The sequence below is a fragment of the Rhodoferax sp. genome (genome assembly GCF_010365055.1).
In the GTDB taxonomy this organism is placed as follows: Bacteria; Pseudomonadota; Gammaproteobacteria; order Burkholderiales; family Burkholderiaceae_C; genus Rhodoferax.
In genome coordinates, this window is the sequence record NZ_JAAFHA010000013.1 from 1 (window position 1) to 54,863 (window position 54,863).

The window sequence follows — 54,863 nt, forward strand, 5'->3', positions numbered from 1 at the left end:
AAAATCTATCTAACCATGAAGCCCTGAGCGCTGCAAATCACCAACACCCAAAACTAAATTTCGGAAATTTACAGAAAAGAAGTTGCTTTATCAAAATGCTTCAGTTCACTCCTATTTTTATGGCCGCCCGAACCATCGCTACGGTGGGCACATATAAGTATTATTTTTTATATCGTCCGCAGAGTCCGGCGCACAATGCAGCGGGTCTGGGCGCATCGGACTCGACCAGCCAGCGCTCGCATGGCTGACTGACCCATTTCGCACGCGTCTTGCTGGCGTCGTTGAGCCGGCTGTCCACCACGTTCTGCACGTAGCGGCTGCGGTCGGCGCACAGCGGGTCCAGCAGGGTCAACGCCCGCCACCGCACGGTTTTGAAAATCTCGATCTGGGCACCCCGGAGACCGCTCGGGCGGGTCACGTCACTGGCATGCGGCGCCAGCCGACGGTCGCAAGCCAAAAGTTCGTTGAGGCTGACGGTCTCGATCAATCCCGCGTCAACAAATCCAGCAACTGCGTCGGAATCAACGCAATACAAGCTGCACGCGCATGCCCCGGAAGCGAAATCCCGCACCAATTGACCAAATCACAGTCGCCTCAAGCGCCCTGTCCGATCAGGGCGGAGCCTGGCTGACGAAGCAGCGCTTCTCAAGATTAGATGCTCTCCGCGGTGGATTGGGCAGCATCCGAGTTGTCAGGGAAATTTACAGTTGCGTACCAATGCCTCGACCACGCATTGTGGAATATGCCGCTAACTTATTGAGAACAAACAATTTTTTTACTAACGACACTCATTGGCACAAATTGTGCCTACACCACGCAATTGATGCGGAGTGAGTATTGACAAGCGCAGACCGGGCTTGTCACCGCTTGGTTTCTTGAGCCCGTAAACGGAGAAAAATGATGAGAAATTTATCTTTAAGATCGCTCGGTTCCGCTTGTGCCGCGGCAGTTTTGCTTGGCGCTAGCGGGGCGACCCAAGCGATAACACTCGGTCTGGATTTCGGTGCTTACACCGCTACGAGCCTCGGTTCGGTTCCCGGCCTTCCCACGCTTTACGGGGGCTTGACCTTTTTAGACAATGACACGATCCTAATAGGCGGTGCGGCCAATACGGCAAGCGGCAATCTGCGGGCGATCGATGTGATCCGCGGTGCGGGTAATCACGTTACTGGTTTTTCCGGTTCAGCCACTGCCTTCGGTACTGTTGGGGAATATAACGATGGCGGCGTTGTCTTCGGTCCGGGGGGCGTTCTCTTTACGTCCCAGTGGCCTGTCAACAAGCTGGGACAAACCAAGCCGGGCAGCACCAACGAAGACAAGGTCATTGATCTGGCCGCCTTGGGTGTCGCCGGTTCTCATGCGGCCCTTAATTTTGTGCCGTCAGGTTTTGGCGGCGCAGGCCAGATGAAACTGGTGTCTTGGTCTGGGGGGCAGTTCTATACCGCGACCTATGCGCCCGATGGACTAGGTACCTATGGCATTTCTGCCGTGGTGCAAGAGGATCTCGATCTGTTTGCACTGGGTGTCCAGAGCGTTCCTGGTGGTCCCGAAGGTTTTGTCTATATCACTGCAGGAAACGCAGGCTTTGCATCCAACAGCATGTTGATCTCGGAGTACTCGGCAGGAACGGTGGGTGCCTATGATGTGGATGCCTTTGGAAACCCCCTGGTCAGCACGCGTCGGGATTTTTTGACCGGCCTTACTGGCGCGGAGGGCGCGGCGATTGACCCCGTGACCGGTGATTTCCTGTTTTCGACATTTGGTGGCAGCAATCAGGTTGTCATCGTGCAAGGCTTTCTGGCTCCGCCGCCGCCGGATAACGGCGTACCCGAGCCAACCACCCTGCTTCTGTTGGGTGTCGGATTGGTTGGCCTGTTCGGGCTGCGCCTGAGGATGGCCTGAACGGGAGCAGATGTTTTTGGTTGAAATTGCAGCAATTCGAGAGGAAAGGGCATTCAACTAGACGGCCCAGCGCAATGCGGTTGAGTCAGGCACGGGTTGAATGCCGCGCTGGTGACAAGCGCCTTGGAGGGGGGCAGTTCAACGCCGGCGGAGCTTCTTGGCAAGTTCGGCATCAGACCGAATCGGGGACCACAAACACCTCAAGCCCCCGTCAACTGAATTTTAATAGCTATGTTTTAGATAGCATTCGCTACCCTACCGCAACAACAACTTGATGTCGGCTGCCAGCACCGCGGCGCCGCTGCCATAACGGTTGTACAGACGCAATTTGCCCTGCGTGTCGTACACGTAGCTGCCCGCCGAATGGTCCATGGAGTAGCTGGTGGGCGTGGGACCCTCCACTTTTTTGTAATAGACCTTGTAGTCTTTGGCCAGCTCCGCCAGCTTTTCAGGGGTGGTGTAAAGCGCCAGAAAGGTGGGGTCAAAGGCTGCCATATAGCCTTTGAGCACTTCGGGCGTGTCACGCGCTGGATCAACCGTGACGAACAAACCCTGCACGCGTTCGCCATCTTTGCCCAGCAAGCGTTTCACCTCGGCCAGTTCAGCCATCGAGGTGGGGCAGACATCCGGGCACTGCACATAACCGAAGAACATCACCACCACCTTGCCGGCGAAGTCCTTCAGGGTCCTGGGCTGGCCGTTATGGTCGGTCAAGGCAAAGTCTTTGGCGTAATCGGCGCCGGTCAGGTCAATCCCGACAAAACTCGGCCCCTCTTTGGAACAGGCAGAAATAAAGCCCGTAGCCCCCGTCAATAGGGCGTAAGTAGCTATTAATTTAAGAGCGTTTCGTTTGTTCATTGGATGTCAAAGCAGATAGTGATCCAGCAGCAAGGCGGCAAACAGCAGGCTCAGATGGATCAGCGAGAAACGGAAGGTCTTGCGCGCCAACAGGTCCGAGTAATCGCGCCAAAGATAGAAGGCATACAGACAAAAACCGAAATTCAGGACGACAGCGGCCATCAGGTACAGCCAGGAACTCATGCCGTAGATATACGGCATCAAACAGGCCGCAAACAAGATGAAGGTGTAGAGCAGCACCATCAAGCGGGTGAACTCACTGCCGTGCGTCACTGGCAGCATCGGCAAGCCCGACTTGCGGTAGTCTTCCACCCGGTACAGGGCCAGTGCCCAGAAATGCGGCGGCGTCCACAAGAAGATGATCAGAAACAAGATCATGGCTTCAGGCCCGACGTTGCCCGCCATGGCGGCCCAGCCCAACACCGGCGGCATGGCACCCGAGGCACCGCCAATCACAATGTTCTGCGGCGTCAGCGGCTTCAAAATCACCGTGTACACCACCGCATAGCCGATGAAGGTGGCAAACGTCAGCCACATGGTCAACGGGTTGACCCAAAAATACAGCAGCGCAGAGCCCGCCGCGCACAGCACGGCCGAAAACAGCAAGGTCTGCCAATCGGCCAGTTCGCCCCGTGCGGTCGGCCGCCAGGCGGTGCGCTTCATCTTGGCGTCAATGCCTTTTTCAACAATGCAGTTGAAGGCCGCTGCGGCGCCCGCCACCAGCCAGATGCCCAGGCAAGCGACCAGTGCCAGCTCAAGCTCAGCCCACGTCGGCAGACCCGGCACCGCCAGCACCATGCCGATCAGGGCGCAAAACACAATCAACTGGATCACGCGCGGCTTGGTCAGGGCATAGAACTGCTTGAACACAGAGACCTCCACACTCAGGACATTGGCACTCATGCGGTCTGTCTCAATGTCGTGAGTTTTGGAACTGCCGCCTCTACCCTCGTGCCCGTGCGGCTGGCAGCCACCGTCCAGGTCAGGACCACAACCAGAGCGCCGGCACCGCCGGTGTGCAAGACGGCGGCCATCAACGGCCAGTCCAGCACCACGTTGCTCAAACCGGTCGCCAGTTGCAGACCGCTCAAAGCAGCGATCCAACGCGACGGGTTGCGCAGCGCGACCACGCGGTTCAGCCGCCATGCCAATAGGCCGAGCAGCGCCAGCACGGGGAACGCCATCAGGCGGTGCACATAGTGAATGGCGGTCAGTGCCGCAAAGCTGATGTACTCGCCGCTCGCGGTGACACCGAGATGGCGCCAGAACTCAAAACCTTCCCGGAAGTCCATCAGCGGCCACCAACTGCCCTGGCACTTGGGAAAGTCGGTGCAGGCCAGCACGGCGTAATTGGAGCTGACCCAGGCGCCCAGGGCAGCTTGCAGCACCAGCCCTGTAAGAGACAGCCCCAGCAGCCAGCGCAAACCCGGGTCAATGGCCACTGGCTCCATTTTTCCTTCCAACCGCGCAAACTGCACCGCCTGGACGCACAACAGGGCCAACAGAACCAGGCCACCAAGCAAGTGCAAGGTCACGATAGCGGGGAAAAGCTTCATCGTGACAGTCAGCGCGCCAAAGGCTCCCTGAATGCAGACCCAGAGCAGAGTCAAAGTGGGCCACCACGGCCTGATCGGCTGCACCTGCATCTTGCGCCCGCCCGCACTGCGTCCCAGCCAAGCCACGGCCGTCAGCACCAAAATCAATGCACCGACACTGGTGGCCAGATAGCGGTGAATCATTTCCACCCAGGCCTTGCCGGAGGTCACCGGGCCGGTAGGCATGGCATTTTGGGCGGCGGTGATCGCCGCATGCGCCCCCAACGGGCTGGCGTTGCCGTAGCACCCCGGCCAGTCCGGGCAGCCCAGCCCGGAGTCGGTCAAGCGGGTGAAGGCGCCAAACATGACCAAATCAAAGGTCAGGAACAGGGTCAGCAGCGTCAAGGCCTGAAGCCGGCCCAAGGGCGAGGCGCGCCGATGCCGAAACCACACCCAGGTGATCGGGGCCAGTGCCAGCACGGCGCCGAAGAACATCATGCGCATCAAGGGCGACAGGTCGTAAAGGGCCTGCACCGTCATGGCGTCGCTACCTGGCATGCTCTGCTCCCGCCGCAGTCACCGCAGCGCGACCCGGCTGGTCCCAGGAGTTGGAGGCGCGCAGCAGCCGCTCCAAGTCCCGCTTGACCTTGGCCGCATTGGCCAGATCCAGATTGGCCGGAAAACGCATCATCCAGTTGCCCAAGGGGTCCACCAGGTACAAATGCTCGGCCAACTGATGAGCGCTGGCCGGTGCCAGCCAGTTTGAAAGGGTTTGGCTGTCGACGCGCAGCACCGTGGCATCCTTCAGGGCAGGGAGCAGTTGGTCGGGCACGGGATCGGTGTCGGGGATCAGCCAGACCCAGTCCACCCGCGCTTTGTCTTTGCCCAGACCCTCGCGCAACTGGCGCTGCAGGTACAAATGACGGCTACAGCCTTCATCGCAGGCACCACCGGCCACACTCAACAAGAGCCACTGGCCCTTCAGTGCCTTGAGACTGCTGGTCTGCCCGCTCAGGCTGACCACGGCTTGCTCCGGCAAGGGACGCTGGGGGTCAATCAACTCACCAAAATTGCGCCGCCCCTCCGGCCGGAGCACATAGAAGGTGAAATACGAGGCCAGCACCGGCGCGGCACACACCAGCAAGACGGCCAGCATCTTCCAGCGCCCGCTGCCGGTGCGCCGAACCTCGGCATCCATGGCGCGCGCAGGTGAAGGCAGGGTATGCACCGTTAGGCCCAGCGGTTGGTCCGCCAGACCGGTGGCCCGTTGTGGGGATGCGTCAGGCGCGGCGCGGGTAAATGAATCGTCTAACAATTTGGAACCAGACATAAAGAATCGCAATCAGGCCGCTCAAGGCAAACCACTGGAAAGCATAACCGTAATGTTTTTCCACACCGACTGAAGGCCGCGGCCAGTCACGCAACAGGCCATCGCTGGCAGCATCCGTCTGCTGCACCGACACCGGCAGCAGGGCCAGACCGGTCTCGGCGGCAAAGTGCGCCAAGTCCATATTTTGACGGATGAGTCCGGCGTCCGGGCCGCCCAGCTCATATAACTTGGCCGGAGGCGGGGCAATATGACCCACGATCTCCCGCACGCCGGCCGGTGTTTCAATCGTGGGCAAACGGCTGCGGTCCAAGAAGTCGCGCGCCACCCAGCCGCGCTGAACCAATACCACGGCCGCACTGTCCTGCAGCCGCATCGGTGTCACCACGTACAGACCGGTTCGGCCATTCATCGGTCGGTTGTCCAGGAACACCGTGCGATCGGAAATCCACTCGCCGCGTAGCGCAACGCGGCGATGCAACTCAAGCGAAGGATCAGCGCCCCCCGCCAGAGATCGCCCGTCCAGGATTGACAGGGCCGCCTTGGCGTCCATGCTGGCCTGAATGGCGAGCTTTTGCGCGGCACGCGACAATTGCCATCGCCCCAGCGCGAGCGTGCCAGCAGCCGACAGCAAGGCCAGCGCAGTGATCAGCCAAAACCTCCAGCCCCTGTTCACGAGATAATCCAGTCCATGAAATACATCGCTATTCTTGCATTTGTCGCCATCGTCATCAGCTTGGGCGTGGCCCTCTTTTTCATGATGAAAAGCGACTCAAGTGGAAAATCCAGAAACCAAAAAATGGCGCTGGCACTGGCTTGGCGGGTGGGGCTTTCAATTGCGCTCTTTGCCAGCATCCTGCTGGGCTGGAAATTGGGGTGGATCCAGCCGAACGGCATTTCTGCAGGACAGTAGGCAGATTCAGAGCACCAGCAATCAAAAAAGGCACCGCACGGTGCCTTTTTCTTTGTGAAACAGCTAACAATTGGCAGTCTAAATCCAATAGACCAGCGTGTACAGGCCCAGCCACACCACGTCGACAAAGTGCCAGTACCAAGCCGCCCCTTCAAAACCGAAATGCCGCTCGGCCGTGAAATGGCCGCGCTGCAGGCGCACCGTGATGAACAGCAGCATCAACATGCCCACAAACACATGGAAGCCGTGAAAACCGGTCAACATGAAGAACGTGGAGCCATACACGCCCGACGTCAGCTTCAGGTTCATCTCGTGGTAGGCATGGTAATACTCATAGCCCTGCACAAACAGGAACACGATACCCAGCAACACCGTGAGCCACATGAAGACAACCGCTCTGCTGCGGTTCGCTTTGACCAGTGCATGGTGCGCGATGGTCAGCGTGACGCCGGAGCTCAGCAGGATCGCGGTATTGATCGTGGGCAACCAAAAAGGCGTCATGGTCTGGAACGGCTCCACGATGCCCGCTGGCGAGCCGGTCACACCCGCGGCCAGAGTCGGCCATAGGGCTTTGAAATCAGGCCAGAGCAGGCTGTTCTCCAAACTGCCCAAGTCGGGTATGGAGTGAGCACGCGTCCACCACAGGGCGGTGAAAAACGCACCGAAAAACATTACTTCGGAGAAGATGAACCAACTCATGGCCCAGCGATAAGACGAGTCAATCCGGTGCCCATACTGGCCATCTTCGCTCTCCCGCACCGATTCGCTGAACCACTGGTACAACACCACAGCAAACCACAGCAAACCGAAGTAAAAGCAATACTTGCCCCACTCGGCGCCGTTGATCCACTGGCTGGCGCCCAGCAGGACAAAGAACAGGCCGGCGGCGGCAAAAAACGGATGCCGCGAGGGGCCGGGCACAAAATAGTGCGGGGTTGTAGCGTTGATTGTTGAACTCATATCGGCTCCGTTCTTTCCAGTTCTGTTTAATCTTCCTGCGGTTCCGGCTTGCGCCTTACTTGGCAACCACCACGTTCACCAGCACGATCAGGCCAACGACCAAAATGATGATCGTCACCACACCCACCACAATGACGTGCAGCGGATTGACTTGCGCCGCATCCTTTTCTAACTCGCTATTTTTTCTAATTCCCAGCAGCGACCAAGCCACCATTTTGATGGTCCGAAAGAATGAACCGGCCGCCGCAGGGCTAGGCCTTTCCTCCAGGTTACTCATGAGCCGGCGCCGGTACTCACATGAGCGGCCGCATTAGCCACCGGAGCCGCCGGCGTTTTGCCCCCGACCTCAAAAAATGTGTAGGACAGCGTGATGGTCTTCACGTCTTTGGACAACTTGGGATCGATCACGAACACCACCGGCCAGACTTTCTTTTCGCCCGGCTCCAGGGTGTGCTGCTTGAAGCAAAAGCACTCCAGCTTGTTGAAGTGCGTGCTGGCCTGCACCGGCGCGTAACTGGGAATGGCCTGCGCCGACATGCGCCGGTTTTGCACATTCTGAAACTCGTACATCACCGTGGCCATTTCACCAGGGTGCACCTGCAGCGAACGCTGCGCCGGCTTGAACTCCCACGGGCCGCGCGCGTTGGCATCAAATTCGACCGTGATGGTGCGGCTGGTGTCCACCTGGGTATTGGCGGGCAAAGACGCCTTGGCACCTGGAATCTGTCGCTCGCCGAGTGCCAAAATATTGATGCCCGTGGCCTCGCAAACCGCCTTGTAGATGGGAATCAGCGCGTAGCCGAACGCAAACATGCCGACGGCCACGACCGCCAACTTGCCAACCATTCGAATATTTTCACGCCTTAGAGTCATGCACTACTTACCCAGAAGAACCATCTTGACCATGAACCCAACAAAGACAGCGACTGCCACCGATGCCAGGATCAGTCCCGTCTTCAGGTTGGATTTTTTTTGCTCGGGTGTCATCGCGTTTCCAATCTTCATCGACTAGGCAATGACCCGGGTGGCTGTGGCGTCGAGCTTCGGCGGCGTCTCAAAGGTGTGGAACGGTGCTGGCGAAGGCACTTCCCATTCCAGGCCTTCAGCGCCTTCCCAAGGCCTTTGCGGGGCTTTTTGGCCCTTGCCCATCATCGTCGGAATCACGATGAAGAACAGGAAGAAAACCTGGGCAAAGCCAAAGAAGAAACCACCCACCGAAGCCAGGGCGTTGAAATCGGCAAATTGCATCGGGTAGTCGGCGTAGCGACGCGGCATACCCGCCAAGCCCAGAAAGTGCATCGGAAAGAAAGTGACGTTGAACGCAATCAGCGACCACCAGAAGTGGATCTTGCCGCGTGTTTCGCTGTACATGACACCGGTCCACTTCGGTGACCAGTAGTAATAGCCGGCAAACATGGCAAACAGGGAACCGGCCACCAGCACATAGTGAAAGTGGGCCACCACGTAATAGGTATCCTGCACCTGGATGTCAATCGGGGCCATGGCCAGAATCAGGCCGGTAAAGCCGCCCATGGTGAACACGAAGATGAAGCCCACCGCAAACAGCATCGGGGTCTCAAAGGTCATGGAACCCCGCCACATCGTGGCCACCCAGTTGAAAATCTTCACGGCCGTCGGCACCGCCACCAACATGGTGGCGTACATGAAGAACAACTGGCCGGTCACCGGCATGCCGGTGGAGAACATGTGGTGACCCCACACAATGAATGACAGGATCGCGATACTGGAGGTGGCATACACCATGGACGCGTAGCCAAACAACTTTTTGCGCGCAAATGCCGGCACGATCTGGCTGATGATGCCGAAGGCTGGCAAGATCATGATGTAGACCTCCGGGTGACCGAAAAACCAGAAGATGTGCTGGTACATCACCGGGTCACCGCCACCCGCCGGGTTGAAAAAACTGGTGCCGAAATGACGATCGGTCAAGGTCATGGTGATGGCCCCGGCCAGCACCGGCATCACGGCGATCAGCAAATACGCGGTAATCAGCCAAGTCCACGAGAACATCGGCATTTTCATCAGGGTCATGCCCGGCGCGCGCATGTTGAGCACGGTGACGATGATGTTGATCGAGCCCATGATGGAGCTCGCACCCAGCAGGTGCATGGCAAAAATACCGGCGTCCATGCTCGGACCCATTTGCAGTGTCAATGGCGCGTACAGGGTCCAGCCGGCGGCGGGTGCACCGCCCGGCATAAAGAACGATCCGACCAGCATCAGGGCGGCCGGAATCATCAGCCAGAAGCTGAAGTTGTTCATGCGGGCAAAGGCCATGTCCGAGGCGCCAATTTGCAGCGGAATCATCCAGTTGGCGAAGCCGACAAAGCCCGGCATGATGGCGCCAAACACCATGATGATGCCGTGCATGGTGGTGAGCTGATTGAACAATTCAGGATTCACCAATTGCAGGCCCGGCTGAAACAACTCAGCCCGGATCATCAGGGCCAGCACACCGCCGATCATCAGCATGGTCAAGCTGAACATCATGTACAAAGTACCAATGTCCTTGTGGTTGGTCGCGTAAACCCAGCGGCGCCAGCCTGCCGGTGCGTGGCTGTGGTGGTCATGCTCAACGTGGTCGTGGTGGTCTAGAACGGCACTCATGCTGATTTCCTTCTCGATACTTGTTTTAAGTGGCGCCGTTTACTTGCGTGCCGCCGTCACATCCGACGGTTGCACCATTTGGCCAGTCTTGTTGGACCAGTTGTTCTTGGTGTACGTAATGACAGCGGCAATCTCGGCGTCGCTCAGTTGCTTCCAGGCCGGCATCACATTGGGCGTTCCGTCGGGCAGCACCACCGTGCGGCCATTGAGCAGCACGGTAAGTTGCTGACTCTTGTCGGCATCCAGCACCACAGCGGAGCCATCAAGCGCCTTGATTGGACCGGCACCTTTGCCATTGGCCTGATGGCAGGCGGCGCAGTTGGCAGCGTAGACTTTTTCACCGCGGGCAAACAACTCTTCTGCCGTCCAGACTTTGGTGGGGTCGTCGGCCAGCGCGGCCAACTTCTTCATTTCTTCATTGACCCACAGGGTGTAATCCTGGGCTGACACCACCTTCACATGGATCGGCATGTAGGCGTGCTCCTTCCCACACAACTCAACACACTGGCCGTGATAGTCGCCGATTTTTTCAGCCCGAAACCAGGTGTCGCGCACAAAGCCAGGAATCGCATCCTGCTTGATGCCAAACGAAGGGATCATGAAGGAGTGAATGACGTCGTTGGCAGTGGTGATGATGCGAATTTTCTTGTTGACGGGAACGACCATCGGGTGATCGACCTTCAGCAGGTAATCGTCCACCTGTTCACCCGCATTGGGGCCGCCATTATTTGACATTTCGCGCTGCGTTGGATCAAGCGCGGAGAGAAAGCCAATGCCCTCGCCTTCGCCCTTGAGGTAATCGTAGCCCCACTTCCATTGCATGCCGGTGACCTTGATGGTGAGGTCGGCATTGGTGGTGTCTTTCATGGCCACCACCACTTTGGTGGCGGGCAGCGCCATCAAGATCACGATGACAAATGGCACGATCGTCCAGATGATTTCAACGGTGACCGATTCATGGAAATTGGCTGATTTGTGTCCGACCGACTTGCGGTGTTTCCAGATGGAATAGAACATGACCGCGAACACCGCCACAAATATGGCGGTGGAAAGTATCAGCATGAACCAGTGCAGCCAAGCCTGTTCTTCGGCAATTTTGGTCACCGCCGGGTGCAAATTGAGTTGCCGCACGGCTGGACCGCCCGGCAAGTCGCTGACAGCCTGCGCCGCCGTGAAAGCGACCGTACCCGCCCAGGCACTTGCGACCAACAGGGTAGCCGCCAATCCATTAAAAATGCGCTTGATCATGTTCACTTTTTTATTGCCTCGAAATTGCCTGATCGACACCAACATCGCCAACGATCACCGGTTGTCCCCAGTCAGCGCCACCCCATTGCGTTCGAGATTGTAATTCACACTTTTTTGCACTCAGCGTCTTGTCAAGCCCTTTTCTCAAGGATTTCTGGAAAAACTTTTGCGCTGGTGCAAGGTTTCACGCATTTGAGCTAGAGAAAGCACGGTTTCAGCGCGCACCGTCAAACGCGGCGCCGGCTTGAAGGCGTGTCCATATATCACCTCGAAGGTCAGTTGCAGCGGCGCGCGCGCCAGTTCCCGATGCAATTGCTCACGCCACTTCCGACCCCGCAGGCCTGGGAATCGCAGCGGCTGCAAATTGCGCCCCAGGCCACGCAACTCCTGCAACAGGCGGTGGGGCGACTCAAAGGTCAAGGTGATGCGCTCCATGTCCATCACCGGCTCAGCAAAACCAGCCGCACCCAGCATGTCGCCCCAATCATGCATATCGGTGAACTCGTGCGAGGGCGCCGGCCAGCCCAAGGACTGATAAAGGGCACGCAACTCCTGCAAGGTATCGGGGCCCAGACAGGAAAACATCAGGAACCCATCCACGGCCAGCGCCCGGTGCCATTGCGCCATCAGGGCTTGCGGATCGGGCGCCATATGCAGCGTCATATTGGCCCACAACATTTGCACCGCGCCCTCGCCGGGCATCGCGTACTGCGTTGCAGCGGCGCTCCAGCGGGTCGGCTTCCACCACGGTTTTGCTATTTTTTTTGCAGCGTACTGTGCACTTTCCTTGAGGGCTTCAGCGACATAACACTCAGCAGAGGGATAGCGCTGCGCCAACAGCGCATGCGCCTGCAAGCCACCACGCACGGGCGCCCAATGGGCCCAATGGGTGGGCTGGCACTTGATCCAGTCGAGCCGCTCCTGCATGCGCCGCGCGACCTCCTCGTGCAGCCACGGCGACGGCGCGGGCGGCATCTGTTGCCAGCGCTGGGCCGCTTGAGGATCAATGGTGGGGGGTCGTTGAGTGGACATAAGACAGGCAGTAATAGAGTCGCCAGAGTATATTGACTCCATGTTTTCCAGCTTGCTCACCGGGGCGTCCCGGGTCTTCAATCTGCTGCCCAGCCAATGCCGGGTCTGCCATGCCTGGCCCGCGCAGCCGATCTGCGAAGCCTGTGTGAGTCGCTTCGCTCAGCCGCAACCGCGGTGCGAGACCTGTGCGCTACCGGTACCGTCGCAGGTCCGTCGCTGCGGCGCTTGTGTCACCGGCCCGCCACCACTGGACGCCTGCCTGGCGGCAGTGGCCTATGCTTTTCCCTGGTCGGACTTGATCGTCGACTACAAATTTCACGACCATCCCGGCCTGGCCCATGCTTTCGCCCTGTTGCTGCGCAGCATACCCTGGGTGGAACCGGCCCTGGACGCGGCCGACTTCGTGCTGCCCATGCCCCTGTCAAGCCAACGCCTGCAAACGCGCGGCTTCAACCAGGCCCTGATGCTGGCGCACCGTCTCGCGCCGAACAAGACCGACCGTCGCCTGTTGCTGCGCATCAAGGACACGCCGGCGCAGAGCACGCTCAAACGCCCCGGGCGACTGGACAGCCTGAAGGACGCGTTTGCCGTCGATCCGTTGCGGATCCCGCAACTCAAGGGCACGCGCGTGGTGCTGGTGGACGATGTGATGACCAGTGGCGCCTCGCTCTCCTGCGCGGCGCGGGCACTGCGGGCAGCGGGTGCTGCGCACATCACGGGCCTGGTGATTGCGCGCACCGAATAACATCACCCCATGTTTCATATCGTTCTGGTCGAACCCGAGATCCCCCCCAACACCGGCAACATCATTCGCCTGTCGGCCAACACCGGCTGCACCTTGCACCTGATCGAGCCACTCGGCTTCTCGATGGACGACAAGCACATGCGCCGCGCCGGACTGGATTACCACGAGTACGCCACGCTCAAACGCCACGCCAACTGGCAGAGTTTTCTGGCGAGCGAGCAGCCCCCACCCGAGCGGCTGTTTGCCCTGACCACCCGCGCCAGCCGCAGTGTCTATGAGGCGCAATTTTCGCCGGGTGACTGGCTGGTGTTCGGGTCTGAAACCAAGGGTCTGAGTGACGCTGTGCGCCAATCATTTACCCCCGCTCAGTGCCTGAAGCTGCCCATGATCGAAGGTCAGCGCAGCCTGAATTTGTCAAATGCCGTGGCGGTCACCGTGTTTGAAGCCTGGCGCCAGAGCGCCTTTGGCGCTTCACGGGTAGTGCCGCGCCAATGACTCGGCCACGCACACCGGCTTGAGCGTACCCTCACGCTCGATCGCCACCTGCCAGGTCATTTGGACGCCGCCCTGATCAATCGGCTCACTGCTGAGCAATGTCATGCGGGCGCGCAGGCGACTCCCCACCGGCACTGGCGCTGTAAAGCGAACCTTGTTCAGCCCATAATTCACACTGAGACGGGTTTGCACAATGCGCAAGGACGACTCAAAGAACCGCGGAATCAGCGCCAGGGTCAAAAAACCGTGCGCGATGGTGCCGCCAAAGGGTCCCGTCTTGGCCTTCTCGACGTCCACATGGATCCACTGGTGATCGCCGGTGGCCTGCGCGAACTGGTTCACCTGTTCCTGCGTAATGGTGATCCAGTCGCTGATGGCCACTTCCTGGCCGGTCAGCTTTGAGATTTCGGAGAGAGTTTGAAATGTTTTCATGGCGACACTGTAACGATCCACTGATGAGCGACTTGTCAGCTGCGTGACAAATATGACTCATAGCCTCAGCCCCCGCTTCAGCCGCTGCCCCAAGTGCGGCCATCAGCCCTTGCCACAAGACCAGACGCTGCCCGCGGGTTGTCCGCGCTGCGGCGTGATCCTTGCCAAAGTGGGGCAAACGGTGCGTCGGCCTGTGCCCAGGCCACGTGATGCACCCGCTTGGCCCGACACCGCCGCCGATTGGATGGAGCCGCTCACCCAGATGCCGGGCCCGTTTGACGCCATGCACTTTTGGAGCCGGGTGGCGCTGCTGGCCGCACTGGCGCTGTGGAGCTGGGTATTGATTACGCTGGATTGGCGCACGGGTGAATTCATGGACTCCTTCCTCCACCGGCCTTTGCTGGTGTTCCACGAAGCGGGCCACGTGATTTTCATGGCGTTTGGCGAGTGGTTCACCGTGCTGGGCGGCACCTTGGGCCAGTTGCTCATGCCGCTGATCATGGCGGGCGCGCTGCTGTTCAAAAACCGCGACCCCTTTGGCGCCTCGGTTGGCCTGTGGTTTTTGGGCGTGTCGCTGCTCGACGTTGCCCCCTATATCTATGACGCGCTGGTGCCGCAACTCATGCTGCTGTCAGGCCGCACCGGCGAGGCTGGCGGCCACGACTGGATTTACCTCTTGAGCAGCCTGGGGCTGCTGGCCAAAGCGCACCTGCTGGGGAACCTGACCCACAAGCTCGGCGCCCTGGTGATGCTGCTGGCGCTGGGCTGGGGCGCGCGGCTGCTCGCAAAGCAGCACGCGAGGGTGCAGGACCGAGCGCTGCAGCAAGACTAATAATTTATGACAAAACGGGCTGCAGCCCCCGTTCAATAAGGACATATCGCTACCTATTAAGTAGCATTTCTGAAAGCCAATGGATTGAAATCGGCTCCAAAAATCATGCGGTGACCCGATTCGGGTCCGGCTTATTGACCCAGCACGTCGGCCAGGAAAAGCGAGATATCGGCGACCTCACGCGGATGGACGCTGTGGGGCATCGGGTAGCTGTGCCACTGCACCGGGTAACCCAGGCCGACCAGCAGATCGCGCGAAGCCTCACCCCGAGCCGGTGCCACCACCGGGTCCTGGCTGCCGTGCGCCATGAAGATGGGCGTGCAGGCATTGGCCGCGCTGCGCTCGCTGGCAAAGGTGTCGGCCAGCGGCAAGTAGCCCGACAGCCCCATGATGCCGGCCAGCCGTTGCTTGAAACGCAGACCCGTGTGCAGCGCCATGGCGCTGCCCTGCGAGAAGCCTGCCAGCACGATGCGCTGGTAAGGGATGCCACGTGCCGCCTCGTGGTCGATCAAAGCGGCAATGGCCAGCGCGGATTTCTGGATGCCGGCCACGTCCTGACGGCTCACCAGATCGGTGCCGCGTATGTCATACCAGGCCGGCATGACATAGCCGCCGTTAAGCGTGACCGGCATGCTGGGCGCATGCGGAAAGACAAAGCGGATCGGTGGGCAGGCGCGCAAGTCCAGCTCGGGCACCAGCGCGGCAAAGTCGTTGCCATCGGCGCCCAGGCCGTGCAGCCAGATGACGGCCGCCGTGGGCTCTGGGTCGGATTCAATTTCGATGCGGTCAAGAAGGTTAGCCATATTCAGAATAATTCCATATCGCCAACGTTGGCGGCCTGCTCAACCAGCGCACCGCTGGCAATCAGGGCGGCATGGCTGCACACCTGGTTGCGACCATGCGCCTTGGCATAGTAAACCGCCTTGTCGGCGCGCTCGAAGGCACCACTGGGCGTATCACCGGTTTTTATTTCAGAAAATCCGATGCTGATGGTGATGTTGCCAACCTGCGGAAACAGGTGGTTCTCGGTGTTGGTTCTCAGTCGCTCCAACGCGCCAGCGGCCTCAGCCTCGCCGTTGCAGCGCATCAACACCACAAACTCTTCACCACCAAAACGGTAAAGTTGGTCGTGAAAACGAAAACTGACACGCATCAGGCGTGCCAGCAACAGCAGCACTTCGTCGCCGATAAGGTGCCCGAAGTTGTCATTGACTCGTTTGAAATGGTCGATGTCAATCATCGCCAGCCAGAAGCTGCCGCTGCATGAGGTGTCGCGCCGCTGGTCGGGCGCGCAATCGACGGCAACTTGTTGCGCCAGGGTGGCTTTGTAAAAGGCGCCATCAAAGGTCTTGCGATTGAGCAGTTCAGTCAGTGCATCGCGCTCGCCATAGTCAAGCAGGCTTTGAAAATTGAGGTACAGGCGCAACACGCCAGTGACCAGTCGGTGCGCCTCCTCAGACAGCGGCTCTTGGCTCACGATCTCAAGCACGCCGATCGCCCCGGGGTTGCTGGTCGCCGGAAATACCGTGATGCCGGGATATTGTCCTGACCGCACCACTTGCTTGTCAGCGCCGGCCTGCTGGCGCAACGGGTGTTCGGCCAGACGTGGCAGGGCGAGCAAATCGGACCACGCCGAGTCAGCGGTCGGCACCGGCTCACCCGCCTTGATCTGAGCGGTAGTCAGCCAGCGCTCGTTGCCGGTTTCACCAACAGCGCGGTAGATCGCTACTGTCTTCGGCTGTAGCAAATCATTGATGGCAGTCACCAGGGCCAGATCGAGCGCATCCCGGTCCCGAAGGCCGGTCAGGTCGGCTAGCCTATCGACGAGTTGTGACATGCGCGTAGTTTAGTTGGTTGAAGCATTCCACCTAGATGGTTACTTCTGATGCCGAAATGGCAACAAGTCGATGCCGTCAGGCCAACAGTGCCTGCGCAAACTCACGCGCGTTAAACGTCTCCAGGTCCTCCAGTTGCTCGCCCACGCCAATGAAGTACACCGGCACCGGACACTCGCGCGCAATCGCGGCCAGCACGCCGCCCTTGGCGGTGCCGTCGAGCTTGGTGACGACCAAGCCCGTGAGGCCCAATGCCGCATCAAAGGCTTTCACTTGCGTCAGGGCATTTTGACCGGTGTTGCCGTCAATCACGAGCAGGACTTCATGCGGTGCCGTAGCGTCGGCCTTTTGCACCACGCGCTTGATCTTTCGCAATTCTTCCATCAAATGCATCTGGGTGGGCAGGCGCCCGGCGGTATCCACCAGCACCACATCAATGCCGCGCGCCTTGCCCGCACTGACCGCGTCAAAGCTCACGGCGGCGGGATCACCACCTTGCTGGCTGATGATCTCCACGCTCAGGCCGCTCGCCTGGGTGCTGGCACCGGCGCGCGTCGCCCAGACACCCAGTTGCTCACGCGCGGCCGCCCGGAACGTGTCCGCAGCAGCCAGCAACACACTGGCGCCGTGCAGGGCCAGGTGCTGCGTAAGTTTGCCAATCGAGGTGGTTTTACCCGCACCGTTGACACCCGTGACCATGATGACGGTGGGCTTGTGCTGCCCGATCACCAACGGCTTTTCCAGCGGCAGCAGCAACTGGGTCAGGCTGGCCACCAACACGTTTTTCAGTGCCACCGGGTGGGTGATGCCGCTGTCCTTGACCTTGCGTCGCAAGTCATCGAGCAAGTACTGCGTCGCCGCCACGCCGGTGTCGGCCATCAGCAGCGCGCCTTCGAGCTCTTCATAGAGTGCCTCGTCAATCTGGGTACCACTGAACACCCCGGAGATGCTGTTGGCGGTCTTGCCCAGGCCAGCTTTGAGTTTGTCCAGCCACCTTTGCCGCTCGGGCACCACGCTGGCGGGCACGGGAATATCGATCGGCGTGACCAGCGCACTGCCAATCAACGAGCCACCGCCGGTGGCTGTTGCCGCGGTGTCTGGCCCGGGCGCAAAGGCCGGCGATTTTGGCAAGGCGGGGGTGGGCGGCGATTTCTTTTTGAAAAAACTGAACATTAGGCAACTTCTTAGAATCACAGCATTCTATGAAACGACTCACCTCCCCTGTGCCCATGCCGTTGATATATCAATATTTTTCCTGTTTTTCGCTCCGAGCCGTCGTCACTTCATGGGCGAAACAGTCAGTTCGACCCCACCGGCACGGCCCTTCCAGTGCCCAGCCGCGTGCTGTGTGGCAGCGCTTGCCCTGGTACGGCCTGTTGCTAGCGGGCAGCCTGGCGGCTCACGCGCAAGCCCCGAGCCCGGTGGAACAATTCACCTTGGCCAATGGTATGACCGTCATCGTCAAACCCGATCGACGTGCGCCCACCGCCGTCCACATGCTGTGGGTGCGGGTGGGCGCCATGGACGAGGTGGACGGCAGCTCCGGCGTGGCGCATGTGCTGGAGCACATGATGTTCAAGGGCACACCGACCGTGCCAGCGGGCGAGTTCTCGCGCCGGGTGGCGGCCCTGGGCGGGCGCGAAAACGCCTTTACCAGCAAGGACTACACCGGCTATTACCAACAAATACCGGCCGAGCAGCTGGAAAACGTGATGAAACTGGAGGCCGACCGCTTCGGCCATAGCCAGTGGCTGGATGAGGAGTTTAAAAAAGAACTCGAAGTGGTCAAGGAAGAGCGCCGCCTGCGCACGGAAGACAACCCGCGCGCCCTGTTGCATGAAGCGCTGAACGCGGCTGTGTTTGTGGCATCGCCCTACCGGCGGCCCATCGTCGGCTGGATGAGCGACCTGGAAGCCTTGACGCCCGCGGATGCACGGGCGTTTTACCAACGCTGGTATGTGCCGGCCAACGCAGCGGTGGTGGTGGCCGGTGATGTGGACGTGGCGCAGGTGCGCCGACTGGCTGAGAAATATTACGGCGTCTTGCCCGCGCGGGCCGTGCCAGAGCGCAAGCCGCAGCAAGAGCCGGCACAGGTCGGCCTCAAACGCCTGGCGTTCAAGGCACCGGCTGAACAGGCCTATGTGAGCCTGGCCTTCAAGGTGCCCGCCTTGACGTCTTTGGATGCGGAAAAAGAGAACGCTGACGCGCTGGCGCTCACCGTGCTAGCTGCCGTGCTGGACGGCTACAACGGTGCCCGGCTCGAGCGCGCCTTGACCCAGGGCGACGGTCGTGTGGCTGACAGTGTTGGCGCCGACAACGGCCTGTGGGGTCGGGGCCCCCAGTTGTTCATGCTGGTTGGTGTGCCCTCCCAAGGAAAAACGGCGGAGCAAGTGGAGCTGGCGCTACGCGCGCAAGTGGCGCGCATTGCCCGCGACGGCGTGCTGGATACTGAGCTTGCGCGCGTCAAAACCCAGTGGGTCGCGAGCGAGGTCTACAAGCTCGACTCGATCTTCAACCAGGCGCAGGAGTTGGGCAGCAACTGGGTGCAAGGACTGCCGCTGGACGCTGACGCGCTGTTGATCGAGCGCTTGCGCGCTGTCACCGCAGAGCAGGTCAAGGACGTGGCGCAACGTTATTTTGGCGATGACCAGTTGACCGTGGCCGTGTTGTTGCCGCAACCGCTGGACAAAACCCGCGCCCGGCGCCAGGCCCCAGTCGGTGCCCGGCATTGATGCAGCCCCTGACACCCATCAAAGCGCACCTCATGATCACTCTTAAAAATATAGCTGCTTACGCAATATGGACGGGGGCTACAGCCTTATTTCTTATAAATCCTGTGCAAGCGGGCATTCCCATTGAGCACTGGGCGCAAGCCTCCGGCGCGCAGGTCTATCTGGTGCAGAGCCACGGCATTCCCATGCTGGACCTACAAATCGACTTTGACGCCGGTAGTCGGCGTGACCCGGCCGACCAGGCTGGGCTGGCCAGCGTGACCGCACGCATGAGCAGCAAAGGCGTTCGGGCAGGTGCTGCCCACGTGACCGGTGCGGGTGCCGTTGAGCCCGCGCTGGATGAGAACGCCTTGAGTGAGGCCTGGGCGGACCTGGGCGCCTCGTTTCACGCCGGTGCCAGCAGTGACCGCATGAGTTTTTCGCTGCGTTCACTCAGCTACCCTGAATTGCTCGGCAAAGCGGTGCAGCTCGCGGCCCGCCAACTCGGTGAGCCCGCCTTCCCCGAGGCGATCTGGCAGCGCGAGCGTGAAACCCTGAACGCCGCCATCAAGGAAGCCAACACCCGCCCGGCAACGCTGGCGAATCGCGCCTTCGAAAAGGCGGTTTACGGCCAGCATCCCTATGGCTTTGAGATGACCGAGGCCACCTTGGCGCGCATCAGCGTGTCGGATATGAAGTCACTGCATGCCCGCCTGATCGCCCCGTGCCGGGCCAAGGTGACGCTGGTGGGAGCGGTCAACCGGGCCCAGGCCGACGCGCTGGTGACGCAGTTGTTGGCGCGCCTGCCCACCGCGCACGCCCCCTGCCCGGCGCTGCCGACCGTGGCGGAGGTGGTGCCGCTGGACCAACCCGTCGCCACACAGATTTCATTCGACTCGGCGCAGGCCCATGTGCTCATCGGACAACCCGGCTTCACGCGCCAGGACTCTGATTACTTTGCGCTGACGGTGGGCAACTACATTTTGGGCGGTGGCGGCTTTGTCTCGCGCCTGACGAACGAGGTCCGCGAAAAACGGGGTCTGAGCTACAGCGTGTACAGCTACTTTGCGCCCGGCTTGCATGCCGGTGCGTTCACGCTGGGGCTGCAAACCCGGCCGGACCAGGCCGAGCAAGCCGTGCAGGTGTCACGCGACGTGCTTCGCCGTTTTGTTGCCGATGGCCCGACCGAGGCCGAACTCCAGGCGGCCAAAGACAACCTGATCGGCGGCTTTGCCCTTCGCATCGACAGCAACGGCAAGCTGCTGGGCAACGTGGCCAACATCGCCTGGCATGGGCTCGCGCTGGACTACCTGGAGACCTGGACGCAGCAGGTGGCGAAGGTCACGGCCCAAGACATCAAGGCCGCATTTCAGCGCAAGCTGCAGCCAGACAAGATGGTGACGGTGGTGTTGGGTGGGGTGAACACCGGCCAATAAGAGGTCTTGCGCCGCTCTACACTCGGGCCTCAATTTATCTGACGTCCTTTCTTAACCGGGGGGTCCGCAACATCAAATGCACGGCCTGTACCTCAAGCAAATCTGGAACCTGATCAATAAATCAGTCGCGGCGTGGATCAACGATTACGCCCCGAGCATGGGTGCCGCGCTGGCCTACTACACGCTGTTTTCGATGGCGCCGCTGCTGATCATTGTGATCGCGGTGGCGGGGTTGGTGTTTGGCCCGGAAGCGGCGCGGGGTGAAATCGTGGCGCAGATCCAGGGCATCATTGGCTGGGAAGGCGCGATCGCGGTGCAAGGGCTGCTGAAAAGCGCCCGGGAACCGGCGCAGGACATATTAGCAGCGGTGATCAGCGTCGCGACACTGCTGATTGGCGCGACCACGGTGTTCGCAGAGCTGCAGAGCGACCTGGACCGCATCTGGCGTGTGCCCGCCCCGGTCAAGGAAAACGGTCTGTGGGCGTTACTGCGCACCCGTCTGCTGTCTTTTGGCCTGGTGCTGGGCCTGGTGTTCTTGCTGCTGGTGTCGCTGGTGGTCAGCGCCGTGATTGCAGCCCTGGGCAAGTGGAGTGACGGCCTGTTCCGGGGCTGGGAAACGGTGTTGCACCTGCTCACTTTCAGTGTCTCATTTGCCATCTCCACTTTTTTGTTTGCCATGATCTACAAGCTGATGCCGCGCGCCAGCATTGCCTGGCGCGATGTGTGGGTGGGCGCGGCGGTGACCTCGCTGTTGTTCGAAATTGGCAAATTCCTGATCGGCCTGTATCTGGGAAAAACCGGCGTAGCGTCCAGTTTTGGTGCCGCCGGCTCCCTCGTGTTGTTGTTGGTGTGGGTCTATTTCTCAGCGCAGATCTTTCTGCTCGGCGCCGAGTTCACCTGGGTTTACTCGCACGAATATGGCTCCAAATCGAAGCAGCCCGAGCACAAGTCGGTCGCCATCGTGCCCAGTCGTCTGGGTGGGGTGACTTCGACGGCCGACACCAAAAGTCAGGACCTGCGCGTAGCCAGCCACGACGTCTCTGAGCCCGAGCGCTAGTGGGCGCGCTACCATGGCGCAAGAATTTTCTCCGAACTCAACTTGCCTGATGAAAAAAGACAAATCCGCCGCACCCCCGAGACCCGCACGTCCCATCCGACCGCGCAGCCCGCAGACGCATGAGGTCCGCATCATCGGCGGCCTCTGGAAGCGCACCAAGCTCGCCGTGGCCGAGCATCCGGGCCTGCGCCCGACGCCGGACCGTGTGCGCGAGACCCTGTTCAACTGGCTCGGCCAGGACCTGACCGGCTGGCGCTGCATCGATGCCTTTGCCGGTACCGGGGTCCTCGGTTTCGAAGCCGCGTCCCGCGGCGCCAAAGAAGTGTTGCTGGTGGAGCAGGACACCGCCCTGGTGGCACAGCTCAAACGCGTTCAGACGCAATTGCAGGCTAGCGCCACGCAAATCGTGCGGGGTGATGGCGTGGCGGCCTTGAAACACCTGGACTCAGCCAGCATGGACGCTGTGTTTTTGGATCCACCCTTTGACTCCGTGCTGTTTGAAGCCGCCCTGCAAGCCGCCGGCCGCGCCGTGGCACCCAGTGGTTTTGTCTATTTGGAGGCTCCAATCCTGTGGACAGACGCGCAACTGGCGAGCGTCGACCTGCAAGTGCACCGGCACCTGAAAGCGGGCGCTGTTCATGCCCATCTGCTCAAGCGCATTGAGTCAGGCACCTGAGATCAGGGGCATCATGTTTTCAACCAAGCCCCAAGGACTCATTGAGCCCAAGCGCTTTTCCATCACCCCACTGAGAGGCAAACCATGGCCAACCACGTGATTGCTGTTTACCCCGGCACTTTTGATCCGATCACCCTGGGCCACGAAGACGTGGTGCGGCGCGCAACGCAGTTGTTTGACCGCGTCATCGTGGCGGTCGCTGCGGGTTATCACAAGAAGGCGCTCTTTTCCCTGGAGGAGCGCATGGCCATGACGCGTGAGGCAGTCAAGGCCTACCCGAAGGTGCAGGTGGAGAGTTTCTCAGGTTTGCTGCGTGATTTTGTGGTGGCACAGGGGGCCAAGGCGATGGTACGCGGCCTGCGCGCTGTCACTGACTTTGACTATGAATTTCAGCTCGCCGGCATGAACCGCAGCCTGATGCCGGATGTAGAAACAGTTTTCCTGACACCGAGCGACAAGTACCAGTTCATCTCGAGCACCTTCGTGCGAGAAATCGCCGCGCTCGGGGGCGAGGTGGACAAGTTTGTATCGCCCAACGTCAATGAGCGTTTGATAGCAAAAGTTCACAGTCTGGCCCAAACCTGAGGCGGCGGCGTTTGGTAATGTTGGCGTATATTGACTTATTTCACAATGGGAATCAGGCGCGTGTTCCACGCTTGAAGCCTGCAAGCTTTTATCCACCAGAACCCCAAATGAAACCGGAGAAAAAATGAAAATACTATTACCTGTCGATGGTTCCACAGTCTCGTTGGACGCTGTTCGCTTCGCCATTCGCATGGCACAAGAAGGCTTGGCCTGCAGCATGGTGCTGGCCAATGTTCAGGAGCCTGCGACCTTGTACGAACTGATGGTGGCGCACGATCCCCAAGTGATTGAAGAGGTCAGCGCGGCGGCGGGCGCCAACACGCTGGCCGCAGCCGAGGCGCTGTTGGAGCAGGCCAACATTGCTTTCGAGTCTGAAGTAGCCATGGGGGACCCCGCCCATACCCTCATCGATATCCTGGAGAATTTTGGTTGTGATCTGGTGGTGATGGGTGCCAGCGGCACAAGTCCCTTGCGTAGCGCGTTACTCGGCTCAGTCTCCAATGAGGTGCTGCATGCTGCGAATGTGCCGGTCATGATCATCAAGGCCGCGCCAACGCCGGATATTGATGAGGCTGAGTTCGACGAGGCTCAATGACCGGGTTTGAGCCCGTATTGAAATCGCGATGGCGCAGGAAGCACCCCCGGTCGAAAAGGATCACTGGCACCTGCATGATGCCCACGAGTTAGCGCGTCGGCACGGGGTCGACCCGGCGCATGGTCTGCATGAGGACGAGGCCAGCCGCCGTGCGCAGCAGCACGGGCCGAACGAAATCCAGGGGCGGCCGGGTCGCGGTCTTTGGGCTCAGTTCATTGACCAGTTCAAGGACTTCATGGTTCTGGTGCTGATCGCCGCCGCCGTGATCTCGGGCGTCATCGGCGATCTGGTTGATACGCTGGCCATCCTGGTGATTGTTCTGCTCAATGCAACCATCGGTTTTGTGCAGGCCTGGCGGGCTGATAAAGCCATGGCGGCACTCCAGCAATTGGCCGCCACCCATGCCACCGTGCTGCGCGGTGGGCAGGCGCAGGTGATTGCCTCCAGCGAGTTGGTGCCCGGTGACATTGTGTTGCTGGAGGCCGGCAACCAGGTGCCGGCCGACCTGCGACTGATCGAAATTGCCCAACTCAAGGTCGATGAGTCGGCCCTGACTGGCGAGTCGGTCACGGTAGAAAAACACGCCGGGACGCTGACCGGTCTGGCCCATGCGCTAGGCGACCGGCTCAACATGGCCTTCAAGGGCACCACGGCAACCCACGGGCGCGGCCGCGGTCTGGTGGTCGCGACGGGCATGGCGACCGAGCTGGGCAAGGTGGCCGGGTTGCTGGACCGTGACACCGACCGCAGCACCCCGCTGCAGCTGCGCCTGGCGGCATTTGGCAAGCGGCTGGCGCTGGCGGTCATTGCCATCTGTGTTGTGATCTTCCTGGTCGGGGTGATGCGCGGCGAGGCGCCGGTGCTGATGATCCTGACCGCCGTGAGTCTGGCCGTGGCCGCCATTCCCGAGGCCTTGCCCGCCGTGGTGACGGTGCTGCTGGCGCTGGGCGCGCGCCGCATGGTGTCGCTCAATGCGCTGATCCGCCGTTTGCCCTCAGTCGAGACACTGGGTTCGGTCACCTACATCTGCACTGACAAAACCGGCACCCTGACGCAGAACCGCATGCACGCCGAACTGCTGCTGGCCGACGGGCAGGAGTGGGTGCCGGGAAGCGGCGCCCCGGGTCGCGAGCTTGCCGGGTCGCTCCATCTGGAGCTGTTGCGTGCGGCGGCCTTGTGTAACGACGCCGGCCGCAACCGCGAAGGCGTGTGGCAGGGCGACCCGACCGAAACTGCGCTCACGCAAGTGGCGCTGGAGGCTGGGCTCGACAAGGCCGAACTGGAGCGCCAGTTCGAACGGGTGCAGGAGCTGCCGTTCGACTCGGAACGCAAACGCATGAGCACCTTGCACCGATCGGAGGCGGGCTTCATTGCCTACACCAAGGGCGCGCCCGAATCGGTGATTCCTCTGTGCAGCACGCAATGGCACGTGGAGGGCGCGATGCCGCTGCAGCAGGAAGCCGTGCTGGCGACCGCCGAGGCCATGGCGGCTCGGGGCTTGCGGGTGCTGGCGCTGGCGTCTCGCACGCATGCGACGCTGCCCGCGCCCGGTGACGTCGAGTCGGTGGAGTCCGGCATGAGCCTGATCGGCCTGATTGGCCTGATCGACCCGCCGCGGCCGGAGGCGGCGCTCGCCGTACGCGATTGCCAAACGGCAGGAATCACCCCGGTGATGATCACGGGCGACCATCCTGCCACTGCGCTGGCCATTGCGCGGCGTCTTGGCATCGTCGTGGATGGCGACGCCGAGGTGCTGACGGGGTCCGAGTTGGCGGTCATGGACGAGCCGACTTTGCGCGAACATGTCATGGCGGTGCGGGTCTATGCGCGCGTCGATCCGGCGCAAAAAATCCGCATCGTCGAAGCCTTGCAGGCCCGCGGTGAGTTTGTGGCCATGACGGGCGACGGTGTGAACGATGCACCTGCACTCAAGCGGGCCGATATCGGCGTGGCCATGGGCCGTGGCGGCACCGATGTGGCGCGCGAGGCGTCGAGCCTGGTCCTGCTGGACGATAACTTTGCCACCATCGTCGCCGCAGTGCGGGAGGGCCGGCGCATTTACGACAACATCCGGAAATTTGTCCGCTATGCGATGACCGGCAATTCGGGCGAAATCTGGACCATCTTTCTGGCACCGATGCTGGGCTTGCCCATTCCGCTGCTGCCCATCCACATCCTGTGGGTCAACCTGGTGACCGATGGTTTGCCGGGCCTGGCGCTGGCGGCCGAGCCGGCGGAGCACGGCATCATGCAGCGCCCGCCGCGCACCCCGCAGGAGAGCCTGTTCGCAAACGGCCTCTGGCAACATATTTTGTGGGTCGGTTTGCTGCTAGGCGGTTTGTGCCTGCTGGTGCAGGCCTGGGCCTTGTCCACCGCCCATGCACATTGGCAGACCATGGTATTTACCGTGTTGACGCTGGGGCAAATGGCCCATGTGCTAGCCATCCGCTCGGAAGCCGAGTCGTTGTTCAGCCTCGGCCTGGGCTCCAACAAGCCCTTGATCGGCGCCGTGCTACTGACTTTTGCGCTACAGATGGCAACGATTTATGTGCCTGTGCTGAACCCGATTTTCAAGACACAAGCCCTGAGCCTGGTCGAACTGATGATCTGCCTCGCCGCCTCCGCAGTGGTGTTTTTCGCCGTCGAGATTGAGAAGCTATGGTTGCGCCGCAAGCGCCCTGCTCTCGCCGCATCGTTGTCCTGACCCATCGCGTCTTCATCCGGCCGCCGTGTTGAAACCCGCCGGAGCCGCAGGCTGGCGTGGCTGCTCAGTGGCAGGCGCTGAGCAGATCGGTCATTGGGTCGTGAACCTGATGTCAGTAGGGACTTGGGTCCGTCGTCGCGGCAACGCCGATAATTCGAACCATGCGAGTTAACCCAACAACGCTTATCCTGATGGCAGGTGTTCAGCCATGGCTTTGATCATCACTGACGAATGCATCAATTGCGATGTGTGCGAGCCCGAGTGCCCCAACGACGCGATTTTCATGGGGCTGGAGATCTACCAGATCGATCCGAACAAATGCACCGAATGTGTCGGGCATTTTGACGAGCCGCAATGCGTGCAGGTCTGCCCGGTGGCGTGCATACCGATTGATCCGCAGTTTGTGGAAGACCGGGCCACACTGTGGCAGAAATACCGCCAGTTGCAGCTTCAGGTGAACAAGCCCGTCGTGCTTTGAGTCTATACCGGACCGAGGCCCGCATCAGCGCTTGTTCACATCCTTTGCTGACGTGCTGGTGCTCGACGTCGATTTTTTCTTTTTGTCGCCGGGACGCTGCGCCACAAAGTACTCCGGCTCTTTTTCTTTATTCCTTAATTTCGCCGGCAGGGTGCTGACCTTGTTGGGGGTCCTGGCGCTGACCGGCTTATCCAATGGCTTCTTCGACGGTGTGTTCGCGGCCAGGTCCTTTTTCTCTTGTTTCAGCCGAGCCTTCTGCATCGCGTCGGCCAGTCGCGCGTCTCGACCAACTGCCTGATCAGTTTGGTATTTTTGGGCCGAGGAACGCTGGTCGGTGGCGTCAATGACCTCGCCATCGGGGCAAGCCATGTGGCTGTAGGTATTGCCACATTTATAGACATTTTGAGCTCCAGCCCCCGTCGATAAAGCCAATGTAGCTATACTAATAGTAGCAATCACAATATGGTTTGGCATGGTGTAACTCCGGTTGGATAGGTCAAAAGCGCGTCTGGATTTACAAAGCCGTCGTTTCAGGCCTGGGCGGCTTCGGTCGGGGTGGCTTGCTGGTATGGATCAGCAGCATGGCTTTGTCCATATCGCCCACCAGCAAGTTCGGCAGAGCGGTGACGGCGCGGGCGATGCACTGATCAATCGCCAGCCGGTGATCCAGTGAAGGCTTTTTAAGCACCCAGTTGATGACTTCCGACTTGAGGCCCGGATGCCCGACACCCAGGCGCAGGCGCCAGTAGGCGTCGGTACCCAATTGGGCGTGAATGTCGCGCAAACCGTTGTGCCCAGCATGACTGCCCCCCAGCTTGAGTTTGGCCTCACCGGCCGCGAGGTCCAACTCATCGTGCGCCACCAGTATTTCCTGCGGCTCGATTTTGAAGAACCGGGCCAGTGCAGCGACCGATTTGCCGCTCAGGTTCATGAAGGTTTGGGGTTTGAGCAGCCAGACCGCTTGCCCGCTCACGTTGACACGCGCTAGCAGTCCATGGAAGGTCTTGTCCATCGACAGGTTGGTCTTGAGCTCGCGCGCGACTGCATCCAGCCACCAAAAGCCCGCATTGTGCCGGGTGGATTCGTAGTCGGGGCCGGGATTGCCAAGACCAACAAAGAGTTTGATCATGTGCAAATTATCAGGGTAAGCGCAAGTGTCAAAAAAAATGGCCCGCGAGCGGGCCATTGATGAACAGTTGGCGACCAATCATTTCAATTGAAGCCAAACGACGCTGCCTGCGCGGCAGGTCAGCGTGTCCCAACAGTCAAAGGTTATTTCTTCTTGGCTGCGGGCGCTTTGGCTGCTGGCGCCTTGGCGGCGGGTGCTTTAGCGGCGGGCGCTGCCTTGCCAGCTGCTGCAGGCGCCCCAGCTGCCGCTGCCGGCACCTCACCGGCCTCTGCGGTCGGTGCTTCTGCCGCACCAATCACCACCACCGATACCAGAACCGGGTTCTTGTTGCCGCGTGTCACAGCGGTCACACCCTTGGGCAGTGTGACGTCGGACAAGTGCAGAGAGCTACCTTTTTTCAGGCCGCTCAAATCGACGGCGATGAATTCAGGCAGGTCTTTCGGGAGACACAACACTTCGATTTCAGTGATCACGTGATTGGCAATACAACCTTCGGTCTTGATGGCGGAGGAGTTCTCATCGCCGCTGTAGTGCAGCGGCACTTTCATGTGCAGACGGGTCTTGGCATCAACGCGCTGAAAGTCGACGTGCAAAACGAGTTGCTTGAATGGGTGCATCTGCACGTCACGCAGCAAAACCTTGTTTGCGGTGCCGTTCATTTCCATGTCCAGCACGGTGGCGTGAAACGCCTCATGCTTCAAGGCATGCCACAGGGCATTGTGATCAATCTCGATCTGCTGTGGCTCAGTGCCACCGCCATAAACAATACCCGGTGTACGACCGGTGATGCGGAGACGGCGGCTCGCACCCGTGCCCTGCTTGGCGCGCTCAAAAGCGACGAATTTCATAATATTTACTCCTGGAGGAATCCACCGCGACCAGTGTGACTCCGGTTTTAAAATGGCTCAGAGTACGCAATTCTTGGTGCTCTGAGCCCGCTTTTGCCCAAATCAGAAAAGGTTTTCCTGATCCGAGAACAAACTCATCACCGACTCGCCCTTGGCAATGCGCTGAATCGTCTCGGCGATCAACGGGGCCACGGACAATTGTCGAATCTTCTTGCAGGCAAGAGCAGCCTGGCTCAAGGGGATGGTGTTGGTGACCACCACTTCATCGAGCGCCTCACCGTTGGTGATACGTTCAATGGCCGGACCCGAAAAAATGGGGTGCGTGCAATAAGCGTAGACTTTTTTTGCGCCGCGCTCTTTCAAAACCTCCGCCGCCTTGACCAAGGTGCCCGCGGTATCAATCATGTCATCCATGATGACGCAGTTGCGGCCATCGATCTCGCCAATGACATGCATCACCTCGCTCACATTGGCTCTAGGGCGACGCTTATCAATAATGGCCAAATCGCAATTGAGTTGCTTGGCCAGCGCGCGCGCGCGCACCACACCGCCCACATCCGGCGACACCACAATCAAATCTTCGTAATTTTTCTGACGCAAATCGCCCAGCAAGATGGGAGAGGCAAAAATATTGTCAACCGGGATATCAAAAAAACCCTGTATCTGATCGGCATGCAAGTCCATGGTCAAGACACGGGCGACGCCGACGGTCTGTAGCATGTTGGCCACCACCTTGGCGGTAATGGGCACCCGACTGGAGCGTGGGCGGCGGTCTTGCCGTGCATAGCCAAAATACGGAATCACGGCACTGATGCGTTCGGCTGATGCGCGCTTGAGTGCATCCACCATGATGAGCAGTTCCATCAGGTTGTCGTTGGTGGGTGCGCAAGTGGACTGCACCACAAAAACGTCTCGCGCCCGCACGTTCTGATTTATTTCGACCGTCACTTCACCATCTGAGAAGCGGCCAACCATGGCGTCGCCGAGCCGGATGCCCAGGTAGCTGGCAATGTCCGCAGCCATCCCCGGATTGGCGTTGCCCGTAAAAACCATGAAATCAGGGGGGGGAGGAGCCAGCATGAGTATCTCGGCGTTTGAGTAGCGTTTGCGTCAGTACGTCCGGCGCCCGGCTCATACAACAAAATTTTTGGCAGGGGAAGAAGGATTCGAACCTTCGCATGCTGGAATCAAAATCCAGTGCCTTAACCAACTTGGCGACTCCCCTACACGGGTTGGCAACTAAATGCTGCTAACCGACAAACCGTCGCTGACTGCCCAACCCAGCAATGGATGAACATCCAGACTGCTACACAACCTGACCTGAAACTCGCCTGGAGCGCCTATCAGATCAATATCCTGCAACACCTGTGCAAATACCGCGCTTCCAGAGCCTGTCATCCGGCCACTGAGTCCACGCGATGCCAGCCACTCAAGGGCTTGGGTCACGCCCGGACAAAGTCTTTGGGCAACACTCTGTAGGTCATTACGACCGAAACTGAAAGCATTTGCAGCGAAGCCTGAAATTATAGCGGTTTCACTGTCTCTTTTCAGGGCCGGATCCGAGAAAATTAATCTCGTTTCGAGCCCCTCTGTGGGCTTGACCACCAGAAATCGGCCTGAAGGCACGGCTACAGGGCTCATTTTTTCACCAATTCCTTCAACCCAGGCATTGCGTCCACCTAGGAAAAACGGCACATCGGCACCCAGTTGAAGCCCGATTTGGCTAAGTTTTTCGAGCGAGTAGTTGAGCCGCCACAAACGGTTCAACGCCAACAGGGTCGAGGCCGCATCGGAAGATCCGCCGCCCATGCCCGCTTGCGCGGGAATGTGTTTTTCTATCCCGATATGAACGCCTAGAGGGCTGCTGCTCGCGACTTGCAGCGCGCGTGCAGCGCGAACCACCAGGTCATCATCCGGTAACTTGGTCGTCAGGTCCTCGCGGCTGATTTGTCCATCGGCGCGCAAGTCAAAATGCAGTGTGTCGCACCAATCAATGAGCATGAAGACCGATTGCAGCAAATGATAACCATCGCCCCTCCTTCCTGTGATGTGCAAGAACAGGTTGAGCTTGGCCGGTGCGCAGATATCGTAGAGTGCCTTCACTTTTCAAGCACCAGTCGCAGTTCCGTCACAGGCGCGGGCTCTGTGCGGCGAGCGGTCAGCCGACCATCAGCCAGTTGCGACAGGTCAGCACTCCAACCCGCCGCACGCATGTTGTCTCCGGCCAGCCAGGCAAAGAGCGCAATCACCGGTATCTCGGCGCCGACCGCCTGCTGGATCAAGGCGTCCAACGATGCAAAGGAGCGAATGTCGCCGTTGGTGCGCATCAGCGCCGTGCCGGCTGACCAAGAGAGCGCGGCGGCGGTCGTCCCCAGGGGGGTGTATAGCGTCAACTCACCGGCCTGAGCATTGCCAGTCAACTCAAACCCGGCAGCAAAGGCCTGGGGCGCAGACTGTGCTTGGTCGGACTCGACCCGCACCGCCAGGCGGCCGCGCCAAACTGGACGTTCAGACTGATTGAGGGTGCTGACCGGCGTCGGGACTGCGCAACCAACCAAAAACAAAATAGCAAATAGAGCGACAGCCAAGCCAGTGATTCTTCGCTGCATCACAAGGTCACACGCAGGCGCTTTAGAGTCTCAAGCAGGGTTTCATTATCGGCATTGAGTTGCAGGCCCTGCTTCCAGATGCTCCGCGCCTGATCGCGCTGACCGAGGTTCCACAAGACTTCACCCAAATGAGCTGCAATTTCTGCGTCCGGGCGGGCTTTAAATGCCGCCTCCAGAATGCGTTGAGCCTCAGCCAGATTGCCACTGCGGAATTCCACCCAGCCCAGGCTGTCGCTAATAAAAGGATCGCCTGGCGCATAGTCCAGCGCCTTCAAAATGAGCTGTTTGGCCTCGACCAAGCGAGTACTGCGTTCTGCCAGTGAATAACCCAGGGCGTTATAAGCATGCGGATCCTCGGGTTTTCCAGCGATCACGCTGCGCAGCAACTGCTCCATCTCGTCAAGCTTGCCCAACTTTTCGGCCACCATGGCCATGTCATAAGCGAGACCAAAATCCTCGGGGTTGGTCGAAGCGGCCTGGGCCAGAAGTTCATAGGCGGCCGGGTACTGCTTGCTGTCACGCAGCAGTTGTATTTCAGCAGCCAACTTTTGCCGACCGTCTGCAGGCGACACCTCGGGTTGGCTGCGAATCAGTTGACGCGCGTCTTCCAGCTTGCCTTGCCGGGCAAGGAGACCGGCGCGGCGCAGCTGGGCGTTGAGTACGTCTTCCTTGCTGTCAATGCGTTGCAGCCACGCATCGGCTTGCACAAAATCCTTCTGTTGCTCGGCAATTTGGGCCAGGGAAAGATAAGCCTGGGTCAAACCACGCCCCGCGTCCACGCTGGGTGTGCCATTGCGCTTGGCCAGCGCCAGTTCCACATACTGTTTTAGCGAGCGTTCCGCCACGGCGGGATTGCCCTCCTGCAACTCGAGTACGCCCCGTATCAGCCAAGCCTCTGCATGGTCAGGCTTTTCCGCGGTAACGAGTTGCAGCTGCGCGGCTGCCTCCGCATAGCGCTGGGCATCCAACAAAACGCGGACATACGCCATTCGCACCTCGGGCATTGGCTTGTCCTCGATGTATTCCTTCACAAGAGCCTCAGCCTGCGGCACTTTGGCCCCCATCATGGCCAAGGCCAACAAAGCGGGAGGCTCTGATTTGGCATCCAGCTCCCGCGCCTTGCGCACCGCATGCAATGCGCCGCTGGCATCATCCGCCTCCAAACGCATGCGTCCGATGACGGTCCAGGCGGCAACGCCGGTCGCCGGAGCATCCAAGTAACTGGCTAGCGCTTGCTCCACCGTGGCGGCAGCCAGCTTTTTATCGGTCGCTCGCGCAAAGTAGCGCGCAAGGCCCAAGATGGTACTGGCCCGGTCCTTGCCATCCGCTAGCGCGATCTCACGCTTGAGCAGCTCCAATGTCTCGCCAATACGGTTCAGACCAATCAATATCTGCAGGACGTAGCGATTGGCCTCACGTGATGCGGGCTGGGCCTGTTTCCAGGCACGCGCTGCCAGCAGCGCCGAATCGCCCGAGCGCGCCTGCAATGCGATGTCAACCGCACGTTGGTAGAGTCTCGGATCATTCGTTTTCCGCGCTGCATCAAGCATCAGCGAGTAAGCGGCACCCGGCTCCCCGCCGCGGGCATTGAGTTCCCCCAACAACAGTTGATAAAAGAGCTCGCTGCTGAGCGCTGAACTCTTGGGCTCAGCCGCCTTGTCAGACGGCGTTTGGGCATTCACGCCCAGCGCGCAAACGAGGGCGAGCAGCACGCTGCAACGAGGCAAACAGTGAAAATTCAACATAAGATGATAATAATCTATGCGACCGAAATTTCTTTGTCATGCCCGAATTGCCTGAGGTTGAAGTCACACGCTTGAGTTTTGCCTTCGACATAGCAGGAGCAATAATCATTTCTGTGCGCATGGGCAAATCGCTGCGCTGGCCCTTGGGGTGTTGTCCCGCCCAGCTGGCGGGGCGGTCAGTGCTGGCAGTGCGAAGACGCGGCAAATACTTGTTAGTCGATCTCGATCACGGCTTGCTGCTGGTGCATTTGGGCATGTCGGGCAGCTTGAGTTTTGCCCGGCGCTTGCCCCCTGCCGGCGCCCATGACCATTTTGAGATGGTGACCACGCAGGGCACACTGCGACTGACCGATCCTCGTCGGTTTGGGGCAGTGGTCTATGCAGACAGCGAGGATGCCCCGCAGGCTCGCAAGCTATTGGGCAAACTCGGCATGGAGCCTTTGTCCGATGTTTTTGACGTTGACCGCTTCCATGCCGCATTGAAGCGCCGTAAGGCCGCTATCAAACAGGTGCTGCTGGCGGGTGATGTGGTGGTGGGCGTGGGCAATATTTACGCTTCAGAAGCGCTGTTTATGGCGGGCATCCGACCAACCCTGAGCGCTGGCCGCCTGAGTCGGCCGCGCAGCGTCAAACTGCACGCCGCAATCGGCGATGTGCTGGCGCGTGCCGTGGCCAAGGGCGGCAGCACGCTGCGAAATTTCTCCAGCGCCAATGGCGACAGCGGTCATTTTCAACTGGAAGCCATGGTTTATGCCCGGCAAGGGCAGCCCTGCAGGGTTTGCGGGACATCCATCAAGACCTTGCGACAAGGTCAGCGGTCGACGTTTTACTGCCCTCATTGCCAGAAAGCTTAGGTGTCAAGGCACCGCTCGGTGCTATATTGAAACATTGCGCGGAGGCAATTTGGCTATTTCATTTAACGAACAATTTGATCTACACGGCACGTGGCGGCGTGAGTTTGCCCTGCGCCTGAAGCTATTGGCCGAGTGGCTGAAAGACCACGAACTACTCGACGCCGCGGTAGAAGAACGCTTGCGTCGCCTGGAAACACAGGTGCGCGCTGACAAAGTCATGGTCGCGTTTGTGGGCGAGTTTTCCCGCGGCAAATCGGAGTTGATCAACGCCATTTTCTTTGCCGGCTACGGGCGGCGCATCATGCCCGCCAGCGCCGGACGCACCACCATGTGCCCGACCGAGATGGGCTACGACGCCCACGTCCCGCCTTGCCTGCGCCTCCTGCCGATTGAAACCCGCCTGCAACCGCAAGCGTTGATGGAATGGCGCATGGTGCCGGAGAAATGGACGCGCATTGACTTGAATGTGCATGACCCCAAGCAGCTCTCGGAAGCGCTTGAGAAGGTAGCTGAAACGCGTCAGGTCACCCAGACCGAAGCCAAGGCGCTTGGCTTTTGGCAGACCGAGACGCCAGAAGACAATCCCACGGTCAATGCGCAAGGCCTGGTGGAAGTGCCCAAGTGGCGCCATGCCTTGATCAATATTGCGCACCCTTTGTTAAAGCAGGGCTTGGTGATTCTGGATACACCTGGCCTCAACGCGATCGGCGCCGAACCTGAACTGACGGTCAGCCTGATTCCACAGGCCCATGCCGTCGTTTTTATTCTCGGCGCTGATACCGGCGTCACCAAGTCGGACCTTGCCATCTGGCGTGAACACTTGGTCGCTGATTCGATTGATGCAAATTCAAGGTTGGTGGTTCTCAACAAGATAGACACCTTGTGGGACGCTCTGAGTTCCCCCCCCCAGGTGCAAGCGCAGATACAGCGCCAGCAAGCCTCAACCGCCGAGATATTGGGTATCGCCAGGCGGCAGGTGATCCCGGTATCGGCGCAAAAAGGCCTGGTGGCCAAGGTGACAGGCGATTCGGCCTTGCTGGAACTCAGCTGCTTGTCCGCGCTTGAAGAAGCGCTTGGCCAGGGCATCATGGGCCAGCGGCAAAAAATGTTGAGCTCTGCCATCTTCAGCGGCATTTCAGATTTGCGTGCCGAGACGGGTCGCGTGATTCACATGCGCAGGCGTGACCTGACCGAGCAACTGATTGAGCTTGAGGGTCTCCAGGGAAAAAACTCAGCCGTCATCAAGAACATGCGGTCACGCATTTCGCAAGAGCAAGCCGAGTTTGATCTGGGTGGCGCGAAAATTCATGCGGTGCGTTCGGTCCACCTGAAACTGCTGCGTGAAGTGTTCAGTCTGCTGGGGCCGACAGCACTCAAAAAGGAAATGGCCCAGCTCACCCAGCTGTTGCAGCAAACCGGCATCAAACTGGGCGTCAACCGCGCCTATGGCGAGACTTTTGAGCGGCTGCGCAAGAATCTGCGGGAGGTGCAATCCATCAGCGCTGAAATCCAGGTCATGCTGGCCGCGACGTTTCGACAACTGAACGCCGAACATGGGTTCTCATTGCAGGCGCCCAGCGAACCAGGTTTGGACGCTTATCTGCATGACCTTGATCTGGTGGAACGCAGCCATCTGCAGTACCTCAGCGTCGGCAATACTTTCAGGCTGGCGCAGCCCGAGTTTTCAGATCGACTGGTGCGTGCACTGTCCACCCGCCTACGCACCATCCATGAAACGGCGTTGGGTGATATTGAGCTGTGGAGCAAGGCGGCCGCTGCCCAACTCGATGTCCAGTTGCGCGAGCGGCGGCGTAACTTCAGCCGGCGACTGGAGGCCATCGATCGAATACAGCAAGCCTCCGGCGGCCTCGGCGAACGCATTGATGAAATTCAGGGGCAAAAGAACAGCTTGGATCAACTCGATACCAAACTGTCGGAGTTGACCGATTATCTGGTGACGGCAACCGACCCTGATCGGTGCGCTGCAACTGATGACGCCGCTATCACCCAGGTCATTGAACTGGTTTGACGAGCGTGAATGAACGCGTGGTGATGGATGTCGCCACTCAAGTGGTGCGTTGGCAAGAAACGCACGGCCGCCATGATTTGCCATGGCAGAACACCTGCGATCCGTACCGGGTCTGGCTGTCCGAGATCATGCTGCAACAGACCCAGGTGGCAACCGTACTGACTTATTTCCCCCGCTTTCTTGAGCGCTTTCCCGACGTGCGTTCACTGGCCGCCGCCTCGCTGGACGACGTGTTGGGTTTGTGGAGCGGTTTGGGTTATTACAGCCGCGCCCGCAACCTCCATTTGTGCGCTCAGGCGGTCATGCGACTGCATGGTGGGCTTTTCCCACAAACCGCCCTGCTGCTGCAGACATTGCCCGGTATTGGCCGCTCGACCGCAGCCGCAATTGCATCCTTGTGCTTTGCTGAACGGGTGGCCATTCTGGATGGCAATGTCAAGCGCGTGCTCACGCGCGTGCTGGGCTTTGACGGCGACCTGGCTTCAGCAGCCAACGAGCGGCGGCTTTGGGATGAGGCGTCGCGCTTGCTGCCACTGCGTGATCTGCCGCAGGCCATGCCGCGCTACACACAAGGCTTGATGGACCTGGGTGCCACGCTTTGCACCGCCAGAAAGCCAGGCTGCGAAGCCTGCCCGCTCGCCCAGTCCTGTGTCGCGCGGCGTTTGGGCCAGCCTGAGGGCTACCCGGTAAAGACGCGCAAACTCAAGCGCAGTTCGCAGTCGATCTGGCTGCTATGGGCACAGGGCGAAAATGACAGCGTGTGGCTGAGCCAGCGGCCGACCCCTGGGGTCTGGGCCGGGCTTTACTGCCTGCCGTGGTTCGACCAGCGCGAGGCACTGGAGACAGCGGTACCCGAACGCTACCGCACCGCCTTGCATGACACGCCGTCCTTTACCCACGTATTGACTCACAAGGACCTGTACCTGCATCCGGTTCAGGTGCAAATGCCACGCTCTGCCCAGGCGTCATCGCAGGGGCGCTGGATGAGCGCACAGGAGTGGCCGCACTTGGGCTTGCCGGCCCCCGTCAGAAAATTGCTACTCCAGGAGTAGCAGGCTGGCTTCCAGTTCCCGGTGCCGCATCAAAGTCATCCATTTGTCGCCAAACAGACCCGCCAGTTTTTCCACGAGGTAGACCGAACGGTGCTGGCCACCGGTGCAGCCAATGGCGACCGTGACGTAGCTCCGGTGGTCGCGTGCCAATGCCTCAAGCCAATGGTTCAAAAACTGTTGAATGTGCGCCAGCATGAGGGCGACGTCGGCCTGCTGTTCCAGAAAATCAGCCACGGGCCGGTCTCGCCCGGTCAAATGGCGCAACTCGGGCTCGTAGTGCGGGTTGGGCAACATGCGCACATCAAACACATAGTCGGCGTCACTTGGAACGCCGCGCTTGAAGGCAAAGGACTCGAACACCAAGGTCAGCTGCTCCCCCGATGCGGAGATCAGCGACTTGACGTAGCCCTGCAACTGCGAGGGTCTGATGATGCTGGTGTCGATCACATGGGCGTTTTCGCGCAGATCAGCCAGCAGTTCCCGCTCGAGTTCAATGGCATCCACCAGCGCGCGCCGCTGGTCGTGTGGCGCGGGATCGGAGGCGAACTGGGACAGGGGGTGCTTGCGCCGGGTTTCTGAATAGCGGCGCACCAAGGTGCCGGTGGTGGCATCCAGAAAGAGCGACTTGACCACGACGCCCTGCGTGCGCAGGGTGGCAAGCTGCTCAGGCACCAAAGGCAGCGACGACGCCGTCCGAACGTCCATCGCAATGGCCACGCGCTTGGTTTGATGCATCTTCTGCAACGCGACAAACGGCAAAAAAAGTTCGGGCGGCAAGTTGTCAACGCAGAAAAAACCAGCGTCTTCCAGCGCGTGCAGCGCCACCGACTTGCCGGAGCCCGACATGCCGGTAATCAGGACGATCTGCAGACTATCGGTTTCGGACGTCATCGAATGTCTCCCCGACTTGCAGCATTTCCCGGGCGTGTGCCAGCGTCGTGCCCGAGAGGCGTTCGCCCCCCAGCATGCGCGCCACCTCTGCCACCCGTTGATCGTCCTGCACAACAAGCACTGAACTCGTCGTCGAACTGCCCTGCAATTGTTTGGCCACGACCAGATGGTGGTCCGCACAAGCAGCAACTTGGGGCAGATGGGTCACGGCCAGCACCTGCCGGTCGACACCCAATTGCTGCATGAGGCGACCGACTGTCTCGGCCACCGCGCCGCCCACACCCGCATCCACCTCGTCAAAAATCAGCGTCGGTGCGGTGCCGAGCCGGCTGGTCGTGACGGCGATTGCCAGCGCCATGCGAGACAACTCACCGCCAGAAGCCACTTTACTCACCGCTCTGGGTGTACTACCCGCATGCCCCGCCACCAGAAAGCTGACTTCTTCCAGGCCACTTTGCGTCGGTTGCGCCGCCGCCTGCAGCGCCACTTCAAACTGGCCACCTTGCATCCCCAGCCCCTGCATGGCTTGCGTGATGGCCCGCGCCAGCTTCGGTGCGGCACCGGCGCGCGCCTTCGAGAGTTGCCGGGCCTGCTGCATGTAGGCGTCAAACGCCAGCGCGCAGGCGGCTTCCAGCCCCGCCAAATCAGCGGCGGCCTCCAGCTTTTGCAGCTCCTGTCTCCAGGACGCCAGCAAATCAGACAGCTCCGCCGGGGCTCTGCGGTAGCGCCGGGCCAGCGACAGCCACAAGGCCATGCGCTCGTCGAGTTCGCCCAGCCGCTGGGGATCCAGCTCGGTCTTGCGCAGGTAACCCCGCAGGGAATGCACCGTGTCTTCCACCTGCGCCAGACTTGAGGTCAAAACCTCCGTCAGCCCTTTGAAATAGGGCTCAAGGTGCTCCTGCTGTTGTAGCAATTGACAGGCGCCATGGAGCGCCACCAGGGCGCCGCCATCGTCGTCAGAACCCAAGGTCTGCAGGGCGCCTTGGGCGGCGTCCAGCAGCGCTTGGGCATGGGAGAGTCGGCCGTGTTCGGTGTTGAGCTCCAACCATTCATCCGCCTGCGGCGCCAGCTTTTCAAGCTCAGCAATTTGCCAGGCCAGCCGTTCGCGTTCACGTTCTAACGACTCTTGCGCGCCATGGGCTTGCGCCAGGTCGGCCTGCGCCTGGCGCCATTGTTGCCACAGCGTTGCCAGAGCGTTTGACGAAACCTGCGCATAGGCATCGAGCAAGCTTCGCACCGCATCGGGACGGGTGAGGCTTTGCCAGGCGTGTTGCCCATGAATATCGAGCAGTTGCTCGCCCATGGCGCGCAACTGGGTGGCGGTGGCCGGGCTGCCGTTGATCCAGGCGCGGCTTTTGCCCTGGGTGTCTACTGTGCGTCGCAACAACAGGCTGTCGCCAATCTCAAAGCCCGCCGTTTCAAGCCAGAGCGCCAGGTCAGCCGTGGCGTCAAACTCCGCGCTGACGTCGGTGCGACTCGTGCCTTCACGAATGACCCCGACATCGGCCCGGCCGCCGGTGACCAATTGCAGTGCATCAATCAGGATCGATTTGCCGGCCCCCGTTTCGCCGGTGAGAACGGTGAAGCCGCTCGCCAGGTCAAGATCGAGCTCGCGCACAATCACAAAATCACGCAAGACAATTCGTTTGAGGCTCACAGTCAGGCCACTCCTTCATTCCAGTGCAGTTTCTGGCGCAGGGTGTCAAAGTAGGACCAGCCTCTGGGGTGCAAAAAGCGCACATGATGTTCGGAGCGTGTCACCACGATGCGATCGCCATGCAGCAACGACGCCAGTGACTGCGTGTCAAAACTTGCACTGGCGTCGCGTCCAGCTATTATTTCAATAGCAATTTCAGTAATGTTGGCAAGGACGATGGGCCGATTTGACAAAGTATGTGGCGCAATCGGCACCAGCACCCAGCCCGGAATGGAGGGGTGCAAGAGCGGCCCGCCGGCGGAAAGCGAATACGCGGTGGAACCGGTCGGCGTGGCAATGATCAGGCCGTCCGCCCGCTGGTTCGCCACGAAGTGGCCATCGACTTCAACCCGCAGCTCCACCATGCCCGAGGTCGCCGCCCGGTTCACCACCACATCGTTCATGGCCAGCGCGTCATAGACACAGCGCCCGTCACGCATCACCCTGGCGTGCATCAGGCTGCGATGGTCCTCCTCATACTCGCCGCGCAGCATCGGCGCCAGCGCGCTGGCGTAACCGTCCAGCGGGATGTCGGTGATGAACCCGAGCCGCCCCTGGTTGACACCAATCAAGGGCACGCCGAACTTGGCGAGTTGGCGGCCAATGCCCAGCATGGTGCCGTCGCCGCCGACAACCAAGCCCAGATCACAATTCGCGCCAATGGCGGCGACATCCGCGACCGGGTAGCCCGAAATGCCCATATTGCGCGCGGTGTCTTGCTCAAAAACCACCTCGCAACCCTGCGCATTTAGAAAATGCGCGATGTCTTCCAACACGCGGCGCGATGACGCGCTGGACACGCCCGAGGCCACCGTCTGGTATTTGCCAATCAGCGCCACATGCCGGAATTTAGATTTCATTGGCAAATTACATCACTAAAATGCCCGCATGCTCGATGACCGTGCCAAGTTGTTATTGAAAGCGCTGGTTGAGCGCTATATCGCCGATGGGCAACCGGTGGGTTCGCGCACGCTCTCCAAAGCCTCGGGGCTGGACTTGTCGCCCGCCACCATCCGCAACGTGATGTCTGATCTGGAAGAGCTGGGCTTGATCGTCAGCCCGCACACCTCGGCCGGGCGCATCCCGACGGCGCGCGGTTACCGCCTTTTTGTCGACACCATGCTGACGGTGCGCCAGGAGCAGTTCGCAGCCCACATCTTGGCACCCGATCAGCCGCAGAAAGTGATTTCCAACGCGGCCAACCTGCTGTCAAACCTGTCCCAGTTTGTCGGCGTGGTCATCGCCCCGCGCCGTTCCTCCGTGTTTCGCCACATTGAATTCTTGCGCTTGTCTGAGCGGCGCTTGCTGGTCATCATCGTCTCGCCCGAAGGCGACGTGCAAAACCGGGTTATTTTTACCGAGACGGATCATTCGCAGCCGCAATTGGTTGAAGCCGCCAATTACCTCAACAGCCATTACGTCGGGCTGGCCATTGAACAGGTTCGTGAGCGCTTGAAAAACGAGGTGGAATCACTGCGCTCGGAAATTGCCAGCCTGATGCAGGCGGCCGTGACGGTCAGTTCTGAGGCCATGTCAGAAACGCAGGACGAAGTGGTGATTTCGGGCGAGCGAAACCTGCTGGCAGTGACTGATTTTTCCAATGACATGGGCCACCTGCGTCGCGCATTTGATCTGTTTGAACAAAAAGCGCAACTCATGCGCCTGCTTGATATTGCCGGCCAGGCCGAAGGCGTGCGTATTTTTATCGGTGGCGAAAGCAAGGTTGTTCCGTTTGAGGACCTGTCCATCGTCAGCGCGCCGTACGAGGTGGACGGCCAGGTGGTGGGCACGCTTGGCGTCATCGGCCCCACGCGCATGGCCTACGACCGGATGATCCAGATTGTGGACATCACGTCGAAATTGGTCAGCAACGCCCTGAGCCACCACAAGTAGGCCCTTACAATCTGCGCTTCGGGCCTCTAGCTCATGTTGGTTAGAGCAGCGGACTTGAAGTAGTTTTTTCCTGTGAACCAGGGGCTGGGAATGGAAAAGACAGATTGGGTTGCCTTGGCGTAAGTTGACTCTGTGCCTTGGTAGAACTGCTCAAAGTCGGGGAAACCTCTGGTCATTCGTGACCGTGGCAATCCCGAGCGAAGCTCTTCTTCGGAAGAGAACGTGTAGAGACTGTACGGGCAGGTCGTAAAGACAAGAGACAGTCCAGACCACAAACCCGAAAGGGGCGACGAAAGTCGTAGTTGGTAAGCATAATCCGTTGGTGCCGTGTTCGACTCACGGGAGGCCCACCAAACACCTAAGCCGCAGTGTGGGTCCACACTGCGGCTTTCTGACCTCAAGCGTCAATGAACCGAAGCGTCATCCCGGCCGCGTCACGAGCCATGGATTTATAATAAATCAGGCTGCAGCCCTCGTATCTTATGTGTATATAGCTACATTTTTAGTAGCAAATCTGCAATCGCACGCGGATAAATGAGGTGCTCCTGGGACAGCACGCGGGCCGCCAAGGTGTCGGCCGTATCACCCGGCAACACCGGCGCCACCGCTTGCGCCAGGATCGGGCCGTGGTCGAGTTCCGCTGTGACCTGATGCACGGTGGCACCAGCGAACCTGCAACCCGCATCGATCGCTTGCTGTTGGGTGTGCAGCCCCGGAAACGCCGGCAGCAGCGACGGGTGGATGTTGAGCAAGCGCCCGCTGTAGCGATCCACAAATGCGGGCGTGAGAATGCGCATGAAGCCCGCCAGCACCACCAGCACGGGTTGCTCCGGCGCATCAAAGCGATCAATGAGCTGGGCCAGGGCCGCATCAAATGCCTCGCGCGAGGCAAAGGTTTTGTGATCCAGCACCTCGGTGGCAATGCCGTGTTCGCGTGCGAAGACCAGCCCTGCGGCTGCGGCCTTGTTGCTGATCACGGCCGCGACCCGCGCGCCAAATCGTTCCGGCCAGGCCTCGCGCTGCGCTGTTTTTACGATGGCGGCCATGTTGGAGCCGGCGCCTGAGATCAAAATAACGATGTTTTTCATATCGGCCCGAATTATGACCTTGACCTCTTCCCCTCCAATGACTGCACCTAGCCCCACAACCACGACGCCTGTCCTGACCCCGACCGAGGCGCGCGTGCTCGGCACCTTGATGGAAAAGGCCCGCACCGTGCCTGACAGCTACCCGCTGACACTCAACACGCTGCTGCTGGGCTGCAACCAGAAGTCCAGCCGCGAGCCGCTGATGGAATTGAGCGAAGCCGACGTCGCTGGCGCCCTGAACACGCTGAAAGAGGCCCATCTGGTGCGCGAAAGCAGTGGCTCGCGCACCACACGTTTTGAACACAACTTTCAGCGCGGTATCGGGGTCTACGAACAGGCCGCCGTGCTGCTGGGGCTCTTGATGTTGCGCGGCCCGCAGACGGCCGGGGAGCTGCGCCTGAACACCGAGCGCTGGTACAAGTTTGCCGATATTTCCTCGGTCGAAGGCTTTCTGGAAGAGCTGCAGGACCGCGCCAAGGAGAAAGGCGGCCCGCTGGTGGTCAAACTCGCGCGCGGACCCGCCGCGCGCGAGCAACGCTGGGCGCACCTGCTGTGCGGACCGGTGGATGCGACGCAAACCGGGATGAGCCGTTCGTCTGAAGGTCTGAGCGGCAACACCGCCGAGCGCATTGAACGACTCGAAGTGGAAGTAGCCAAGCTGCGTGAAACGGTGCAAAAGCTGTGCGCCGAGTTGGGCGTTTCGCCCCCGGAACAGGTTTAAGCAAAGCCCGAAGCCAAGTGAAAGATTGGCGGTGCCTGGTTGGGGAAATTGTCGGCACCTTCGCCGACATCGTTCAGCAAATGCTCATGCTCTTTTTTGACCACTGCATAGCATTCACAAACCCGTGTCTCCAAGCCCGCGCGGTCAAGCACGGTGATATGGCCACGGTAGTAGCGAATGAAGCCCGCTTGCTGCAAACGCCCGGCGGCCTCCGTGATGCCTTCACGGCGCACACCCAGCATGCTGGCGATATGCTCATGCGTCATGGTCAATTCATTGGAGGGCAAACGGTCGAGCGTTGACAACAGCCAGCGACACAGTTGCTGCTCCACCGAATGATGCCGATTGCAGACCGCCGTTTGGGCCAGCTGCGTCATCAGCGCCTGGGTGTAGCGCAGCAACAAGTGCTGCATCACCCCGGCGCGGCGCCCGCCGCTGCGGCGGAGTTCCTGCATCAGGATTTGTTCCTTTAATCGGTAGCCATAGCCGCTGACACACACAACGGCCGCCGTCGGCGTCGTATGGCTGCTCATGACCAGCGGAATGCCAATAACGCCCTCACGGCCCACCCAAGCAATGTCGGACGTTGCACCGGTCTCGGTCAAGCAGTTCAGGGACACGATGGCGCTTGTCGGAAAATAAACATGCTGCAGGGTTTGCCCGGATTCATAAAGAACTTCGCCCTGCAGCATGGCAACCAACTCCAAGCCGGGCGAGACACGCCCGAGCTCGACGGCCGACAAGGCGGCGAGCAGATAGTTTTGATGGGGGCTGTGCGAAGTTTCCAAATCCGGTCTCCCAATGATCACTCCAGGGGCATAAACATCACACACGCAGGCCATTCGGCTCGTGCCACTGTGCACAGGCGACCCGCAGGGGCACGCTTGCGACAAACACCTACTGTGCTGAAGTCCTTGCTTTGGGCTTTGCGTATTCTCAAAAATCGGCCGAACACGCAAACGAAGGCGTCGTTCAGAACAGACAATCACCGGCGATGAAAACCTGAAAAAGGCGGTGCGCAGGGCAGCGTGTCACCACCTCGACAGCTTGAATCGCACGATCGTGCTAAAAACCACATTCAGCGACGATTCGCTTAAGACTCGCTTGGTACTCAAGTGCTGTCGGAACCAAAATGTGGCTTATTTGGAGACTCCCCTATGGATTTGGCTTTTACCCCTGAAGAGCAGCAGTTCCGTGAAGACATTCGCGCCTGGGTGCGCGCGAACCTGCCCACTGATATTTCACACAAGGTGCACAACGCCTTGCGCCTGAGCCGCGACGACCTGCAGCGCTGGGGCAAGATTCTGGGCAAAAAAGGCTGGCTCGGCCACGCCTGGCCCAAGTCCTTCGGCGGCCCCGGCTGGAGCTCGATCCAGAAGCATTTGTTCGAAGAAGAATGTGCCCTGGCCGGTGCGCCGCGCGTGCTGCCGTTTGGCCCGGTGATGGTGGCCCCGGTCATCATGGCGTTTGGCACGCCGGAGCAGCAGCAGCGCTTTTTGCCCGGCATTGCCAGTGGTGAGGTGTGGTGGAGCCAGGGTTACAGCGAGCCCGGCGCCGGTTCTGATCTGGCCTCGGTCAAGTGCCGGGCCGAACGCCAGGGCAATAAATACATCGTCAACGGTCAAAAAGCGTGGACCACGCTGGGCCAGTACGGTGAGTGGATTTTCTGCCTGGTGCGCACCAGCAACGAGGGCAAACCGCAAACCGGCATCAGCTTCCTGCTGATCGACATGAAATCCCCTGGCGTCACCGTGCGCCCGACGGTGCTGCTCGACGGCGAGCCCGAAGTCAACGAAGTCTTTTTTGACGACGTCGAAGTGCCGGTGGAAAACCTGATTGGCGAAGAGAACAAGGGCTGGACCTACGCCAAGCACCTGCTCTCGCATGAGCGCACCAACATCGCCGACGTGAACCGCACCAAGCGCGAGCTCGAGCGGCTCAAACGCGTGGCCAAGGCCGAGGGTGTGTTTGACGACGTGCGCTTTCGCGACGAAATCGCCAAGCTGGAAGTGGACGTGGTGGCGCTCGAGATGCTGGTGCTGCGCGTGCTGGCCGCAGAAAAGTCGGGCAAGAACTCGCTCGACATTGCGGGCCTCTTGAAGATTCGCGGCAGCGAGATCCAGCAACGCTACAGCGAGTTGATGATGCTCGCCGCCGGGCCCTATGCGCTGCCGCTGATTCAGGAGGCGATGGAAGCCGGCTGGCAGGGCGACTTCCCGGGCGGTGGCGTCTGGTGCGCGCCGCTGGCGTCGACTTACTTCAACATGCGCAAGACCACCATTTACGGCGGCAGCAATGAAGTGCAGCGCACCATCGTGGCCCAGACCGTCCTCGGCTGACGATTGCAGGAAATATCATTTCGGGCTGTGCTTGTCGCAGCCCTTTAGCAGACATCACTCAATCCCTTCGACCAGCTCGGGACGAACGGTAAAAAGGAACAATCACCATGGATTTCGATTTCACAGACGACCAGGAACAACTGCGCGATGCCGTGCGCAAATGGGTTGACAAAGGCTACAACTTCGAGCGCCGCCGCAGCACCGTCAAGACTGGGGGCTTTTCACCCGAAGCATTCCGTGAAATAGCCGAGCTGGGCCTGTGCGGCCTCTACATCCCGGAGCAATATGACGGCATGGGCATGGGCCCGGTCGAGGGCATGGTGGTGATGGAGGAGCTCGGGCGCGGCATCGTGCTGGAGCCTCTGAACCAGAGCCTGATCGCAGGCGGCGTTCTGAGCGGCTACGCGTCCGAGGCGGTCAAGTCCGCCTGGCTGCCAAAAATAGCCAGCGGCGAAGCGCTGGTGGTGCTGGCGTACCAGGAGCGCGCGGCGCGCTACCGGCTTGACAGTTGCCAGGCAAAAGCGGTCTTAGCCCCCGCAGGCTATACGCTGACAGCTATCAAAAGCATTGTGCCCGCGGGTGATCAGGCCGACGCCTTCATGGTGCCCGCCCGGCTCGACGGCCAGCTGGCCTTGTTTCTGGTGGAGCGCACCGCCAGCGGTGTCAGCACCCAGGGTTATGGCACGCAGGACGGCAGCCGGGCGGCCGAGGTCACGCTGCAAAATGCCCCCGCGACGCTGATCACACTCGATGGCTTGAGCGCGCTGGAGCACGCGGTGGACATCGGCATTGCCAGCGCCTGTGCCGAAGCAGTTGGTGTGATGGACAAAACGCTGGCCATCACCGCCGAGTACATGAACACGCGCAAGCAGTTCGGCGTCGCCATCGCCAGCTTCCAGGCGCTGCGGCACCGCGCTGCGGACATGAAAATGCAGCTCGAGTTGGCACGCTCCATGAGTTTTTATGCCGCGCTCAAACTCAACGCCCCCGCGCCCGAGCGCCGCGCCGCGATGGCCCGTGCCAAATACCAGCTCGGCAATTCGATGCGATTGGTTGGCCAGCAGGCGGTGCAACTGCACGGCGGCATCGGCGTGACCGACGAATACATCGTGAGCCATTACTTCAAGAAGCTGACCCAACTGGAAATGACGTTTGGTGACAGCCTGCACCATCTGGGTGAGGTATCAAACCGGATGCAGGACACGGCCGGGGTGTTTGCGTGAGCCTGCCCGCAGGTCCGGCCCAGCTGTAACAGCAGATGAACGGAACATGGCGCGCATTCGAGCGTGCCTGTTCCGGCCATCGTCGGGGTCACATCGACTCTAATCCTCCGAGTCTGGAATCACGGCGCCAATCACGGCGCCAGTCGCCTTGACGCCGGTCGACACCACCGTTGCCGCCACCGTCACAACCGCGCCAGTGACGGCCACGACCGCACACCCGGAGCACATCAGCAAGCTGGTGGCAAGCACAACTTTTGAAACCCCATCAACAACTCGCCGCATCTGAGTCCTCCCGATATTTGAGTCCTGATTATCGGGGCGCCAAGGTTCACCCCATGCCGCAGTCGTGTCATAAACTACAAGCGAATGTTTCATTTTCAACAGTCGGGGAAATAGCATGTTCAAAGCCATACTGATTACCAAAGACGATGCCGGTTACAAGGCCGCGCTTCAGACCATCGACGAGGCCGTGCTGCCGGCTGGCGACGTCACGGTCCGGGTCGAGTGGTCAACGCTCAACTACAAGGATGCGCTGGCGATCACCGGACGATCACCGGTGGTTCGACGCTTTCCCATGGTCCCAGGCATCGATTTCGCGGGTACCGTGGTCGAAAGCGCCAACGCAGCCTGGCAGGCGGGCGACAAGGTCATCCTGAACGGCTGGGGTGTCGGCGAAACCCACTGTGGTGGACTCGCTGAAGTGGCGCGGGTCAAGGGCGAGTGGCTGCTTGCGCTGCCAATAGCCTTCACGGCTCGCCAGGCCATGGCGATCGGCACCGCCGGCTATACCGCCATGCTGTGCGTCCTGGCACTGGAGAAGCATGGCATCGGGCCGACCAAGGGCGAGATTCTCGTGACGGGCGCCAGCGGCGGTGTCGGCAGCGTCGCCATCGCCTTGCTGGCCAGGTTGGGCTACACCGTGGTCGCGTCAACCGGCCGCACCGCCGAGGCTGACTACCTCAAGGCGCTGGGCGCAAGCCAGGTCATGGACCGCAGCGAACTCTCAGCGCCCGGCAAGCCCATCGGCAAGGAGCGCTGGGCCGGGGTGATTGATACCGTCGGCAGCCATACGCTGGCCAATGCCTGCGCCACCACCCAATACCGCGGTGCTGTGGCCGCTTGCGGACTGGCGGGCGGAATGGATTTCCCGGCCTCGGTGGCGCCATTCATCCTGCGCAACGTGACCCTTTATGGCATCGACAGTGTCATGGCCCCGCTCAACGTTCGTCAAGAAGCATGGCAGCGGCTTGCCCGCGACCTCGACATCACCAAGCTCGAAGCTATCACCCGTGAAATAAGTCTTTCAGAAACCATCGCAGTGGCGACAGAATTGCTGGAAGGCAAGGTGCGCGGTCGTGTTGTGGTTGATGTGAAACGTTAATAGGAACCCGGCTGCAAAGCCCAAGATCCCGCAAAATATCGCTTATTCTGGATTGATTTCAAATGACCCTGCGCATCAGCCTCTACGTCATCGCCGCCGCCCTCATGGCTGCGCATTTTTTCAGGATCAGCAGCTTTTTTGTGGTTGGCCTGTGTTTGGCAACACCTCTGCTGTTTTTCTACAAGAGCCGCTGGAGCCTTTTTCTGTTGCAGTTCGCGGCCTATTGCGCAACAGCGAGTTGGCTGGGCACCGCCGTTCAACTCGTCCAGTTTCGACAGCAAATCGACCGACCCTGGACCGCTGCCGCCATTATTCTGGGTTCTGTCGCCCTGTTCACGCTGATGACGGGCGTGCTGCTCAACGCCCGCAGCCTGCGTGAGCGTTACCCTTTCTAGCCCGTTCCAACACTCGAAATAACACTGGGCACAATCCATCTGGCTATAATTTGTCATGCAGCCTTACAGATAAATTGGAGCCCTGATGATTGATCCGCTAGAGCGACCGTCTTCTCTTGTGGAGCGCGTCGTGCACAAACTGCAGACCGAGATTCAGTCAGGGGTCTATCCAGCCAACACACGGCTGCCGGCCGAGCAAACGCTGGCCGACAACTTCAAGGTCAGTCGCCCGGTCATCCGGGAGGCCATTGCCCGGCTCAAGGTCGATCACATTCTGGTGACGCGCAAGGGATCGGGGGCCTATGTGTCCGACAACCCGGTGGGCAACGCCTATCGGCTGGCAGACAGCAGCAAAGCGGGTGGGCCAGAGATCAATTTTCAGCACGTCTTTGAACTGCGTTATTGGGCCGAATGTGCAGCGGCCGAACTCGCGGCGCTGCGGCGCACCCCGAACGATTTGCTGGCCATGCGCTGCGCGCTGGATGACATGGACCGCTGCGCGGACGACTTTGCGGCCGCTGGCGTGGCAGACCTTGCTTTTCACCGGGCCATCGCAATTGCCACCCACAATCCCTATTTCTCAGGTTTTGTCGACTTTCTGGCGCACCAGTTGCTTGAAACCCGCCGCCTGGCGTGGGAAAACTCGGCGCAACGTGCGCTCGGGCCGTCACCCGCTCAACAAGAACACCGATTGATACTGGCGGCCATCGTCGCCGCTGATCCCAAAGCGGCGCGCGAGGCGGCGTGCGCGCATCTGCTGACCGCCGCCCAACGACTTGGACTGTCCTTGTCGTTCAACGCTCAGGCATCCGCAACTTATCCGCTGGAGAAGGCTGCGCATGGAACGCGTTGACTGCGTCGTGATCGGCGCCGGCGTCGTGGGCTTGGCCGTGGCGCGCCGCTTGGCGCAGGACGGGCGCGAGGTGATGGTGCTGGAGGCCGCCCACAGCATCGGCACCGGCACCAGTTCCCGCAACAGCGAAGTGATTCATGCCGGCATTTACTACGCACAAAACTCCTTGAAGGCGACCCTGTGTGTGCGCGGCAAGGAGGCGCTCTATGCCTATTGCGAAAGCCGCGCCATCCCCCACCGGCGCTGCGGCAAACTGATTGTCGCGACCGATGTCGGCCAAGTGGGCGCGCTGCAAGCCTTGCGGGACAAGGCCTGCGCCAATGGAGTTTTTGATCTGCAGAGCTTGACGGCCGCGCAGGTCAAGGCCATGGAGCCCGACATTTCTTGTCTGGCTGCGCTGCTGTCGCCCAGCACCGGCATCATTGACAGCCATGCCTTCATGCTGCAGCTGCAAGCCGACGCCGAGCAGGCCGGCGCCTTATTTGCCTTTCAGTCGCCCGTTGAGGGTGGTGAGATCAGGCCTGACGGCATTGCCTTGGGCGTCCAGGGCGCCATGGAGCCCTTGCTGGCCCGCAGCGTCATCAATTGCGCCGGGCTGCAGGCGCAGCAGGTCGCTGCGTGTCTGGTCGGCCTGCCCGCAGCCAGCATCCCACCCTTGTTCTATGCCAAGGGCAACTATTTCTCATTCAGCGGACGGGCCAATTTTTCGCATCTGATTTATCCGATGCCTGAAGCCGGTGGCCTGGGCATCCATCTCACGCTGGACTTGGGCGGACGACCACGCTTTGGCCCGGATGTGCAATGGGTGTCAAAAATTAACTACGCCGTGGACGCAGACCGACTGGCCACCTTTCAAAACCAGATCCGCCATTACTGGCCGGGCGTCGACGCGGGGACTTTGCAGCCCGACTATGTCGGCATCCGGCCCAAATTGGCGGCGCAGGGCGCACCGGCCGCAGACTTTCAAATTGACGATCACACCCGGCATGGCATCCCGGGCCTGGTCAATCTGTTTGGCATCGAATCGCCCGGACTCACCGCCGCGCTGGCCATCGCCGACCATGTGGCGCAAAGCCTGAGCGCCTGAGCGCCCGGGTGGCGGTGGCGCCTGCCAAACCAATACAGCCCAAGACTGAGCAGCCTTTGATTGATATGCCAATTTCGCACAAAATATGATCCCTTGCATAGAGAATTAGCTATATTATTTATAGCGTATTACACAGCAAATTAAAGGGCCTCAATCAAGAAGCAGTGATACTTTTGATGGCATCAAAGAGCTCGTAAAAAATCAAGCTATGAGATATGAGCATGATTGTGCGATGGCGATCAGGCTATCGCCCCAAAAGTAGTCCCCCCAGCGCCAGGCTGCCCACGGCGTTCTATCCAGTGGGCGCGAGGCGCATGGCCTCTTTTTGAAAAGCATCGACCAGCCGTATGCGAGACGATCCTTTGTTCCAAAGCAGGCCGACCTCCCGATTTTGGTGGGGTCGTGAAACCGGTATTTTTTTTAGCGAAAGACCTTGCGGCCAAGGCGGCGCCCAGTCCGGGATCAAAGACACACCTAAATTTTGATCCACCATGACGGCGATCGCGTCCAGTGCATCCAGTTCAAACCGGACTTTCGGGGCCAAGCCTGCCTGCTGCAAATAGCGCTCCGCCAGATAACCACCCCATTGATTCCTGTCATAACTGATGAACGGGTGACTCATTAGAAGCGCATGGGCGTCATCTTGCGTTGTAGCGGATGAGGCGATGACGATCAATGGCTCCTTTCTCAGACTGACCCAGTCCAGCACTTTCGGAATGGGAAACCCCGGCCTGACCATGAGGGCGGCATCCAGATCGCCGTTGTGAACGCGTCGATACAGCCGTTCCGAGGAACCGGGTTCGATGAAGACTTCAACTTCTGAATGCAATCTGACCAGTTGTCCGAGAATGTGCGGAATCATTCCGGTCAGGGCGGTTGCGATGGCACCAATCCTCAGTTCACCAGAAAGAATGCCATCGTCGACCACAAAACGCAGGTCGTTGAAATCTCGCAAAACACCTCGAGCCCGCAACGCTAGTTTGGCACCGGCTTCGGTCGGCCGCACCGTGCGCCCGGCGCGCATGACCAGCTTGGTTCCCATCTCCGCTTCCAGCGTCTGCAAGCGTTGCGCCACGGCCCCTGGCGTGACATTCATTTGACGCGCGGCGTCAACCAGCGTGCCACTGTGAACAACCGCAATCAATGTCTCAAGAAATAAGGTATCCATAACGCAGAAAAAATGCTTCCTGAAAGAATGATAGCGGCCTTTACCTATCTTTCCGAAACCCCCACACTCGCGCTAGCATTTTTGGCGTGAAGAAATTCCACCATTGAGGCGTCTTTCGCCAATGCAATCAACATGGAGACTGTTTATGGATATGGGATTAGCAGGTAAGACCGCACTGGTGCTTGGCGCAGGTGGCGGATTGGGGTGTGCCATTGCAACTTCCTTGGCACGCGAAGGGGCCAACGTCGCGGTAGCCGATATCAATGAAGAGGCGCTCATGCGCACCGTTGAGTCGGTGCAAAAAGCGGGCGGCACCGCCCTCCCCCTGCTGTGGGATATTGGCGACCTGTCGGTGGTGGATGCGCGCATTCTGGAAATTGAAAGCCGGTTTGGTGGCGTGGATGTACTGATCAACAATACAGGCGGCCCACCGCCCACCACGGCCTTCGGCCAGGACGCCGCCCTGTGGACGCGCAATTTTCAGACCATGGTGTTGTCGGTGCTGGCCATCACGGATCGTGTGCTGCCGGGTATGCGCGTCAAGAAGTGGGGACGGATCATCACCAGCACCTCTTCTGGCGTGGTGACTCCCATCCCGAATCTGGCGATCTCCAATGCGCTGCGTTTGTCCCTGGTCGGCTGGTCCAAGACGCTGGCACGCGAAGTGGCCCAGGACGGCATCACCTGCAACATTGTTTTGCCCGGCAGAATTGCAACCGAGCGCATCAAGTTTCTCGATGACGCCAAAGCGAAGAGAGAAGGACGCACCGTGTCGCAAGTCTGTGCCGAAAGCACCAGCGCCATCCCCATGGGCCGGTACGGCAACCCGCAAGAATATGCCGATGTCGTGACCTTCCTGGCCAGCACGCGGTCGTCCTATATGACGGGGTCGACGCTGCGAGTGGATGGTGGAATGATTTCCAGCATCTGATACACACACTGTCAAACAAGGCGACCCATGACTACAGAAACACTTCCGCTGGACGCAGACCTCATCCGCACGCTGTCCAATGTCACAACAGCTACCCTGACGACGGTGCTCCTGAAAAAAGGCCTTCGTCATATCTGGCTCAGGGGCACCATGCCGATCAAAGGCGATCAGCCGCGTCTCGTTGGACGGGCCTTCACCTTGCGCTTCGTCCCTGCTCGCGAAGATCTGGCCACGCCGGAATCCTGGTCCTCGCCAATCTCGACACGGGCGGCCATCGAAGCCATGCCCGCAGGCTGTATTGCCGTGGTCGATGCCATGGGCGTGACGGATGCCGGGATTTTCGGCGACATCCTGTGTACACGGATGAGCAAACGGGGCGTTGCAGGTCTTGTCACCGACGGCGTGGTGCGCGACTTGGCGGGTGTGCTCGACAGCGGATTTCCGGTCTGGTGCGCAGGCACGGCGGCGCCACCGTCGGTGGCTGCCCTGACGTTCGTGAGCTGGCAGGAACCGATTGCCTGCGGTGGCGTCGCCGTTTTTCCCAACGATGTCATCGTCGTCGATTCAGATGGCGCAGTGCTCATTCCGGCGGCTCTGCTGGAAGAGGTGGTGGCCTTGGCGGTCGAACAAGAACGCCTTGAATCATGGATCATGAACGAGGTTGAAAATGGAGCGGCCTTGCCGGGACTTTACCCACCGAATGCCGCGGCAAAAGCCCGCTATGAAGCGTCAAAAGTAAAAGCATGAATCAATTAGCTGCAAGCGCCAAGGGCGCCTATTTGATTGCCATCACCCCGTTTGCAGAGAACGGTGCGCTCGACCTGGCAAGCACAGATCGGATGGTCGATTTCTATCTGGCCAAGGGCGCAGCCGGCCTGACCATCCTGGGCATTCTCGGAGAAGCGACCAAGTTAACGGCTGAAGAGTCAAAGTTATTCACCCAACAGGTGCTGCAGCGTGTGAATGGCCGTGTCCCGGTCGTGGTGGGCGCATCATCTGCAGGTTTTGCAGCCATGCGTGAATTGACGGAGAGCGTGATGGCGCTGGGGGCCTCGGGCGTCATGATTGCGCCCCCTGCTTCAGTGCGCACCGATGATCAAATCGTGGCCTACTTTGACATGGTCAACGAGACGCTTGGCAGCGACGTGCCCTGGGTTCTGCAGGACCATCCGGTCTCCACCGGCGTACAGATGTCGACCGGAGTGATTTTGCGCATCATCAAAAATTCCCCCACCTGCGTGATGCTCAAGCATGAAGATTCCCCTGGCCTGGCCAAGTTGTCGGCGCTTCGTGCTGCGAGCGATCGGGGCGAGGCAAAGCGTGTGGCAATCCTGACCGGCAACGGCGGCGGACTGTTCTTGCCGGAAGAATTGACGCGCGGCGCCGACGGCGCCATGACCGGCTTTGCCTACCCAGAGATGATGGTCGATGTCATCACGGCTCATGCGGCCGGTGAGATTGACAAGGCGCACGATATTTTCGATGCCTACCTGCCGCTGGCACGCTATGAGCAACAGCCCGGCATCGGCCTGGCGGTGAGAAAACACATCATGGCCCAGCGCGGCGCCATTGCCTGCGCGACGCTGCGCAAACCCGGGCCGCAGCTGTCAAACGCCGACATGGCCGACATTGCCCGCTTGACCGAACGGCAAACCAGACGCCTGCAAGAGCTTCAGTCAATCCAGACATCCTGATATCCCGGCGCCCCTCGGTGGCGCGTCACACGCCCATCAGGGCAGCCAGCCGCGGGAAAACCCCTAAGCATTGGGTGCTCCCGGCTGACCATTCAACTTCCATTTGTTGTATTCTGTAAGGCAGCCTGACAAAAATCTTTAACCCTGATCACAAGGAGACAGTTCCATGCGTTTTATCCACAAACTCGGTCTTGCCCTGGGCCTTGGTGCCGCCATCGCCAGCAGTGCTGGCCTGGCGCAGCAAGCGCAATTC

The 54,863-nt window shown here is 60.0% G+C and carries 59 protein-coding genes and 1 tRNA gene (1 of these 60 running past the window's edge); 28 read left to right on the forward strand and 32 right to left on the reverse strand.

Features of this window, described 5'->3' with window-relative positions; genetic code table 11:
- Positions 1 to 160 precede the first annotated feature (160 nt).
- Positions 161 to 487 carry a hypothetical protein gene (locus GZ093_RS05170; RefSeq protein ID WP_296483012.1) on the reverse strand — a complete coding sequence of 109 codons (327 nt, stop codon included), beginning with the start codon at positions 485 to 487 and terminating at the stop codon, positions 161 to 163.
- Between the two features lie 413 nt (positions 488 to 900).
- Between GZ093_RS05170 and GZ093_RS05175 the strand changes: the two genes are divergently transcribed.
- Positions 901 to 1,902: a PEP-CTERM sorting domain-containing protein gene (locus GZ093_RS05175; protein ID WP_296483015.1), complete on the forward strand. Its 1,002-nt coding sequence runs from the start codon at positions 901 to 903 to the stop codon at positions 1,900 to 1,902.
- Between the two features lie 255 nt (positions 1,903 to 2,157).
- Here GZ093_RS05175 and GZ093_RS05180 read toward each other — a convergent pair whose 3' ends face one another.
- The 5 genes from GZ093_RS05180 to GZ093_RS05200 are packed head-to-tail and all read right to left on the reverse strand — an operon-like array spanning position 2,158 to position 6,298.
- Positions 2,158 to 2,760 (reverse strand): SCO family protein, encoded by a 603-nt coding sequence (locus tag GZ093_RS05180; protein ID WP_296483018.1) that lies wholly within the window; start codon positions 2,758 to 2,760, stop codon positions 2,158 to 2,160.
- Between the two features lie 6 nt (positions 2,761 to 2,766).
- Positions 2,767 to 3,663 (reverse strand): heme o synthase, encoded by an 897-nt coding sequence (gene cyoE / locus GZ093_RS05185; protein ID WP_296483022.1) that lies wholly within the window; start codon positions 3,661 to 3,663, stop codon positions 2,767 to 2,769.
- Entirely contained in the window at positions 3,660 to 4,835 is a 1,176-nt protein-coding gene (locus tag GZ093_RS05190) for a COX15/CtaA family protein (protein ID WP_296483183.1), read from the reverse strand. The genes cyoE and GZ093_RS05190 overlap by 4 nt, the downstream gene beginning before the upstream one ends.
- Positions 4,836 to 4,842: 7 nt before the next feature.
- Positions 4,843 to 5,625, reverse strand: coding sequence for a hypothetical protein (locus tag GZ093_RS05195; RefSeq protein ID WP_296483025.1), 783 nt, complete (start codon positions 5,623 to 5,625; stop codon positions 4,843 to 4,845).
- On the reverse strand, positions 5,576 to 6,298 hold the full coding sequence (locus tag GZ093_RS05200) for an SURF1 family protein (RefSeq protein WP_296483028.1): 723 nt from the start codon (positions 6,296 to 6,298) through the stop codon (positions 5,576 to 5,578). The genes GZ093_RS05195 and GZ093_RS05200 overlap by 50 nt, the downstream gene beginning before the upstream one ends.
- 15 nt (positions 6,299 to 6,313) lie before the next feature.
- Here GZ093_RS05200 and GZ093_RS05205 point away from each other — a divergent pair, with 15 nt between their 5' ends.
- Positions 6,314 to 6,535, forward strand: a complete 222-nt coding sequence (locus GZ093_RS05205) for a twin transmembrane helix small protein (protein WP_296483030.1) — start codon at positions 6,314 to 6,316, stop codon at positions 6,533 to 6,535.
- A 78-nt stretch (positions 6,536 to 6,613) separates the two neighbouring features.
- On the opposite strand, the gene GZ093_RS05210 is transcribed toward GZ093_RS05205, so the two are convergent.
- The 7 genes from GZ093_RS05210 to GZ093_RS05240 form a co-directional block, all read right to left on the reverse strand.
- Positions 6,614 to 7,495 (reverse strand): cytochrome c oxidase subunit 3, encoded by an 882-nt coding sequence (locus GZ093_RS05210; protein WP_296483033.1) that lies wholly within the window; start codon positions 7,493 to 7,495, stop codon positions 6,614 to 6,616.
- Between the two features lie 55 nt (positions 7,496 to 7,550).
- Positions 7,551 to 7,772: a DUF2970 domain-containing protein gene (locus tag GZ093_RS05215; RefSeq protein ID WP_296483038.1), complete on the reverse strand. Its 222-nt coding sequence runs from the start codon at positions 7,770 to 7,772 to the stop codon at positions 7,551 to 7,553.
- A complete protein-coding gene (locus GZ093_RS05220) occupies positions 7,769 to 8,368 on the reverse strand; it encodes a cytochrome c oxidase assembly protein (RefSeq protein WP_296483041.1) in 600 nt (199 codons plus the stop codon). Before GZ093_RS05220 ends, GZ093_RS05215 begins: the two co-directional genes overlap by 4 nt.
- A 3-nt stretch (positions 8,369 to 8,371) precedes the next feature.
- Positions 8,372 to 8,482: a cytochrome oxidase small assembly protein gene (locus tag GZ093_RS05225; RefSeq protein WP_296483044.1), complete on the reverse strand. Its 111-nt coding sequence runs from the start codon at positions 8,480 to 8,482 to the stop codon at positions 8,372 to 8,374.
- Between the two features lie 21 nt (positions 8,483 to 8,503).
- Positions 8,504 to 10,123: a cytochrome c oxidase subunit I gene (gene ctaD, locus GZ093_RS05230; protein ID WP_296483047.1), complete on the reverse strand. Its 1,620-nt coding sequence runs from the start codon at positions 10,121 to 10,123 to the stop codon at positions 8,504 to 8,506.
- A gap of 39 nt (positions 10,124 to 10,162) precedes the next feature.
- Positions 10,163 to 11,368 (reverse strand): cytochrome c oxidase subunit II, encoded by a 1,206-nt coding sequence (gene coxB, locus GZ093_RS05235; protein WP_296483185.1) that lies wholly within the window; start codon positions 11,366 to 11,368, stop codon positions 10,163 to 10,165.
- A gap of 147 nt (positions 11,369 to 11,515) precedes the next feature.
- Complete coding sequence (locus GZ093_RS05240; RefSeq protein ID WP_296483050.1) at positions 11,516 to 12,403, reverse strand: biotin synthase; 888 nt, start codon at positions 12,401 to 12,403, stop codon at positions 11,516 to 11,518.
- Between the two features lie 40 nt (positions 12,404 to 12,443).
- Here GZ093_RS05240 and GZ093_RS05245 point away from each other — a divergent pair, with 40 nt between their 5' ends.
- Positions 12,444 to 13,148: a phosphoribosyltransferase family protein gene (locus GZ093_RS05245; protein ID WP_296483053.1), complete on the forward strand. Its 705-nt coding sequence runs from the start codon at positions 12,444 to 12,446 to the stop codon at positions 13,146 to 13,148.
- 9 nt (positions 13,149 to 13,157) lie between these two features.
- On the forward strand, positions 13,158 to 13,643 hold the full coding sequence (locus GZ093_RS05250) for a tRNA (cytidine(34)-2'-O)-methyltransferase (RefSeq protein ID WP_296483055.1): 486 nt from the start codon (positions 13,158 to 13,160) through the stop codon (positions 13,641 to 13,643).
- On the opposite strand, the gene GZ093_RS05255 is transcribed toward GZ093_RS05250, so the two are convergent.
- Positions 13,620 to 14,075: a MaoC family dehydratase gene (locus tag GZ093_RS05255; RefSeq protein WP_296483058.1), complete on the reverse strand. Its 456-nt coding sequence runs from the start codon at positions 14,073 to 14,075 to the stop codon at positions 13,620 to 13,622. The genes GZ093_RS05250 and GZ093_RS05255 overlap by 24 nt on opposite strands.
- 109 nt (positions 14,076 to 14,184) lie before the next feature.
- On the opposite strand from GZ093_RS05255, the gene GZ093_RS05260 reads away from it, so the two are divergent.
- Entirely contained in the window at positions 14,185 to 14,907 is a 723-nt protein-coding gene (locus GZ093_RS05260; RefSeq protein ID WP_296483061.1) for a hypothetical protein, read from the forward strand.
- A gap of 131 nt (positions 14,908 to 15,038) precedes the next feature.
- Here the strand turns inward: GZ093_RS05260 and GZ093_RS05265 are convergent, their stop codons facing one another.
- From GZ093_RS05265 to ftsY, 3 genes are all read right to left on the reverse strand, one after another.
- Entirely contained in the window at positions 15,039 to 15,710 is a 672-nt protein-coding gene (locus GZ093_RS05265) for a carboxylesterase (RefSeq protein WP_296483062.1), read from the reverse strand.
- Positions 15,711 to 15,712: 2 nt separating this feature from the next.
- A complete protein-coding gene (locus GZ093_RS05270) occupies positions 15,713 to 16,744 on the reverse strand; it encodes a GGDEF domain-containing protein (protein ID WP_296483065.1) in 1,032 nt (343 codons plus the stop codon).
- Positions 16,745 to 16,820: 76 nt separating this feature from the next.
- Positions 16,821 to 17,915, reverse strand: coding sequence for a signal recognition particle-docking protein FtsY (gene ftsY, locus GZ093_RS05275; protein ID WP_296483066.1), 1,095 nt, complete (start codon positions 17,913 to 17,915; stop codon positions 16,821 to 16,823).
- 29 nt (positions 17,916 to 17,944) lie between these two features.
- Here ftsY and GZ093_RS05280 point away from each other — a divergent pair, with 29 nt between their 5' ends.
- From GZ093_RS05280 to GZ093_RS05315, 8 genes are all read left to right on the forward strand, one after another.
- A complete protein-coding gene (locus GZ093_RS05280; RefSeq protein WP_296483069.1) occupies positions 17,945 to 19,474 on the forward strand; it encodes a pitrilysin family protein in 1,530 nt (509 codons plus the stop codon).
- Positions 19,475 to 19,506: 32 nt separating this feature from the next.
- Positions 19,507 to 20,889, forward strand: a complete 1,383-nt coding sequence (locus tag GZ093_RS05285; protein WP_296483072.1) for a pitrilysin family protein — start codon at positions 19,507 to 19,509, stop codon at positions 20,887 to 20,889.
- A gap of 76 nt (positions 20,890 to 20,965) precedes the next feature.
- Positions 20,966 to 21,946 carry a YihY/virulence factor BrkB family protein gene (locus tag GZ093_RS05290; RefSeq protein WP_296483076.1) on the forward strand — a complete coding sequence of 327 codons (981 nt, stop codon included), beginning with the start codon at positions 20,966 to 20,968 and terminating at the stop codon, positions 21,944 to 21,946.
- Positions 21,947 to 21,995: 49 nt separating this feature from the next.
- Positions 21,996 to 22,622 (forward strand): 16S rRNA (guanine(966)-N(2))-methyltransferase RsmD, encoded by a 627-nt coding sequence (gene rsmD / locus GZ093_RS05295; protein WP_296483078.1) that lies wholly within the window; start codon positions 21,996 to 21,998, stop codon positions 22,620 to 22,622.
- Between the two features lie 84 nt (positions 22,623 to 22,706).
- Positions 22,707 to 23,207 carry a pantetheine-phosphate adenylyltransferase gene (gene coaD, locus GZ093_RS05300; protein ID WP_296483080.1) on the forward strand — a complete coding sequence of 167 codons (501 nt, stop codon included), beginning with the start codon at positions 22,707 to 22,709 and terminating at the stop codon, positions 23,205 to 23,207.
- A gap of 124 nt (positions 23,208 to 23,331) precedes the next feature.
- Complete coding sequence (locus tag GZ093_RS05305) at positions 23,332 to 23,802, forward strand: universal stress protein (RefSeq protein WP_296483082.1); 471 nt, start codon at positions 23,332 to 23,334, stop codon at positions 23,800 to 23,802.
- A 28-nt stretch (positions 23,803 to 23,830) separates the two neighbouring features.
- Positions 23,831 to 26,506 carry a cation-translocating P-type ATPase gene (locus tag GZ093_RS05310; protein WP_296483085.1) on the forward strand — a complete coding sequence of 892 codons (2,676 nt, stop codon included), beginning with the start codon at positions 23,831 to 23,833 and terminating at the stop codon, positions 26,504 to 26,506.
- 208 nt (positions 26,507 to 26,714) lie between these two features.
- Complete coding sequence (locus tag GZ093_RS05315; protein WP_296483087.1) at positions 26,715 to 26,984, forward strand: YfhL family 4Fe-4S dicluster ferredoxin; 270 nt, start codon at positions 26,715 to 26,717, stop codon at positions 26,982 to 26,984.
- Between the two features lie 24 nt (positions 26,985 to 27,008).
- On the opposite strand, the gene GZ093_RS05320 is transcribed toward GZ093_RS05315, so the two are convergent.
- From GZ093_RS05320 to GZ093_RS05355, 8 genes are all read right to left on the reverse strand, one after another.
- Positions 27,009 to 27,458: a hypothetical protein gene (locus GZ093_RS05320; protein ID WP_296483091.1), complete on the reverse strand. Its 450-nt coding sequence runs from the start codon at positions 27,456 to 27,458 to the stop codon at positions 27,009 to 27,011.
- A gap of 40 nt (positions 27,459 to 27,498) precedes the next feature.
- Entirely contained in the window at positions 27,499 to 28,113 is a 615-nt protein-coding gene (gene pth / locus GZ093_RS05325) for an aminoacyl-tRNA hydrolase (protein ID WP_296483096.1), read from the reverse strand.
- Positions 28,114 to 28,256: 143 nt separating this feature from the next.
- On the reverse strand, positions 28,257 to 28,961 hold the full coding sequence (locus tag GZ093_RS05330; RefSeq protein ID WP_296483099.1) for a 50S ribosomal protein L25/general stress protein Ctc: 705 nt from the start codon (positions 28,959 to 28,961) through the stop codon (positions 28,257 to 28,259).
- Between the two features lie 102 nt (positions 28,962 to 29,063).
- A complete protein-coding gene (locus tag GZ093_RS05335) occupies positions 29,064 to 30,041 on the reverse strand; it encodes a ribose-phosphate pyrophosphokinase (RefSeq protein WP_296483100.1) in 978 nt (325 codons plus the stop codon).
- 68 nt (positions 30,042 to 30,109) lie between these two features.
- Positions 30,110 to 30,186: transfer RNA gene (locus GZ093_RS05340), tRNA-Gln, on the reverse strand.
- Positions 30,187 to 30,200: 14 nt separating this feature from the next.
- The gene (gene ispE / locus GZ093_RS05345) at positions 30,201 to 31,064 is read right to left on the reverse strand and encodes a 4-(cytidine 5'-diphospho)-2-C-methyl-D-erythritol kinase (RefSeq protein WP_296483101.1); all 864 of its coding nucleotides are present in this window, start codon (positions 31,062 to 31,064) and stop codon (positions 30,201 to 30,203) included.
- Positions 31,061 to 31,549: a lipoprotein insertase outer membrane protein LolB gene (locus GZ093_RS05350; protein WP_296483103.1), complete on the reverse strand. Its 489-nt coding sequence runs from the start codon at positions 31,547 to 31,549 to the stop codon at positions 31,061 to 31,063. The genes ispE and GZ093_RS05350 overlap by 4 nt, the downstream gene beginning before the upstream one ends.
- Positions 31,550 to 31,569: 20 nt before the next feature.
- Positions 31,570 to 33,282, reverse strand: coding sequence for a tetratricopeptide repeat protein (locus GZ093_RS05355; RefSeq protein WP_363260236.1), 1,713 nt, complete (start codon positions 33,280 to 33,282; stop codon positions 31,570 to 31,572).
- A gap of 71 nt (positions 33,283 to 33,353) precedes the next feature.
- On the opposite strand from GZ093_RS05355, the gene mutM reads away from it, so the two are divergent.
- Genes mutM through mutY form a run of 3 tightly spaced genes read left to right on the forward strand, consistent with a single transcriptional unit; the run spans position 33,354 to position 37,250 of the window.
- Positions 33,354 to 34,169: a bifunctional DNA-formamidopyrimidine glycosylase/DNA-(apurinic or apyrimidinic site) lyase gene (gene mutM, locus GZ093_RS05360; protein ID WP_296483108.1), complete on the forward strand. Its 816-nt coding sequence runs from the start codon at positions 33,354 to 33,356 to the stop codon at positions 34,167 to 34,169.
- A 49-nt stretch (positions 34,170 to 34,218) separates the two neighbouring features.
- Positions 34,219 to 36,198, forward strand: coding sequence for a dynamin family protein (locus GZ093_RS05365; RefSeq protein ID WP_296483111.1), 1,980 nt, complete (start codon positions 34,219 to 34,221; stop codon positions 36,196 to 36,198).
- A 23-nt stretch (positions 36,199 to 36,221) separates the two neighbouring features.
- On the forward strand, positions 36,222 to 37,250 hold the full coding sequence (mutY, locus tag GZ093_RS05370; protein ID WP_296483188.1) for an A/G-specific adenine glycosylase: 1,029 nt from the start codon (positions 36,222 to 36,224) through the stop codon (positions 37,248 to 37,250).
- Here mutY and rapZ read toward each other — a convergent pair.
- The 3 genes from rapZ to GZ093_RS05385 are packed head-to-tail and all read right to left on the reverse strand — an operon-like array spanning position 37,236 to position 40,697.
- The gene (gene rapZ / locus GZ093_RS05375) at positions 37,236 to 38,141 is read right to left on the reverse strand and encodes an RNase adapter RapZ (protein ID WP_296483114.1); all 906 of its coding nucleotides are present in this window, start codon (positions 38,139 to 38,141) and stop codon (positions 37,236 to 37,238) included. The two genes, mutY and rapZ, sit on opposite strands and share 15 nt — an antisense overlap.
- Entirely contained in the window at positions 38,122 to 39,798 is a 1,677-nt protein-coding gene (gene recN / locus GZ093_RS05380; RefSeq protein WP_296483117.1) for a DNA repair protein RecN, read from the reverse strand. Before recN ends, rapZ begins: the two co-directional genes overlap by 20 nt.
- A 2-nt stretch (positions 39,799 to 39,800) precedes the next feature.
- Positions 39,801 to 40,697 carry an NAD kinase gene (locus GZ093_RS05385; protein ID WP_296483122.1) on the reverse strand — a complete coding sequence of 299 codons (897 nt, stop codon included), beginning with the start codon at positions 40,695 to 40,697 and terminating at the stop codon, positions 39,801 to 39,803.
- Positions 40,698 to 40,725: 28 nt separating this feature from the next.
- Here GZ093_RS05385 and hrcA point away from each other — a divergent pair, with 28 nt between their 5' ends.
- Positions 40,726 to 41,730 (forward strand): heat-inducible transcriptional repressor HrcA, encoded by a 1,005-nt coding sequence (hrcA, locus tag GZ093_RS05390; protein WP_296483125.1) that lies wholly within the window; start codon positions 40,726 to 40,728, stop codon positions 41,728 to 41,730.
- A gap of 494 nt (positions 41,731 to 42,224) precedes the next feature.
- Here hrcA and purN read toward each other — a convergent pair whose 3' ends face one another.
- Positions 42,225 to 42,818 carry a phosphoribosylglycinamide formyltransferase gene (gene purN / locus GZ093_RS05395; protein WP_296483128.1) on the reverse strand — a complete coding sequence of 198 codons (594 nt, stop codon included), beginning with the start codon at positions 42,816 to 42,818 and terminating at the stop codon, positions 42,225 to 42,227.
- Positions 42,819 to 42,855: 37 nt separating this feature from the next.
- On the opposite strand from purN, the gene GZ093_RS05400 reads away from it, so the two are divergent.
- Positions 42,856 to 43,539: a YceH family protein gene (locus GZ093_RS05400; RefSeq protein ID WP_296483130.1), complete on the forward strand. Its 684-nt coding sequence runs from the start codon at positions 42,856 to 42,858 to the stop codon at positions 43,537 to 43,539.
- Here GZ093_RS05400 and GZ093_RS05405 read toward each other — a convergent pair.
- On the reverse strand, positions 43,536 to 44,327 hold the full coding sequence (locus GZ093_RS05405; protein WP_296483133.1) for a Crp/Fnr family transcriptional regulator: 792 nt from the start codon (positions 44,325 to 44,327) through the stop codon (positions 43,536 to 43,538). The two genes, GZ093_RS05400 and GZ093_RS05405, sit on opposite strands and share 4 nt — an antisense overlap.
- Before the next feature lie 369 nt (positions 44,328 to 44,696).
- On the opposite strand from GZ093_RS05405, the gene GZ093_RS05410 reads away from it, so the two are divergent.
- Positions 44,697 to 45,878 (forward strand): acyl-CoA dehydrogenase family protein, encoded by a 1,182-nt coding sequence (locus tag GZ093_RS05410; RefSeq protein WP_296483137.1) that lies wholly within the window; start codon positions 44,697 to 44,699, stop codon positions 45,876 to 45,878.
- Positions 45,879 to 45,985: 107 nt separating this feature from the next.
- Positions 45,986 to 47,101, forward strand: a complete 1,116-nt coding sequence (locus GZ093_RS05415; RefSeq protein WP_296483139.1) for an acyl-CoA dehydrogenase family protein — start codon at positions 45,986 to 45,988, stop codon at positions 47,099 to 47,101.
- 99 nt (positions 47,102 to 47,200) lie between these two features.
- On the opposite strand, the gene GZ093_RS05420 is transcribed toward GZ093_RS05415, so the two are convergent.
- Positions 47,201 to 47,383: a hypothetical protein gene (locus GZ093_RS05420; RefSeq protein WP_296483142.1), complete on the reverse strand. Its 183-nt coding sequence runs from the start codon at positions 47,381 to 47,383 to the stop codon at positions 47,201 to 47,203.
- A gap of 115 nt (positions 47,384 to 47,498) precedes the next feature.
- On the opposite strand from GZ093_RS05420, the gene GZ093_RS05425 reads away from it, so the two are divergent.
- From GZ093_RS05425 to GZ093_RS05440, 4 genes are all read left to right on the forward strand, one after another.
- Complete coding sequence (locus tag GZ093_RS05425; RefSeq protein ID WP_296483145.1) at positions 47,499 to 48,482, forward strand: MDR family oxidoreductase; 984 nt, start codon at positions 47,499 to 47,501, stop codon at positions 48,480 to 48,482.
- A 62-nt stretch (positions 48,483 to 48,544) separates the two neighbouring features.
- A complete protein-coding gene (locus GZ093_RS05430; RefSeq protein ID WP_296483148.1) occupies positions 48,545 to 48,877 on the forward strand; it encodes a hypothetical protein in 333 nt (110 codons plus the stop codon).
- Positions 48,878 to 48,962: 85 nt separating this feature from the next.
- Positions 48,963 to 49,730 (forward strand): FadR/GntR family transcriptional regulator, encoded by a 768-nt coding sequence (locus GZ093_RS05435; RefSeq protein ID WP_363260242.1) that lies wholly within the window; start codon positions 48,963 to 48,965, stop codon positions 49,728 to 49,730.
- Positions 49,717 to 50,817 carry an NAD(P)/FAD-dependent oxidoreductase gene (locus tag GZ093_RS05440; protein WP_296483151.1) on the forward strand — a complete coding sequence of 367 codons (1,101 nt, stop codon included), beginning with the start codon at positions 49,717 to 49,719 and terminating at the stop codon, positions 50,815 to 50,817. Before GZ093_RS05435 ends, GZ093_RS05440 begins: the two co-directional genes overlap by 14 nt.
- A gap of 292 nt (positions 50,818 to 51,109) precedes the next feature.
- On the opposite strand, the gene GZ093_RS05445 is transcribed toward GZ093_RS05440, so the two are convergent.
- Positions 51,110 to 51,985, reverse strand: a complete 876-nt coding sequence (locus tag GZ093_RS05445; protein ID WP_296483154.1) for a LysR family transcriptional regulator — start codon at positions 51,983 to 51,985, stop codon at positions 51,110 to 51,112.
- Between the two features lie 145 nt (positions 51,986 to 52,130).
- Between GZ093_RS05445 and GZ093_RS05450 the strand changes: the two genes are divergently transcribed.
- The 4 genes from GZ093_RS05450 to GZ093_RS05465 form a co-directional block, all read left to right on the forward strand.
- On the forward strand, positions 52,131 to 52,916 hold the full coding sequence (locus GZ093_RS05450; RefSeq protein WP_296483156.1) for an SDR family oxidoreductase: 786 nt from the start codon (positions 52,131 to 52,133) through the stop codon (positions 52,914 to 52,916).
- A gap of 27 nt (positions 52,917 to 52,943) precedes the next feature.
- Complete coding sequence (locus tag GZ093_RS05455; RefSeq protein ID WP_296483158.1) at positions 52,944 to 53,663, forward strand: ribonuclease activity regulator RraA; 720 nt, start codon at positions 52,944 to 52,946, stop codon at positions 53,661 to 53,663.
- Complete coding sequence (locus GZ093_RS05460; protein ID WP_296483161.1) at positions 53,660 to 54,610, forward strand: dihydrodipicolinate synthase family protein; 951 nt, start codon at positions 53,660 to 53,662, stop codon at positions 54,608 to 54,610. The genes GZ093_RS05455 and GZ093_RS05460 overlap by 4 nt, the downstream gene beginning before the upstream one ends.
- Positions 54,611 to 54,776: 166 nt before the next feature.
- On the forward strand, positions 54,777 to 54,863 hold the 5' portion of the coding sequence (locus GZ093_RS05465) for a TAXI family TRAP transporter solute-binding subunit (protein ID WP_296483164.1). 873 nt of this gene lie beyond the right edge of the window; 87 of the gene's 960 nt are visible here — the first part of the coding sequence; it begins with the start codon at positions 54,777 to 54,779; its stop codon lies off the right edge, out of view.

Coding starts and splice junctions, on each gene's coding strand:
- GZ093_RS05385 (WP_296483122.1), bottom strand. CDS start 40,697: ATGAAATCTAAATTCCGGCATGTGGCGCTGATTGGCAAATACCAGACG.
- GZ093_RS05255 (WP_296483058.1), bottom strand. CDS start 14,075: ATGAAAACATTTCAAACTCTCTCCGAAATCTCAAAGCTGACCGGCCAG.
- GZ093_RS05220 (WP_296483041.1), bottom strand. CDS start 8,368: ATGACTCTAAGGCGTGAAAATATTCGAATGGTTGGCAAGTTGGCGGTC.
- GZ093_RS05330 (WP_296483099.1), bottom strand. CDS start 28,961: ATGAAATTCGTCGCTTTTGAGCGCGCCAAGCAGGGCACGGGTGCGAGC.
- purN (WP_296483128.1), bottom strand. CDS start 42,818: ATGAAAAACATCGTTATTTTGATCTCAGGCGCCGGCTCCAACATGGCC.
- GZ093_RS05215 (WP_296483038.1), bottom strand. CDS start 7,772: ATGAGTAACCTGGAGGAAAGGCCTAGCCCTGCGGCGGCCGGTTCATTC.
- GZ093_RS05240 (WP_296483050.1), bottom strand. CDS start 12,403: ATGTCCACTCAACGACCCCCCACCATTGATCCTCAAGCGGCCCAGCGC.
- GZ093_RS05320 (WP_296483091.1), bottom strand. CDS start 27,458: ATGCCAAACCATATTGTGATTGCTACTATTAGTATAGCTACATTGGCT.
- GZ093_RS05315 (WP_296483087.1), top strand. CDS start 26,715: ATGGCTTTGATCATCACTGACGAATGCATCAATTGCGATGTGTGCGAG.
- GZ093_RS05285 (WP_296483072.1), top strand. CDS start 19,507: ATGATCACTCTTAAAAATATAGCTGCTTACGCAATATGGACGGGGGCT.
- ctaD (WP_296483047.1), bottom strand. CDS start 10,123: ATGAGTGCCGTTCTAGACCACCACGACCACGTTGAGCATGACCACCAC.
- ftsY (WP_296483066.1), bottom strand. CDS start 17,915: ATGTTCAGTTTTTTCAAAAAGAAATCGCCGCCCACCCCCGCCTTGCCA.
- GZ093_RS05430 (WP_296483148.1), top strand. CDS start 48,545: ATGACCCTGCGCATCAGCCTCTACGTCATCGCCGCCGCCCTCATGGCT.
- GZ093_RS05210 (WP_296483033.1), bottom strand. CDS start 7,495: ATGAGTTCAACAATCAACGCTACAACCCCGCACTATTTTGTGCCCGGC.
- rapZ (WP_296483114.1), bottom strand. CDS start 38,141: ATGACGTCCGAAACCGATAGTCTGCAGATCGTCCTGATTACCGGCATG.
- GZ093_RS05410 (WP_296483137.1), top strand. CDS start 44,697: ATGGATTTGGCTTTTACCCCTGAAGAGCAGCAGTTCCGTGAAGACATT.
- GZ093_RS05265 (WP_296483062.1), bottom strand. CDS start 15,710: ATGGCTAACCTTCTTGACCGCATCGAAATTGAATCCGACCCAGAGCCC.
- mutM (WP_296483108.1), top strand. CDS start 33,354: ATGCCCGAATTGCCTGAGGTTGAAGTCACACGCTTGAGTTTTGCCTTC.
- GZ093_RS05225 (WP_296483044.1), bottom strand. CDS start 8,482: ATGACACCCGAGCAAAAAAAATCCAACCTGAAGACGGGACTGATCCTG.
- GZ093_RS05310 (WP_296483085.1), top strand. CDS start 23,831: ATGGCGCAGGAAGCACCCCCGGTCGAAAAGGATCACTGGCACCTGCAT.
- GZ093_RS05175 (WP_296483015.1), top strand. CDS start 901: ATGAGAAATTTATCTTTAAGATCGCTCGGTTCCGCTTGTGCCGCGGCA.
- GZ093_RS05195 (WP_296483025.1), bottom strand. CDS start 5,625: ATGTCTGGTTCCAAATTGTTAGACGATTCATTTACCCGCGCCGCGCCT.
- GZ093_RS05445 (WP_296483154.1), bottom strand. CDS start 51,985: ATGGATACCTTATTTCTTGAGACATTGATTGCGGTTGTTCACAGTGGC.
- GZ093_RS05290 (WP_296483076.1), top strand. CDS start 20,966: ATGCACGGCCTGTACCTCAAGCAAATCTGGAACCTGATCAATAAATCA.
- GZ093_RS05440 (WP_296483151.1), top strand. CDS start 49,717: ATGGAACGCGTTGACTGCGTCGTGATCGGCGCCGGCGTCGTGGGCTTG.
- cyoE (WP_296483022.1), bottom strand. CDS start 3,663: ATGAGTGCCAATGTCCTGAGTGTGGAGGTCTCTGTGTTCAAGCAGTTC.
- GZ093_RS05425 (WP_296483145.1), top strand. CDS start 47,499: ATGTTCAAAGCCATACTGATTACCAAAGACGATGCCGGTTACAAGGCC.
- GZ093_RS05335 (WP_296483100.1), bottom strand. CDS start 30,041: ATGCTGGCTCCTCCCCCCCCTGATTTCATGGTTTTTACGGGCAACGCC.
- GZ093_RS05455 (WP_296483158.1), top strand. CDS start 52,944: ATGACTACAGAAACACTTCCGCTGGACGCAGACCTCATCCGCACGCTG.
- GZ093_RS05420 (WP_296483142.1), bottom strand. CDS start 47,383: ATGCGGCGAGTTGTTGATGGGGTTTCAAAAGTTGTGCTTGCCACCAGC.
- GZ093_RS05190 (WP_296483183.1), bottom strand. CDS start 4,835: ATGACGGTGCAGGCCCTTTACGACCTGTCGCCCTTGATGCGCATGATG.
- GZ093_RS05250 (WP_296483055.1), top strand. CDS start 13,158: ATGTTTCATATCGTTCTGGTCGAACCCGAGATCCCCCCCAACACCGGC.
- GZ093_RS05450 (WP_296483156.1), top strand. CDS start 52,131: ATGGATATGGGATTAGCAGGTAAGACCGCACTGGTGCTTGGCGCAGGT.
- GZ093_RS05415 (WP_296483139.1), top strand. CDS start 45,986: ATGGATTTCGATTTCACAGACGACCAGGAACAACTGCGCGATGCCGTG.
- GZ093_RS05180 (WP_296483018.1), bottom strand. CDS start 2,760: ATGAACAAACGAAACGCTCTTAAATTAATAGCTACTTACGCCCTATTG.
- mutY (WP_296483188.1), top strand. CDS start 36,222: ATGGATGTCGCCACTCAAGTGGTGCGTTGGCAAGAAACGCACGGCCGC.
- GZ093_RS05245 (WP_296483053.1), top strand. CDS start 12,444: ATGTTTTCCAGCTTGCTCACCGGGGCGTCCCGGGTCTTCAATCTGCTG.
- GZ093_RS05305 (WP_296483082.1), top strand. CDS start 23,332: ATGAAAATACTATTACCTGTCGATGGTTCCACAGTCTCGTTGGACGCT.
- pth (WP_296483096.1), bottom strand. CDS start 28,113: ATGATCAAACTCTTTGTTGGTCTTGGCAATCCCGGCCCCGACTACGAA.
- GZ093_RS05435 (WP_363260242.1), top strand. CDS start 48,963: ATGATTGATCCGCTAGAGCGACCGTCTTCTCTTGTGGAGCGCGTCGTG.
- GZ093_RS05270 (WP_296483065.1), bottom strand. CDS start 16,744: ATGTCACAACTCGTCGATAGGCTAGCCGACCTGACCGGCCTTCGGGAC.
- GZ093_RS05205 (WP_296483030.1), top strand. CDS start 6,314: ATGAAATACATCGCTATTCTTGCATTTGTCGCCATCGTCATCAGCTTG.
- rsmD (WP_296483078.1), top strand. CDS start 21,996: ATGAAAAAAGACAAATCCGCCGCACCCCCGAGACCCGCACGTCCCATC.
- GZ093_RS05400 (WP_296483130.1), top strand. CDS start 42,856: ATGACTGCACCTAGCCCCACAACCACGACGCCTGTCCTGACCCCGACC.
- coaD (WP_296483080.1), top strand. CDS start 22,707: ATGGCCAACCACGTGATTGCTGTTTACCCCGGCACTTTTGATCCGATC.
- hrcA (WP_296483125.1), top strand. CDS start 40,726: ATGCTCGATGACCGTGCCAAGTTGTTATTGAAAGCGCTGGTTGAGCGC.
- GZ093_RS05460 (WP_296483161.1), top strand. CDS start 53,660: ATGAATCAATTAGCTGCAAGCGCCAAGGGCGCCTATTTGATTGCCATC.
- GZ093_RS05280 (WP_296483069.1), top strand. CDS start 17,945: ATGAAACGACTCACCTCCCCTGTGCCCATGCCGTTGATATATCAATAT.